A 40,944-nucleotide genomic window follows, 5' to 3' on the forward strand; every position below is an offset into this window, starting at 1 on the left:
CCGCAGCATCGGCACGTCCTGTGCCATGTCGCCCGCGATCTCGCGCCCGACGCGCTCCTGCGCGCCGGTGAGGCCGAAGGGCAGCTTCAGCGCCCCGGTCAGCCGCCCGTCGCCGGCGATCGACCGGCCCTTGCGGTTGCGCAGCCCCTGCCGGATCAGCATCAGCGCGACCTGGCTCGCGAAAATCTCGTCATAGGCCAGCCGGTCGCGCGCCGCCTCGTCGCGCGGGCCGGCATGCGCGCGCGCCAGCGCCTCACGCCAGGCCGGCCAGCCCCGGCCGGCCAGCAGCGGTGCGTCGATCCATTCGGCGAGTTCGGGCCTCCGGTCGAGCGCCACCTCGGCAAGCTGCGACAGCCGCGCGTTGGTCAGCCCCTCGGTGAGCGGATAGACGGGCTCATGCTCCGCGATGGCGGTTTCGTCCCCCAGCTCGGCGACATGATCGGGGTGCACGATCTGGCGCATGTCGCCATAGAGGTCGAGCCGGCCCGACACGCGGCGCTTTTCCCCCAGCGGGAACAGCTTGCGCGCGAGGCCGGAGGTGCGTCCGAAATAGACGAGCCGCACATGATCGCCCGCGCCATCGACGGCCTCGACACCGAAGGGTGCGCGCGGAGAGCGGCCGGAACGATAGTCCTGCGCGGTCAGATCGACGATGATCGTCTGCCCCGGCTGCGCCTGGTCGAGCCGTTCGACCGGAATACGCGAGATGAGGCCGGTCGGCAGATGGAACAGCACATCGACGACGCGCTCCAGCCCGAGCCGCGCCAGCGGTTTGGCGAGCTGCGGCCCGACGCCCTTGAGGTCGGTCAGCGCGGCAAAGAGCGGGTTGAGGATTTCGGGTCGCATGGCTAGAGCGTGTCTAGCCTCGTCTTTCCGTTCGTGTCGAGCGAAGGAAAGCCGGCCCCTCTTCCGTTTGTGCTGAGCTTGTCGAAGCACCGTCCTTATTTTCCGGCGGCGCAAAGAAAGAACAGCCCTTCGACAAGCTCAGGGCGAACGGTGAGCGGATACGATGCCCGTTTCCGCTTCATCGCTCGCGCGATTAAAAGGCCCGCCATGCAAGACCGCCTGAAACGCCTGAGATTCCGCGCCTGGCACCGCGGCACGCGCGAGGCCGACTATATGATCGGCGGCTTCTTCGACCGCTATTCGCCCGGCTGGGACGAGGCGGAGGTCGAGTGGTTCGAGGCTGTCGTCGAAGAGGACGACGTCGATATCATGGCGTGGGCGCTCGGCACCGGCCATCCGCCCGCGCACCTCGACCGACCCGCATGGATCGCGGCGATGCGCCGGCTGGATTATATCCCGCTGCCATGACCCGGACCGCCGCCGACATCTTCGCCGCCATCGGGTCGGCGTCGGCGCCCCTGACGCTGGCGCGCGCCGCCGACGGATTCCTGCCGCTACTGCTCGCCGATCTGGCGCGGGCGAGCGACAAGAGGCTGCTTTACGTCGCGACCGACGATGCGGCGATGCAGGCGATCGCCGACGCCGCGCCCTTCTTCGCGCCCGACCTGGTCGTCCACCGCTTTCCGGCGTGGGACTGCCTGCCTTATGACCGCGCCGGGCCGTCGATGCGCGTCAGCGCCGACCGGCTGGCGACGCTGTCGGCACTACAGGCGCCCCCCAGGCGCGGCGAGCTGATCCTGACCACCGTCGCCGCGATCACCCAGCGCACGCTGACCCCGTTCCGTATCCGCCAGCTCGCGACGACGCTCGCGGCCGGACAGCGGATCGACCGCGACGCGCTCGCCGAACTGCTGGTCGCCAGCGGCTTCAACCGCGTCGATACCGTCACCGACCAGGGCGAGTTCGCGGTGCGCGGCGGCATCGTCGACCTGTTCCCGGCGGGCGAGGATGCCGGATTGCGCGTCGATTTCTTCGGCGACGAGATCGAGAGCATCCGCCGCTTCGACCCCGCCGACCAGCGCAGCCTGGGCCCCGCCAAGGCGCTGCAACTGCTCCCGGCCGCTGAAACCCTGCTCGACGAGGCAACGATCAAGCGCTTCCGCACCCGCTATCGCGAGATATTCGGGGCGCAGGCGACCGGCGACCCGCTCTATCAGGCGGTGAGCGAGGGGCGGCGGCAGGCGGGAATGGATCATTGGCTGCCGCTGTTCGAGGAACGGCTGGCGACGCTGTTCGATCATATCGACCCGGCGACCCCGGTGCTGCGCGGCCACCGCACCGATGCGACAGCCGAGACGCGCTTCGACGCGATCCGCGACTATCACGCGAACCGCGTCGCCGCCGAGCAGGAGCAGGCGGGCAGCTATCGCCCGCTCGCCCCCGAAGCGCTCTACTTGACCGAGGCCGAGTGGACCGAGGCGGAGGCGGCGCGCCCTATCCATGTCGTCACCCCGTTCGCCATTCCCGAGGCACCGACGGTTCTCGACCTCGAAAGCTTCGCGGCGCGCGATTTCACGCCCGAGCGCACCGCCGACCTCAATGTCTACGACAAGGTGGCCGACCATCTGTCCGACGAACGGCGCAGAGGGCGGCGGACGATTATCGCCAGCTATTCGGCAGGCGCGCGGGATCGGCTGGCGGGGCTGCTCAAAGAGCATGGCGTCAGCGGGCTGGCGCAGGTCGATACGTGGCAGGAAGCGCTGGGTTCAACGTCCGTTCGTGTCGAGCGAAGTCGAGACACCCCGCGGGATAGCGCCACGCCGAGAGGCGTCTCGACTTCGCTCGACGCGAACGGGTTGGGAACGAATAATCCGGGGACAGACACCGTCGCCCTGATCGTGCTGCCCCTCGACCACGGCTTCGCGACCGACGCGATCAGCCTGCTGACCGAACAGGACATCCTCGGCGAGCGACTGGTCCGGCGGCAGAAGCGGCGCAAGAGCGCCGACGCCTTCCTTGCCGAACTGGCGACGCTCAGCGTCGGCGATCTCGTCGTCCACCTCGATCATGGCATCGGCCGCTACGAGGGGCTGACCTCGATCCCGGTCGGGAACAGCCCGCACGACTGCGTCGCGCTGACCTATGCGGGAGGCGACAAGCTTTACGTGCCGGTCGAGAATCTCGACGTCCTGTCGCGCTACGGCGGCGAGAGCGAGGGGGTCGCGCTCGACAGGCTGGGCGGCGAAGCGTGGCAGCGGCGCAAGGCGCGGATGAAGGAGCGCATCCGCGAGATCGCGGGCGAACTGCTCGCGACCGCGGCGCAGCGCGCGCTGCGGTCGGGCGAAATGCTGGCGCAGGATGCCGCCTACCCCGCCTTCGCAGACCGCTTCCCCTATCAGGAAACCGACGACCAGGACCGCGCGATCGGTGACGTGCTCGCCGACATGGCATCGGGGCGGCCGATGGACCGGCTGGTGTGCGGCGACGTCGGCTTCGGCAAGACCGAAGTGGCGCTGCGCGCCGCCTTCGTCGCGGCGATGGCGGGGGTGCAGGTCGCGGTCGTCTGCCCGACCACCCTGCTCGCGCGGCAGCACTACAGCAATTTCGTCGAGCGCTTCAAAGGCTTCCCGATCAACATCGGCCGTCTGTCGCGGCTGGTTCCGGCGGCCGAGGCCGCCAAGACGCGCGACGGGCTGGCGAGCGGGCAGATCGACATCGTGGTCGGCACCCATGCGGTCTTTGCGAAGGCGGTCGAGTTCCAGCGCCTCGGCCTCGTCGTCGTCGACGAGGAACAGCGCTTCGGCGTCGTCCACAAGGAGCGGCTGAAGCAGTTGAAGACCGACGTCCATGTGCTGACGCTGACCGCGACGCCGATCCCGCGCACGCTGCAGATGGCGATGTCGGGGCTGCGCGAACTGAGCGTCATCCAGACGCCGCCGGTCGATCGTCTCGCCGTGCGGACCTATGTCGCGCCGTGGGACCCGGTGGTGATCCGCGAGGCGCTGCTGCGCGAGCACGACCGCGGCGGGCAGAGCTTCTTCGTCACCCCGCGCATCAAGGACCTGCCCGACATCGAGGAATTCCTGCGCACGCGGGTGCCCGAGGTCAAATATGTCGTCGCGCACGGCCAGATGGCGCCCGGAGAGGTCGAGGAGCGGATGAGCGCCTTCTATGACCGCAAATATGACGTGCTCGTCTCGACCACCATCGTCGAGAGCGGGCTCGACATTCCGAGCGCCAACACGCTAGTCGTCCACCGCGCCGACCGCTTCGGCCTCGCGCAGCTCTATCAGCTTCGCGGGCGGGTCGGGCGGTCGAAGACGCGCGCCTATGCCTATCTGACGACGCCCGAGCATGGCGCGATCACCGACACCGCCGAAAAGCGCCTCAAGCTGCTCGGCGACCTCGACACGCTGGGCGCGGGCTTCCAGCTCGCGAGCCACGATCTCGACATTCGCGGCGCGGGCAATCTGGTCGGCGACGAGCAGTCGGGGCACATCCGCGAGGTCGGGTTCGAACTTTATCAGTCGATGCTGGAGGAGGCGATTCTCGTCGCCAAGGCGGAGGGCGCCGGCGTCGCGCCGCCGCGCGAGGCGCTGTCGCCGGTCATCACCATCGACGCGCCAATCCTGATTCCGGAGGATTATGTCCCCGACCTGCCGCTGCGCATGGCGCTCTACCGCCGCCTCAACGAGGCCGGGGACCGCGCGGAACTCGACGCGTTCGCGGCCGAGATGATCGACCGCTTCGGCCCGCTGCCGCCCGAGACGGCGAACCTGATCCAGCTGATGGAAATCAAGGCGAACGCCAGGGCGGCGGGCATCGCCAAGCTCGACGTCGGCACCAAGGGCGCGCTGGTCGCCTTCCACGGCGACCAGTTCGCGAACGTGCCGGGCCTGATCGCCTATGTCGAACGGCTGAAGGGCCGCGCGCGTATCCGCCCCGATAACCGATTGTCGGTCAGCGGCGAATGGAGCAGCGCCGGCGCGCGACTCAACGGCGCGCTCCAATTGTCGAAAGGCCTGGGGAAGCTGGCGAAGCAGGCGGGATAAATCCCTATTCCATCAACGCCAGCAGTTCGTCGCCCGGGACCGGCCCCGATTTCAGGAAGCCCTGCCACGTCGCCACGCCGATCTCCTTCAGCCGCGCGAGCTGGCTCTCGCTCTCGATCCCCTCGGCAACCACCAGCAGGCCGAGCGCGCGGGCAAGGTCGACGATCGCGCGCACGACGATGCGGTCGCGGTCGCTGCCGTCGATGGTGCGCGTGAAGCCGGCGTCGATCTTCAGATAGTCGATCGGCAGCCGCGCGAGCAGCGACAGGCTGGAATAGCCGGTGCCGAAATCGTCGATCGCGATCGCGCAGCCGAGCGAGCGGATCTGCGCGAGTTGCGCCGCCGCGCTTGTCGGATCGCTGAGCATCGCCTGTTCGGTGAGTTCGAGCGTCAGCCGGTCGGGATCGACGCGCGCCGCCTTGATCATCGCCGCCAGCCGGTCGGCAAACGCCGGGTCGCCGAGGTCGGCGGCGGTGATGTTGAGCGAGACGCGCAGCTTGCCGAGCGGCTTCGGCCAGCGCGCGACCTCGGCCAGCGCGACGCGGTGCGCATGTTCGGTCAACTCGCATTCGAGCCGCGCCGCGCGCGCCGCGGTGACGAGCGGCCCGGCGCCGAGCAGGCCGAGGTCGGGATGCCGCCAGCGCAGCAGCGCCTCGACCCCGACCATCGCGCCGCTCGCGACGTCATATTGCGGCTGATAGAAGATCGCCACCTCGCCGCGCGACAGCGCGGCCTTGACCATCGCGCCGTCGCGCGCCGACGCCGGCCGCGCGAGCTGCTCGGCCGCCATGCGTAGCTGATCGTCGATCGGCTCGTCGCGCGTGATCAGCGCCGCGGCGATGCGGATCGCCAGCCGCCCGTTGGGGTCGCCGACCATCGGCTCGGCGAGCGCGACGTGAAGGGCCCGTTCCTGCGCATGCAGCGCGCCGAGCGACAGTGGCACCGCCGGTACGATCAGGAAGCGCGGGCCTTCGAGGCGCGCGACGAAGGAGCCGCGGCCGAACTCATCGCTGGCGAAGGTGTCGAGCCGCCGCGCCACCTCTTCGAGCAGGGCATCGCCCGTTTCGGTGCCCGCGCTGTGATTGATTCGCGCCAGCTGGTCGAGCTGGATCAGGATCACGCCCAGGTCGGCGCCGTGCCGCGCATGCAGGTCTTCAAGATGCCGAACGCTTGCCGCGTTCGTGTCGTTCAATCGATTCATGCCGGCCCCCTAGCAGGCTTTGCTTGCCAATCTCTTCCCATTTGCACCACAATAATCATGATGACCGCAAATTCCGCCCCACCTGCCGCGTCGCTGGCCGACGGCCATGGCCGCCGGATCAGCTATCTGCGCCTGTCGGTGACCGACCGCTGCGATCTGCGCTGCCATTATTGCATGGCGGAGACGATGACCTTCCTTCCGCGTTCGGCGGTGCTGACGATCGAGGAAATGGGCGATCTCGCGGAACGATTCGTCGCGCGCGGCATCCGCCGCATCCGCCTGACCGGCGGCGAACCGCTGGTGCGGCGCGGCATCGACATGCTCGCCGGGCGGCTCGGCGCACTGGTCGACGACGGCCTCGACGAACTGACCCTCACCACCAACGGCATGCGGCTCGCCGAGCATGCGGCGATGCTCGCAGCGGCGGGCGTGCGCCGCGTCAACGTCAGCCTCGACACGCTCGATGCGGCGGCCTTTCGCCATATCACCCGCGTCGGCGACCTCGCCGTCGCGCTGCGCGGCATCGCGGCGGCGCGCGCGGCGGGACTGTCAGTCAAGATCAACATGGTCGCGCTCGCCGGGCTCAACGAGGACCAGCTCCTCCCGATGCTCGATTTCTGCGCCGCGAACGGCTGCGACCTGACGCTGATCGAAACGATGCCGCTCGGCGAGGTCGAGGCGGACCGCAGCGCCCATTTCATCCCGCTCCACCGCTTCGTCGCGCCGCTGCGCGCCGAGCGCGCGATCTGGCCGGTCGACAAACGCACTGGCGGCCCGGCGCGTTATTTCGCGGTCGAGGACAGCCCGGTGACGCTCGGCCTGATCACGCCGCTGAGCGACAATTTCTGTGCGACCTGCAACCGCATCCGCCTGACCGTCGAAGGGCGCATCTACATGTGCCTGGGACGCGACGACCATGTCGACCTGCGCGCGGCGCTGCGCGACGGCGGGGACGTCGATGGGTTGATCGACACGGCATTGGCTGGCAAACCGCGCGCGCACGATTTTCGTATCGAACGGAAATCGGCGCCGGCGGTCGCGCGTCACATGAGTGCAACGGGCGGCTGACGCGGCGCCCTTCTGGGGGTAGTTATGCAACGCAAGATCGCGCTCGTCGCGTCGAATGCGCCCGCGGGACAGGAGGCTGAGGCCGAACTGCGTCCGCTCTACGACTTCGTCGATCTCGCCGAGGCCGACCTGCTGATCGCGCTCGGCGGCGACGGCTTCCTGCTCCACATGCTGCACCAGCTTCTCGACCAGCGGCGCAGCCTGCCCGTCTTCGGGATGAACCGCGGGACGATCGGCTTCCTGATGAACGAGTTCCGCGTTGAAGGCCTGCTCGAGCGCATCGCCAGCGCGCGGCCCTTCCTGATCCACCCCCTGTCGGGCGACATCACGACGATCAGCGGCGAACGGCATATCCTGCCCGCGATCAACGAAATTTCGCTGCTGCGCGAAACGCGCCAGGCGGCGAAGCTGGAGGTGGTGATCAACGAGCGCACGATGCTGGAGGAACTGGCGTGCGACGGCGTCCTCGTCGCGACCCCCGCGGGTTCGACCGCGTACAATCTGTCCGCCAACGGCCCGATCCTGCCGCTCGAATCGGAAATGCTCGCGCTGACCCCGATCAGCCCCTTCCGCCCGCGGCGCTGGCGCGGCGCCCTGCTCCCCGAATCGGCGAGCATCCGCTTCAATGTCCGCGAAGCAGCCAAACGCCCGGTCAGCGCCGTCGCCGACCAGCGCGAGATCCGCGACGTGAAGACCGTCCTCGTCACCACCGACCGGAGCCGGCCGCTGACGCTGCTGTTCGATCCCGATCAGGGGCTCGACGAGCGGATCGCGATGGAACAATTCATCGTTTGAGGCACGCTGGCTCCAGTGCAGGGCCAGCGGTACGAAATATACCGAATCCCCCTTGCAAAATGGCGCGGGCAACGGCAAAGGGGCCGCCTTGCCCGCCTTGGCGGGCTGCTCCTCGGTAGCTCAGCGGTAGAGCAATCGACTGTTAATCGATTGGTCGCAGGTTCGAATCCTGCCCGGGGAGCCATTTCTTTCCACGATGGCAGCGACAGGCTTCGGCGCGTTTCAACGGTCGGAGATGGTCTCGTCCTCGATGGCCGCGGCAATCATCCGATCCCATATGGCGGCGTCGCCGGCGGCGACCATGCGCCCGCTCGGTTCGCGAAGCGTGCGGAGCACCGCAAGCGCGGCATCGGTGTATTCGGGCCAGCTTTCGTCGACCGCCGCTCCGGCCGACGACATGTCCCCTTCGGCATTGCGGCTGAGCGCATGGCCCGCGAGCACGCGCGCGACCCGTTCGACAGGGGCGGTTTCGGCTGCATCGAGCAGCGCGTCGCGGCGGTCGGTCATGATATCATCTCCTGTCGCGGACCAGGCTCCGCTGGCGAGCCTGTCCCTGACGAACGCACGGCGAAGACGGCAGTTGCCGCGTCCGGGTTTGCCGATCCTTCGCACGCCGGCAGAGCGATACGGGGCGGAAACCGGATGTCGGCCTGAATCGATGAAATCGCGATTCTCAAACGCATCGTCATATGAAAAAATCCGGACGAATCCGGCGATCGGACATTAGAAAAGAAAGCGAATTCCGAGTGTCGATCCCGCGGGGATTTTTCGCGAAACTTGACTTTTTTCCCCCATCTACCCATATTGTTCGCGCTAACGTCGCCTGCGACGGAAAATTTACGCCCCAGGCGCTGAACTTCCCTTCTCACGCTACCAGCTCCGCCGGTGCTTTTGCCGGTGGGTATCTTGTTTTCGTGAAAGGAAAACACCCATGCCGATCGGCACCGTCAAATTCTTCAACACCGACAAGGGTTACGGCTTCATTTCGAATGAAGACGGCTCGGGCGACAGCTTCGTCCATATCACCGCCGTCGAGCGCGCCGGAATGGCGACCCTGAACAAGGACCAGCGCCTTTCCTACGAACTGGAAACCGGCCGCAACGGCAAGGTATCGGCCATCAACCTTCAGCAGGCCTGATCCTTGGCGAAAGAAGAGCTTCTGACCTTCGAAGGCGTGATCGACGAAATCCTGCCCGACGGCCGTTTCGGCGTCGTGCTCGAAAATGATCACCGCCTTATCGCCTATACCGCTGGCCGGATGCGACGCTTTCGCATCCGGTCGGTGGTCGGCGACTCGGTCCGCGTCGAAATGACGCCCTACGACCTGACCAAGGGCCGCATCGTCTATCGCGAGCGCGGCCCCGGCGGTCCCGGCGGCGGCGCGCGCAAGCGCCGCTGACCTACAGAATAAACAAGAGTAAAGAATGATTTATAACAATATTTTCCCGCGCCTTGCGGGTCTGTCCCTCGCCGGCAAGGCGATCGCACCGCGTCCGGCCCCGCGCCGTTCGCCGACGCTGTCGCGCCGCGAGTTGCGGCGACTGATCGCCGACATGGTTGATTGACACACGAACAAGGGAGCAGACGATGTCCGCCACGATCGATTTCTACCTGACACAGGCCGAGAAATGCGATGTCGATGCGGCCGGCACCAAGCTGGTGCAGGTTCGCGACCGCAGCCTGCGCGCAGCCGCCGCCTGGCGCGCGATGGCGGACAAGCTGATCCGCGCCGAAACGGCGCGTGCGGAAAAGGAACGGCAGATCGAAGCCGCGCGCAACGCCGCCAAGGTCGACTGAGCGCGAGCCGCCGTTCCGTTTATCGGAACCGATCATCCCCAGGGGTCAGGCCGGGCTCAGGCCCATGCAGACATATTTGATCTCGAGATAATCGTCGATTCCATAGCGTGACCCCTCGCGCCCGACACCCGATTCCTTGATCCCGCCGAACGGCGCGACCTCGGTGGAGATCAGGCCGGTGTTGACCCCTACGATCCCATATTCGAGCGCCTCCGCAACGCGCCAGACGCGCGCGAGGTCGCGCGCATAGAAATAGGCGGCAAGGCCGAAGCGCGTGTCATTTGCCTGCGCGACGACGTCAGCCTCGTCCTCGAAACGGAAAACCGGCGCCAGCGGGCCGAAGGTTTCCTCCTGCGCAACCGCCATCGCCGCCGTGACCCCGACAAGCAGCGTCGGTTCGAAAAAGGTGCCGCCGAGCGCCGAGCGCGCGCCGCCGCAGACGACCCGCGCCCCCTTTGCAGTCGCGTCGGCGATATGCCGTTCGACCTTTTCGACCGCCGCTTCCTCGATCAGCGGGCCGACCTCGATCCCCGGCACCGCGCCATCGCCGACCTTCAGCGCCCGCACCGCGTCGGCGAGGCGCGCGACGAACGCGTCATGGATGCCCGCCTGCACATAGAGACGGTTGGCGCAGACGCAGGTCTGCCCGGCGTTGCGGTATTTGGAGGCGATCGCGCCCTTCACCGCTTCGTCCACATCGGCGTCGTCGAAGACGATGAAAGGGGCGTTGCCGCCGAGTTCGAGACCAAGCTTCTTCACCGTGTCGGCTGACTGGCGATAAAGCAGCTTGCCGATCTCGGTCGAGCCGGTGAAGGAGAGCTTGCGGACCAGCGGGTTGCCGGTCATCTCTTCGCCGACACCGCGCGCATCGCTGGTCGGGACGATCGACAGCAGGCCGGTGGGCAGCCCGGCTTCCTCCGCCAGCACCGCGAGCGCGAGCGCCGACAGCGGCGTCTGCGCCGCCGGCTTGACGACGATGCCGCAGCCCGCGGCGAGCGCCGGACCGACCTTGCGGGTGATCATCGCGGCGGGGAAGTTCCACGGCGTGATCGCCGCGACGACGCCGACCGGTTGCTTGAGCACGAGGATGCGCTGGCCGTTCTGGGTCGCGGGGATAACATCGCCATAGACACGCTTCGCTTCCTCCGCGAACCATTCGATGAAGGAGGCCGCATAGGCGATCTCGCCCCGGCTTTCGGCGAGCGGCTTGCCCTGTTCGGCGGTCATCAGCCGCGCGAGATCCTCCTGATTCGCCATGATCAGATCGAACCAGCGGCGCAGGATCGCGGCGCGCGCCTTGGCCGGCATCGCCGCCCAGGCGGGCATCGCCGCCGCCGCCGCATCGATCGCGGTGCGCGTATCGGCGGCGGTCGTATCGGCGACCTCGGCGATCAGCGCCCCGGTCGCGGGGTTGGTGACGGTCAGACGGCGTTCGCCCGCCACCCAGCAGCCGCCGACGAAAGCCTCGGTCCGCAGCAGGTCGCCGCGCGTCAATGTCCATGCGTTGCTCATAATGCGCTCAATGCCTCTTCCAATATCGCCATGCCTTCGTCGATCACCGCATCGGACGCGGTGAGCGGCATCAGCAGGCGGATGGTTTCGCCATGGATACCGCAGCTCAGCAGTACAAGCCCCCGCTCCAGCGCGCGCGCCGTCACCCGCTTCGCCGCCGCGCCGTCGGGCTCGTCGCCGCCGCGCGCCGCGAGCAGGTCGAACGCGACCATCGCCCCGGGGCCGCGGACATGACCGATGGGCAGAAGGTCGTTGCGCGCCGCGAAGGCCTCCAGCGTGGTCCGCAGCCGGTCGCCGATGGCGTTCGCCCGCGCGATCAGCCCTTCCTCCTCGATCACGTCGAGCACCGCGAGCGCCGCCGCGCAGGCGACGGGCGACCCCGCATAGGTGCCGCCGAGCCCGCCGGGCTGCGCCGCGTCCATGATGTCGGCGCGACCGATCACCCCCGACAGCGGGAAACCGCCGGCGAGCGACTTGGCGACGGTCATCAGGTCGGGCTCGATTCCGCCATGCTCGATCCCGAACATCCGCCCGGTGCGCGCGAAGCCGGTCTGCACCTCGTCGGCGATCAGCAGGATGCCATGCTCGTCGCAGATACGACGCAGCGCCTGGAGCAGTTCGGGCGGCGCCATGTGGAAGCCGCCCTCGCCCTGCACCGGCTCGACGATGATCGCGGCGACGCGCGACGGCTCGATGTCGGCGGCGAACAGCAGCGACAGCGCGCGCAGGCTATCCTCGACGCCGACACCGTAGTGCGCGATCGGGAACGGCAGGTGGAACACCTCGCCCGGCAGCGGGCCGAAGCTGCGCTTGTAGGGCAGCACCTTGCCCGTCATCGCCATGGTGAGCAGCGTGCGGCCGTGGAAGCCCCCGCCGAAGGCGATCACGCCCGGCCGCCCTGTCGCGGCGCGCGCGATCTTCACCGCATTCTCGACCGCTTCGGCCCCGGTCGTGAACAGGATCGTCTTGGCGGGCCCCGCGATGGGCGCGAGCGCGTTCAGCCGCTCGCACAGCGCGACATAGGGTTCATAGGCGACGACCTGAAACGCCGTGTGAGTGTAGCGGTCGAGCTGGTCGCGCACCGCCGCGATCACGCGCGGATGGCAATGCCCGACGTTGAGCACCGCGATGCCGCCGGCAAAGTCGATGTAGCGCGCGCCGTCGGCATCCCACAGCTCGGCATTTTCGGCACGCTCCGCGAACAGCGGCGTCGCGGTGGCGACCCCCTGCGGGACGGCGGCGGCACGGCGCGACAAAAGAAGGGCATTCTGGCTCATCGTTGGACCTCATTGGTTTGGGATCAGTCTTGGGAAGGGGCGGCGCGGTCGAGCAGCCGGGCGGGCCAGGCCGCCGCAAGTCCGCTCAGCAACAACAGCAGCACCGCGGCCCCGATCGTCAGCGGATAGCCGCCGCGATCGAGCAGCATGCCGGTCAGCAGCGGCCCGCTCGCCAGGCCGAGCTTCGAACAGAAGCCGCCGAGCGCGGCTGTCCGCCCAACCTTGTCGAAAGCGGCGGCAAGGCCGAGCAGATAGGGGATGGTGAAGGCCCACACGATCGCCGAGCCGATGTTGGCGGCGACATAGACGGCGGCGAGATCGGAGCGCCAGAAGGCGGCGGTGAACAGCAAGGTCACCGTGATCGAGCCGAGGATCGGCTTCGCCCGCCCGAAGCGCGCGCCCATCGCGACGACGAGGATCGACCCCAGCGCGCCGAGCCAGTTGGCGGCAGCGAGCGTCGGGCCGATAAAATCCTGCGACAGGCCCGCGTTGCGCCCCAGCCCGATGATGAAGGCGGCGAGACCCATATTGCCCGCCTGGAACAGGAAGATGGCGGCGAGCGTCGCGGCGAGCGGGCGCCGTGCGATCTGCGCGGGCGCGGCGGCCACGCCGCTCTCCGTCGCAACCGGATAGGCAGGCAGGAAGGGCAGCATCGCCAGCGTCGCGAGGCTGAAGGCGGCGAGTGCGAGGAACAGGATCGCAGTGCCGTAATGCGGAACCAGCGGCGGCAGTGCCCACAGGCCGATGCCGCCGATCCCGAACTGCACGACGAGCAGCATCCCGAACACACGGTCGGGCGAACGGGTGCGCGCGATCACCGCGAAGGCGACCCCGACGAGCAGCCCGCCGACGATCCCATGACAGGCGCGCAAGGCTGTGAGCCACGGCACCGACACGACGCGGGTCGAGACGAGGTCGATGGCGATCAGGCCGAGCAGCGCCGCCGTTGCGGCAACACGCCACGGGATGCGCCGGATCAGGAACACCGCGGCCAACGCCCCGACCGCAGCCCCATAGACATTGGCCGAAGCGATCAGCCCCGCGCTCGCGGGCTTGATTCCCAGCCCATCCGACAGGCCGGTGACGAGCGCCGCCATGATGTTGACGTAGAAAAGCCCGGCGGTGGCGAGGAAGGACAGCAGCACCGCGGCGGGCAAGCCGTCGGGCGCCACCTTCGGCAGCGTATCGGTCAGCCGCATGGCGCATCCTTTCCGGCCAGCGCCACGGCGGCAGAGGCCCAGTCCCAGTGATCGCTGTCGCCGAAGCTGTAGAACAGCGCGTCGCGGCCAGGCAGCATCGCGACCGAAATGCCGCCGAACCCCGACATGGCGGGCACCCAGAGCGATCCGGCACAGCCGAGCCTCGCGCCCATGTCGCGAGTCCAGAAACCGGCGCGGTAGCGAAAGCCGGGGAAGCCCGCGGGCAGACCGCCGCCCGCCGGTGCGCGCTGCATCGCCGCATCGAGCAGGCGCTGGTCGAGCAACCCGCCCGCCCCCTGCATCAGCCAGCGCGACAGGCGGGCGATGTCGTCGGGCTGGAAGGTCAGCCCCCAGCCGACGAAGGGCTGCGCCGCCGCATCCTCGCTGCGCCGCGTCGTCGACAGCGTCGGGCTGAGCGCCAGCCCATCCCACATGGGCCGAACGAGATCGTCGTAGAGATCGGCCTCCGCCCCGCGCTTCTCGCGCAGGATCGCGGCCATCGCGGTGCCGAGCAGATAGGTGTCCGAGGTATGATAGACCCATTTGCCGCCCGGCGGCGCCTTGCGCGGATAATGGGTGCAGGCGAAAGCGATCTTCGCCGCATGGTCGGCGGGCTCGAAGAAACCGGCGATCGACGGGTCGTCCTCGTCGGCCATATAGGCGGCCGAGCGATAGCGGCCGGTCGTCATGTCGAGCGTCTGCTCGAGCGTCACGCCCGCCCAGCCGCGCGCGCAGGCGGGGACATAGGCGGCGATACTCGCCCCGGCGCTGCCCGGATAGAGTTTTTCGAGCCGCATCAGCGCCACGCCGCCGAACAGCGACTTGGCGGTCGAATAGGACGGCAGGTCGATGACCTCGCACGCCGGATAGTCGCCGTGACGCGTCACGCAAGCGCTGCGGTAATGAATGCCGTCCACCACCGCGCCATAGACGGTCGGCTCCGGTCCCGCGGCGGTGGCGAGCGCCAGCGCATCGGGCAGTGCCTCGACCGGGCGCACTGGAAGCCGCGCCGCGACGACCGCTTCGTGCCGCCGGACGATCGCCTCGGCATCGGCGACGGCGCCCGGCGCAGCGCGCGCCGCGACGAAGCCCCAGGCGTCGAACTTGCGGTAGCGGCAGGTTTCGCCCGCGATCTCAAAGGCGGCCTTGCTCACCGTTCCGTCCGCGCCGAACAGGAAGGTCAGCATCCCGTTGTGCGTGCAATTGGCATTGCGCTCCTGCAATGCAAAGGGCAGCGCGGCGCGGGTCAGCCCGCCGTCACCGGCTTCGGACCAGACGCGCCCCGGCTCGACGATCCAGTTCCAGTCGGGATGGGTCGAGGCGATCAGTCCGCGCTGCGCGGGGATCAGCGCATCGCCGTGCTGGACGAGATCGAGGTCGAGGTCAGGCAGCGAGCGGATCGTATCGCCGCGTTCATAGCCCCTCTCCTCGGCGATCAGGCGAAAACCCGCCATCGCCGCGCCCGCCAGCTGCAGTCGACCGGTAAAATTCGCCTGCGGCGGCGCGGCATCGGCGGCGGGCGCGAAGGCCGACAGATCGACCGGACGGTCAAACCCCGCGCCTGCGAACAACGCGTCGCGGCCCAGCGCCTGCCGCGCGTCGGAGGTTTCGGCTCGGGCAACGCCAGTCACCACCACATCGTCGAACCAGCAGGTCGCGCGCTTCCCCTGCGCCGACAGGCGAAGCAGCAGACCGCCCCCAAGCCCTTCCCCGCCATCGGCGAGCGCCTGTCCGCCGGGCCACAGCGTCACCGCATCGGCACGCGCCTTGCCGACCGAAAGGATCGGCGTCCATGTCGCGCCATCGTCGCGCGAGGCTTCGGCCACGCAAGCGGCGGTGTCGTCGAGCGCGTCGGCGGCAATCTTCGCATTCACATACAGGCGGCGCCTACCCTCGACCGGCACCGCGACCTGCGCGCTCGCGCCGGCGGTGAGGCGCATCGAGACATTGCCCTCGAAACTCGTCAGCCGCACGTCGCCCGCGCCCGCCGCGCGCCACGGGTCGGCGCTGCCCTGCTGGAAGTCGCTGCGCAGCAGTTCCTCGGCAGCCGCGCTGCCGGGCACCGCGAGCGCGGCCAGGACGAGCGCCCAATATCTCACCGCCCGTAATCCAGTGGAATACCGGCGCCGCGCAATGCATCGGCAAGCGGCGCGAGCCCGGTCTCATAGCGCCGCCAGAGGCCGACCGAACGATCATGGATCGGCGCGCGCACCTGCACCGCGCTCGCGGTCGCGACCGGCGCGGGATTGCGGTGGAAATCGAGGCAGCCATCCTCCCAATCGAGCCCGCACGCCGCGACGAGACGCCGGCTTTCGCCTTCCTGGTCGGCGATCAGCGCCTCATAGTCGATCTCGATCATCCGGCCGGGCAGCGCGGCCCGCCAATGGTTCATCAGCCGTTCGTGGGCGATGCGATAGGCGGCGAGGTCGCCAAGGTCGTAGCTGAACGGATAGCCCATGCGGAACAGGGTCTTGTACATCGCATAGCAGCCGTCCATCGCTCCGCGCCGGACATGGACGATGCGCGCGTCGGGCAGCGCGAGCGCGATCAGCCCGATATAGAGGCAATTGAGCGGCGTCTTGTCGATCGCGAACGGCGCGCCCGGATCGCGCTCGGCGATGCGCGCGCGATAGGCGCGGCCGAGCGCGGCATGGTCCATCGCGGCGCTGCGACGGATAAGGTCGGCCTTGCCCTGCGCCGTTCCTGCCCCCTCGACCAGCGCAAGCGCAAAATCCTGAATTTCGCCGAGGCTTGCGACGCGGCTGTGCGACGAGAGGATGCGGTCGACCAGCGTCGTCCCGCTGCGCGGCAGGCCGAGGATGAAGATCGGCCCCGGCTCGGCGGCCGGTGGCGGTGCGCCGCGCAGGCGTTCGGCCGAAAAGGCGTCGGCGATTCCCGCCATCGTCGCGACATCGTCTGCAACGCGATAGGACAGGCGCGCGCGCCGCGCATCGGCGGCCGCCTTCAGAACCGCGAATGCCCGGTCATGGTCGCCAAGGTCCTCGAGTTCCTTCGCCAGCGCATGGCCGAGTGCGATGCGCGCTTCCGCGTCGCGCCCCGCCGCCGCCATCGCGCGATCCAGCGCCGCGACATGGTTGCGCTCCGCCGTCGCGCGGCGCAGCGTCGAGCGGTTGGCCCATGCGTCCCAGTCTTGCGGATCGGCCGCGATCACCCGGTCGAAATGTGCCTCCGCCGCATCGATCCGGCCGATCGCGATCGACGCGGCGGCGAGATCATAATGCGCCCGCGCATCGTCCGGCGCCAGTTCGACCGCACGGGCGCAACAGCGCTCGGCCTCGACCGGCCGGTTCATATGACCGTGATATTCGGCCAGACGGCGCAGGTCGCGGGGGTTGTCCCACGCGCGTTCCTCGATGACGGCGAGGATCGTGCGCGCCTCGCGATAACGCCCGCCCAGCGCCGCCTCTCTCGCCCGCGCCAGCCCGGCGTCGAAATCGCCGGGACGGGCGCGAGAAGGAGGAGCGGCGGGCGGCGCCATGACCGTCAGAAACGCACGTCCGCCGACAGGCCGACGGTACGCGGTAGCGTGATCATATCCTTCGATCCGTTGCCGTAATAGCCCTGCCCCGGCGACGTCCCCATATAGGCTTCGGTGAAGATGCCCGTGACGCCGTCCGCGTTGAACAGATTCTTGACGAACAGCGTCAGCCCATAGGGGCCCTTGCGCAAAGTCGCCGAGGCGTTCCAGATCGAGAAGCCCGGCAGACGCACGTTGAACTTGGGCGAGGTGCTGATCGCGTTGCGCGTCGACGACTGATAGAAGCCGTCGCCGCGCAGCGTCAGGCTGGTGTCGTCGCCCAGGTCGAAGCTGTAATCGGCGCTGCCGGTCAGGATGTGGCGCGCCGAACCGGGCAACCGGTCGCCGTCGCGCCCGATCAATGTGCGGCTGGGGTCGGGGGAGAAGAAGTCGCGCGTCAGCTTCGCGTCGACATAGGTATAGCCGAGCGCATAGTGGAAGCCGCCCGACCGACCCTCGACCTGCGCCTCGATGCCCTGCGAGCGCGCCTTGCCGCCGTTCTGGACGACGTAGAAGCCCCAGACCGGCGTCGCGGTGTTGAGCTGGATGTCCTTCCAGTCGATGTAGAAGGCGTCGAGGTTGTAGGTCAGCCCGCCGACGCCGCCCTTCACGCCGATCTCGTAGTTGATCAGCGTGTCCGACTTGTACTGCTGCCACGACGGGTCCTCGGCATAACGGCCGATCGTCGGCACGGCGTTCGACCCGCCGCGACGATAGCCCTGCGACACCGTGGCATAGAGCAGACCGCGGTCGGCGAATTTCCACGACAGATTGCCCTTGAACAGCGCCTTGTCCTCGCTGGTGCGGAAGGTCGCGTCGGTCGGCTGCGACAGCGAGGGGAAGATCGGAATGTCGATCGAGGTGTCGTTGCGCGCCTTGTTCCAGAAATAGCGCACCCCGCCGGTCAGATCGACCGTATCGGTGACATGCCAGGTCAGCTCGCCGAACAGCGCGCGATCCTTGAAATTCTCGTGCCGGCGATAGAAGAAATCCTGATCGCCCGCGACCGCGGCAGTCAGGCCCGTCGCCGCGTCCCACCAGCGCTTGAAACCGCGCAGATAGCTGTCCTGCGACGAAAAGAGCTTCTGGTCCTGGTAATAGGCGCCGACCACATAATCGAGCGGCCCGCCGCCCTTCGACACCAGCCGCAGTTCCTGCACGAAGCTCTTGTCGCGATAGCCGCGCACCGCCGACGCCATCGGGCGCGGATAGTTGTAATAGAAAGCGAGGAAACCCGCCTTGGCATAGAAGCCGGTATTCTCGCTGACGCTGTCGCCCTCATGCTCGTACCATGAGGAACTGGAGGTCAGCGTCGCGAAGCCCAGGTCGACATTCGCCTCCAGCGCGACCGAATCGACGTTGCGGTTCGATGGTTCGAGCTGGACCGAACCGTTCTGATACCCCCGATACGCCTCGCCATAGCCGTCGAGGCCGCGCGTGATCTGGCGGCGACCGCCGACCTTGTCTTCCTGATGGTTATAGGTCAGCGTCACGTCGACGGCGTCGCTCGGCTGCCACAGCGCGGCGATGCGGCCGTACCAGACATGGACGAAGTCGGCATCCTTGACGCGGCGATATTCGGCGTCGGGCGCCAGCACGCCCGCCGGCGCGGTCGGGATGCCGTCGCCATCGAGCTTGTAGACGTTCACATAGTCGGTGAGCCCCGGATAATGCTGGCGGCTGCCGACCGCACGGATCGCGAAGGTCTCGCCCAGCGGCACGTTGAGCACGACGTCGGCCTCGTAGCCGATGCCGTCCGATCCCTTGACGCTGCTGACGCCGCCGGTGACGCGGCCTTCGAAGCGGCCGAGCACCGGCTTCTTCAGGATGTAGCGCACCGTACCGCCGAGCGCGCCGGAGCCATAGAGCGTGCCCTGCGGTCCGCGCAGCACCTCGACCCGGTCGAGATCCTTGAGCAGATAGGCGGCGAACAGCGGCGTGTCATTGACATAGGTTGATACCGGCGAGATGCCCGAGACGGCGTAATCGCCGAGCGCGGCGCTATCGACGTTGATGCCGCGGATCGTCACCGTGTTGATGACGCCCGCGTTGCGCCGGCCGCGATCAACGACCGCGACGCCGGGGATCGAACGGAGGAGTTCGGCCTGGTCGCGCGTCTGGTTGGCATCGATCCGGTCGCCGCCGACCGCCGAGATATTGTACGGAATGTCGATCGTCCGCGCCTCGCGGCGCGTCGCGGTGACGACGATGTCGGTGTCGTCGCTCGCGGCTCCTGCCTCCTGAGCGAAGGCCGGCGCCGGCAGCACCGCCAGCAGTCCCGTGCAGGCGAGCGATGTCGTCGCCAATAGTCGCATATGGTTGGTCATGACTTTACCCCCTTGTGTGTCATTATGGACGCGCCGGCGCCATCCTTGCCGGTCGAAGACATGGGCTGGACGAGCGGACCGAGTGCCTGGAGAGCCGGCGAAGCGGCGGGGCCGTGGTCATAGGCCTCGAAATGCTGCGGGCCGTCGCGAAGGCTCTTGAGCGGCTGGCCGAGGCCGTGCCAGCCGCGCTCGCGGCAGCGGCGGACGTGATCGAGGTCGAGGTCGACGGCGATGACCTCGCGCCCCTGCCCCGCCTCGTGGATCATCTCGCCGCCCGGCCCCGCGACGCACGAGCGCCCGTAGCCGAGGTCGCCCGCGACATTGACCGACACGACATAGGCCTGGTTGGTCGCCGCGGCGGCGCGGACGATCGACAGTTCGACGTCGCGGTCGATCGTGTTGGTCATCACCGGGTTGAGGATCACCTCCGCCCCGCGCCAGATCAGCGAGCGCACGACCTCGGGAAACCAGATGTCGTAGCAGATGGCGAGCCCGAAGCGCCCGACGCCCGGAACGTCGAATACAGTCGGCTCGCTGCCGCCCGTCACCCCTTCTTCATAGGGATAGAAGGGATAGATTTTGCGGTGCCGCGCGGCGATGCTGCCGTCGGGGGCAAAGACGCTGGTCGTGTTGTAGATCGCATCGCCGTCGCGCTCGAACAGCGATCCGTTGACCAGCCACAGCCCATGCTCGCGCGCCATCGCGGCGAAGGCGTCCTCGGCCGGGCCGGGCAGCGGCTGCGCGTGCGCTGTGGCCGGGCCGAAGCAGGACAGTTCGCCCAGCACCACCATGTCGACCCAGCCGAAACGGCGGCGGACGAGGCGGATTTCCTCGGCAATGCGGTCCAGATTGTCGCCGCGCGGCAGGGCCAGTTGCAGTCCGGCGATCGCGAAATGAGTCATGATCCTCCCCGGCGCGCCGATCGGGGCGCGTCCGGTTATCATGGTGCCTCCCGGGCACGCCTTGCGATAGGTCCAGTTTGGAAATCAGGATGGTGCCAGATTGCCGATGCGTCCGATCACCGCCCAGTCGACAACGCGGTGGCCGGGGTCCAGCCACTGGATGACGTCGCCCTCGACCGCGACGTGGAAAGCCGCCGCCTCGCCATAGGACCAGCTCTGCCATTGGCGATGCCAGCGGTCGCCCTCGATCCACCAGCGCCCCGTGTCGACGTCTTCGTCGGCATGGCCGGCGCGCCCGGTCATCGTGCCGTCGGGCAGCAGCAATATGGTGCAGGGATCGCCATAGATGGTCCGGCAATCGAGCCGCGCGCCGCTCATCTTGCGGCGCAGCGCCCGGCCGGTCAGGATCGGCAGCGGATCGGCCTTCTTCTCCAGCACGTCGTTGAGCGCCGCGGTCAGCGCCGCGACGCCGGGCCGGATGCGGTCGGCCGGCAGGCTGGTGACGCCGAGCCGGAACAGCGCCGGCGGCGGACTGCCGGCATAATAGGGATCGACCCGCTCGAACAGCACCCCGCGGCGTTCGGCCGCCGCGGCCAGCTCGGCGACGTCGAGGCCGTCGGGACCGCGCACCCACATCGTCGTACCACCGCGCACCGGCTGGATCGCGATCGAGCGCGGCAGATAATGATTGAGCGCGTCGCGCAGCGCCATCTGCCGGGTGCGGAATTCGCGCCCGATCCGCCGCATCATCGAATCATAATGACCGAGCGACAGGAACTGCGCGGCGGCGCGCTGATTGTTCGGCGGCGGCTGTTTGACCGACAGCCGACGCAGTTCGCGCAGATGCGCGACGACCTCGCGATCGGCGACCATGAAGCCGAGCCGCAGGCCGGGATCGAGCACCTTGGCAAGCCCCGCGATATAGACGACGCGGCTGCCGCCGGCCATGCTGCGCATCGCGGGAAAATCCTGGTCGAGATAGTTGGTCTCGCATTCGAAATCATCCTCGACGACGATCAGGTCGTGCGCCTCCGCGGCGGCGAGCAACTCGCGGCGCCGGTCGAGCGACAGCGTAGCGCCGGTCGGCAACTGATGACTGGGCGTCACCACCGCCAGGTCGCAGCTTGCAAGCCGCGCGTCGGTGACGATGCCGTCGGCGTCGACCGGCTGGAGCACCACCTCGCCGCGACGCGCCTCGATCAGCGCGCGCAGTTCGAACGGACCGGGGTCCTCGACCGCGACGCGGCTTCCCTCGGCGCAGAAGAGTTCGAGCGCCAGCAGGCGCGCATGCTGCGTTCCCAGCGTGAGCAATATCTCGTCGGGCCGGGCATAGATGCCGCGTCGCGGCAGAATCTTGGTACGGATTTCCTCGACCAGCGCGGCATCGTCGTCGGCGATTCCCGACCAGGAAGCGATCTGCCGCCGCTTCAGCGACAGGCTGGCCGCCTCGCGCCACTCGTCGGCGGGGAACAGGCTGTCGTCGAAACAGCCGTCGAGGAAGGGATAGCGATATTGCTGCCAGTTGGCGGGGCGCGGCCTGGGCAGCGCCGGCAGGCGCGGCAGACGCTCGGACCAGGGCAATCCGTTCGGGGTCGCGCGCTCGGCGATGCCCGCGATCTCGCCGAAGCCGCTGCGCCCGGCGGTCAGGTCGCCCGAAACGAACAGGCCGCTCCGCTCGCGCGCCACGACATGCCCGTCGGCGACCAGCTGCTGATAGGCGATCGTCACCGTGTTGCGGGCGACGCCGAGCAGCCGGGCCATGGTACGCGAGGACGGCAGGCGATGCCCCGCCGGCCACGCCTGCGACCGCATCAGTTCGATCACGCCCTTGCGGATCTGATCCTGCAGCGTGACGTCGCCGTCGCGGTCGAGGATGAAGGATGGGCGCATAGCCGATGGTGTCCCAATCGCGGGGCGCAGATCAAGTTCAAACCACGGCCGCCGCCGCGATGCGGCAGACGGCCGGATGACAATCCAGATTCGCCGATCGGCCGATGCAGCTTATTCTTTTCTGCCGCGTTTTCCGCACCATGGAAACCAGTATCATTGCGGCGCCTCCCGAAACCGATCTTTCCCGCCGATTCCGGACTTTCGTCGGCGCCCCCGATTTTCCCTGCGTCGGCGCCAAATCCGCGCTGGCGAACGACATGCTGCGGATCGTCGAGGCGCACGACCTCACCAGCGGCTGGAACGACCTTCAGATTCACCGCGAACTGCTCGAATGGGCGCGCGCCTACAAGGACGACCCGGCGGGTTTCCGCAGCCTCGCAGTGATCTTCCACGGCCCCGACGATCTCGACGAGCCGGCGTTCGAGACGATGCTGTGGGAACGCATCCAGTCGCTCGCCGACAAGGATGCCTGGAAAGGCCTGCCTTACGACCCGCGCGTCCATGCCGACCCGGACCATCCGCATTTCTCGCTGAGCTTCGGCGGCGAGGCCTTTTTCGTCATCGGCCTCCATCCGCGCGCTTCGCGCCCCGCGCGCCGCTTTCGCCGGCCGGTACTCGTCTTCAACCTCCACGACCAGTTCGAACGGCTGCGCGCCGAAGGGCGCTATGAACGGATGCGCGAGCGCATCCTCGCGCGCGACGAGCAGCTTGCGGGCAGCATCAACCCGATGCTCGCCCGCCACGGCGAGGCGAGCGAAGCGGCGCAATACAGCGGCCGCGCCGTCGAGGAAGACTGGGCCTGCCCGTTCCACGACCCGAGGGCCGGCGCATGATAACCGAAATCCCGCCGCGCAGCGGCACCGCCTTCCGGCTCGCCCGCGGCGACAGCCTTCGGGTCATCGACCCGGAGGGCGGGCAGGTCAGCGACATGCTCGCCTTCATGGCCGACGATCCGCGCGAGGCGCTGTCGAACGGCCGGACGTTCGATTATGAGGAGACGATCCGGCTGACCACCGGCCATCGCCTGTGGTCGAACCGGTCGCGGCCGATGCTGGAGATCGTTGAGGACAGCGTCGGCACGCACGACTTCCTTTTAACGCCGTGCAGCGAGGCGACCTTCCGCCATTTCTATCCGGACAAGCCGGTGCATCGCGGCTGTTTCGGCAATCTCGCCGAGGCGCTCGCACCCTTTGCCATCGCAGCCGACGCGATTCCGACCGCCTTCAATATCTTCATGAACGTGCCGGTCGCCCCCGACGGCAAGATCCGGGTCGAGCCCCCGACGACCCGGCCGGGCGACTTCATCCGCCTGCGGGCGCTCGCGGACCTGATCGTCGGGCTCACCGCCTGCTCGGCCTACGACAGTTGCGGCGGCAGCTTCAAACCGATCCACTATGCGATCGAGCCCGGCAGCGGCGATGGCTGAATAGGACGCGGATCATGGTCTGCCCTCGAATGAAAGACGGCGCAAAAAGGAGAAGTCCGGCCATGGATGCTGAAACGAGTTCAGCATGACGAAGGATGTGCAGCACGCCGAATCCCGAATCCCCACAGGCCGTAATCCGCATCCGTCTTCCTGAGATAGTTTGGCAGTACCCTTTTTCCGGAAAGGAACCGCTCCCCGGCGAACGCCGGGGTCCACACTGGGTAGCGCTACGCCATCTGGACCCCGGCATTCGCCGGGGAACATGCATTTCCCTGCCATCCACCCCTGCTCGTCCACGCCACAAGGGGCTGGCCATTCGCCCGGCAAGGCGGCACAAGCCTTCGCCATGACCCAGCCGCGCACCGCCGACGCCATCGAACCGTTCCACGCCATCGAGTTGAGCCAACTCGCGCAGAAGATGCGCGCCGCCGGCGCCCCCGTAATCCACATGGAATTCGGCCAGCCGTCGGAGGGCGCGCCGGCAGGCGCGGTCGCCGCCGCGCAGCAGGTGCTGAGCAGCGGCGACATGCTCGGCTATTGGGAAAGCGCGGCGCTGCGCGAGCGCATTTCGCGCCATTATCGCGCCGCCTATGGCGTCGATGTCGCGCCGCGGCGCATCGTCCTGACCTGCGGCGCGTCGCCCGCGCTGGTCCTCGCGCTGCTCACCGGCTTTCGCGCGGGGAGCCGGGTGATGACCGCGCGGCCCGGCTATGTCGCCTATCGCAATTCGCTGCGCGCGCTGGAGATGACGCCGATCGAGATCGCCTGCGGCGCCAACGACCGCTTCCAGATCGCGGCGCGCCACATCCGCGAGGCGGCGCCCGCGCCCGACGGGCTGATCGTCGCCAGCCCCGCCAATCCGACGGGCACGATCATCCCGCCGCACGAACTGGCGGAGATCGCGGCGGCGTGCCGCGAGCGCGGCGTCCGCATCATCTCCGACGAAATCTATCATCGCCTGAGCTACGGGATCGAGACCCAGTCGATCCTGAACCATGACGACGACGCCTTCGTCATCAACAGCTTCTCCAAATATTATGGCATGCCGGGGTGGCGGCTCGGCTGGGTGATCTGTCCCGAGGCACTGGTCGACGCCGCGCGGGCGCGCGCCGGCAACCTCTTCCTGTCGCCCCCTGCGCTCAGCCAGCACGCCGCGCTCGCGGCGTTCGACTGCGAGCCCGAACTCGACGCGCGCGTCGACGTCTATCGCCGCAATCGCGAGCGGCTGCTCGCCACCCTCGCCGATCTCGGCATCACCGACATCGCGCCGTCGGACGGCGCCTTCTATGTCTATGCATCGATCGCGCATCTGACCGACGACAGCATGGCCTTCTGCAAGCGGCTGCTCGCCGACACCGCGCTCGCCACCGCGCCGGGAATCGATTTCGACCCCGTGAACGGCCATCGCTTCATCCGCTTCAGCTACGCGCTGAGCGCCGAACTGGTCGAAGAGGCGTGCCGCCGGTTGACCGACTGGTTCCGCAGCGGCGCCGGAGGGGACGTGCGCGGCCCGGCCTGAAGCGCGTTAGCCATGGTGATGCAGTTGGACCGCGTCACTGCGACCCCGGACATGATCCGGGGGAAGTAATCCAGGGCGGTTTACGCCTGCTCTGGATTGCCGCGCGGCTTCGCCGCTCGCAAGGACGGCATGGATTAGTGCATCGTGCCTTAAATATGCACCGTTTGCCCTGAGCTTGTCGAAGGGCCGTTCTTTCTGTCAGGCGCCGCAAGAAGAAGGACGGTGCTTCGACAAGCTCAGCACGAACGGCAGAAAGGGTGGTGCAGATTTCACGCGCGTCGCTCTAACCAAAGCCAGCAGAGATCGGCAGATGCGCAAGCGTCGCCTCAGGCCAGCGACGGCAGGTCGAGGCCCTTTTCGCGCGCGCAGTCGATCGCGATTTCGTATCCCGCATCGGCATGGCGCATCACGCCGGTCGCGGGATCGTTCCACAGCACGCGTTCGAGCCGCCGCGCCGCCGCCTCGCTGCCGTCGGCGACGATCACCATGCCCGCGTGCTGCGAATAGCCCATGCCGACGCCGCCGCCATGGTGCAGCGACACCCAGGTCGCCCCGCTCGCGGTGTTGAGCAGCGCGTTGAGCAGCGGCCAGTCGGACACCGCGTCGGTGCCGTCCTTCATCGCCTCGGTCTCGCGATTGGGACTCGCCACCGACCCCGAATCGAGGTGATCGCGGCCGATCACCACCGGCGCCTTGAGTTCGCCCCTCGCGACCATCTCGTTGAACGCGAGGCCGAACCGGTGGCGGTCGCCGAGCCCGACCCAGCAGATGCGCGCCGGCAGCCCCTGAAACCGGATCCGCTCGCGCGCCATGTCGAGCCAGGTGTGAAGATGCGTGTCGTCCGGCAGCAGTTCCTTCACCCTGGCGTCGGTGCGATAGATGTCCTCGGGATCGCCCGACAGCGCCGCCCAGCGGAACGGGCCGACGCCGCGGCAGAAGAGCGGGCGGATATAGGCAGGGACGAAGCCCGGGAAATCGAAGGCGTCGTCGACGCCCTCGTCCTTCGCCATCTGCCGGATATTGTTGCCATAGTCGGTGGTCGGCACCCCCGCGGCGTGGAAATCGAGCATCGCGCGGACGTGCGTCGCCATCGACGCCTTGGCCGCCCGCGCCACCGCCTGCGGGTCGCTCTCGCGCTTCTCGACCCACTCGGCGACGCTCCAGCCGGCGGGGCAATAGCCGTTCACCGGATCGTGCGCCGAGGTCTGGTCGGTGAGCAGGTCGGGGCGCACCCCGCGCGCGAACAGGTCGGGCAGGACTTCGGCGGCATTGCCGAGCAGGCCGACCGAGACCGGCTTCCGTTCGGCGCAGCTTGCTTCGATGATCGCCAGCGCCTCTTCGATCGTGTCGGCGCGGTGGTCGAGATAGCCGGTGCGCAACCGCATCTCGATCCGGCTCGGCTGGCATTCGATCGCGAGGCACGAGGCGCCCGCCATCACCGCAGCGAGCGGCTGCGCGCCGCCCATACCGCCGAGCCCGGCGGTGAGCAGCCAGCGGCCCGACAGGTCGCCGCCATAGTGCTGGCGCCCCATCTCGACGAACGTCTCGTAGGTGCCCTGCACGATGCCCTGGCTGCCGATGTAGATCCACGACCCGGCGGTCATCTGTCCGTACATGGCGAGCCCGCGCCGGTCGAGTTCGTTGAAATGCTCCCACGTCGCCCAGTGCGGGACGAGGTTGCTGTTCGCGATCAGCACGCGCGGCGCGTCGGCGTGGGTGCGGAAGATGCCGACCGGCTTGCCCGACTGGACGAGCAAGGTCTGGTCGTCCTCGAGCCGGCGCAGCGCCGCAAGGATGCGGTCATAGCTTTCCCAGTCGCGCGCCGCGCGGCCGATGCCGCCATAGACGACCAGCTCCTCGGGCCGCTCGGCGACGTCGGGGTGCAGATTGTTCATCAGCATCCGCAGCGGCGCTTCGGTCAGCCAGCTTTTCGCGGACAGGTCGGTGCCGGTGGCGGGGCGGATGATGCGGCTGTTGTCGAGGCGGGTCATGGGCATCCTTTCGCGAAATCGAGCACGGCGGCGACCGCCTGCCGCAGCGTCGGCAGGATCGCGGGATCGGCGTCGAGCGGGCTGGGCCAATTGCTCTCGTCGGGCGAGGCGGGCTCGGTCATGTAGCCGCGGCAGGCGAGTTCCATCTGGATCGCATGCACGCCCGCTTCGGGGCGGCCGTAATGCCGCGTCGTCCAGCCACCCTTGAAGCGGCCGTCGCGGACATGGCCGAAGCCGCTCGCCGCGCACACCGCCTCGACCGCGTCGGCGAGCGCGGGCGCGCAGCTTCGCCCGCTGTTGGTGCCGATGTTGAACTGCGGCAGCTCGCCACCGAACAGCCGCGGCACATGGCTGCGGATCGAATGGCAGTCATAGACGACGACCGCCGGATGGACGGCGCGCAGCCGCGCGATCTCCGCCTCGATCGCCGCGTGATAGGGCGCGAACCATGTCGCCTTGCGCCGCTCGATCTCGTCCGCGCCGGGCGGATCGCCACGATAGAGCGGCTCGCCGTCGAAACTCGTCGTCGGGCACAGCTCGGTCGTCGCCTGCCCCGGATAGAGCGAGGCGCCGCTCGGGTCGCGGTTCATGTCGATGACGCTGCGCGAGATATCGGTCGCGATCGTCGTCGCGCCGAGTTCCGCGCCGAAACCGTAGAGCGCCTCGATCCACCAGTCGGCGTCCTTGCGCGCGAGCCACGGCGACACGAACCGCGCCGCCAGCGCTTCGGGGATCGCCGTGCCGCCGTGCGGAAAGCACAGGATCAGTGGCGCCTCCCCGCGCGCGATGCGAAGCCAGTCGCCGCTCATCGCATCACGCCCGGCAGGGCGACACCCGCCGCCTCCGCCAGCGCATCGCCCCTGACCAGCGCCGTCGCGGCCGCCATGTCGCTGGCGAAATAGCGATCCTCGCCGAGCCCCGGCACGTCGCGGCGCAGCCGCGCGCGCACCCGTTCGAGCGCCTCCGACGCGCGCAGCCCGACATGAAAGTCGCAGCCCTGCGCCGCGGCGAGCAGTTCGATGCCGATGACATTCTGCGCATTCGCCGCCATCGCGAGCAGCCGCCGCGCACCGTGCGCCGCCATCGACACATGATCCTCCTGGTTCGCCGAGGTCGGGATCGAATCGACGCTCGCCGGATAGGCGCGCTGCTTGTTCTCCGAAACGAGCGCCGCCGCCGTGACCTGCGGGATCATGAAGCCCGAGTTGAGCCCCGGATGCGCGGTCAGGAAGGCGGGAAGCCCCGACAGCGCCGGATCGACGAGCATCGCGACGCGGCGTTCGGCGATCGAGCCGATCTCGCAGATCGCGAGCGCGATCATGTCGGCGGCGAAGGCGACGGGCTCGGCGTGGAAATTGCCGCCCGACAGCGCCTCGTCGGTGTCGGGGAAGATCAGCGGATTGTCGGAGACGCCGTTCGCCTCGTCCTCCAGCGTCGCCGCCGCCTGCCGCAGCACGTCGAGCGCGGCGCCCATCACCTGCGGCTGGCAACGCAGGCAATAGGGGTCCTGCACGCGCGGATCGTCGTCGCGGTGCGAGGCGCGGATCGCCGAATCGGTCATCAGCGCGCGCAGCGCCGCCGCGACCTCGACCTGCCCCCGATGCCGGCGCAGGGCGTGGATGCGCGGGTCGAAAGGCGCATCGGTGCCCTTCGCCGCTTCGGTCGACAGCGCGCCGGTGAGCAGCGCGGCACGGAACAGCCGGTCGGTCTCGAACAGCCCGGCGAGCGCATAGGCGCACGAGAATTGCGTTCCGTTGAGCAGCGCCAGCCCTTCCTTCGGCCCCGGTGTCAGGATCGGCAGGTCGGCGGCGCGCAGCGCGTCGGCGGCGGGCATCCGCCGGCCTTGCCAGTCGATCTCGCCCACCCCCATCATCGCCGCCGCCATGTGCGCCAGCGGCGCGAGGTCACCGCTCGCGCCGACCGACCCCTGGCACGGCACCACGGGCAGGCAGTCGCGCGCGAGCATCGCATCGAGCATCTGCACCGTCTCGCGCCGCACGCCCGAGGCGCCCTGCGCAAGGCTGGCGAGCTTGAGCGCCAGCATCAGCCGCACGACGGCTGCGGGCGCGGGGTCGCCCACCCCGGCCGAATGGCTGAGAATGATGTTGCGCTGAAGCGCGTTCAGTTCGTCATCGGCGATGCGCACGCTCGCCAGCTTTCCGAAGCCGGTGTTGATGCCATAGACCGGCCGCTGGCGCGCGAGGATGCGCGCGACCGCCGCCGCCCCCGCGTCGACGCGCGCCATGCACGACGGGTCGAGCGGCGGCGCGTCGCCGCGATAGATGGCGTGCCACTGCGAAAGCGTCACCGCGCCCGGCGTCAGCATTGTCGTCATCGCCCGTTCCCCTGAAATATATTCCCATGAAAGACGCGGGCGTGCAGCGGGCTCATCCCCATGTAATAAGGCACCTCGGCCAGCGTCTCGACCGACCAGATCGCGAGGTCGCAGTTCTTGCCGACTTCCAGCGTCCCCACCCGCCCGCTCAGCCCCAGCGCGCGCGCCGCGTGGCGCGTGACGCCGAGCCAGCATTGCTCGACCGTCAGTCCGAACAAAGTCGCCGCCATGTTCATCGCCAGGCGTAGCGAGGTGAGTGGCGACGTGCCCGGATTGCAGTCGGTCGCGACCGCCAGCGGCACTCCCGCGGCCACGAGCGCCGCGACCGGCGGCTTCGTTTCGTCGCGCAGGAAATAATAGGCGCCGGGCAGCAGCACCGCGACGCTGCCCGCCGCCGCCATCGCGGCGATCCCGTCGGCGCCCAGATGTTCGAGATGGTCGGCCGACAGCGCCCCGTATCGCGCCGCGAGCGCCGCGCCATGCTGGTCCGAAAGCTGTTCCGCGTGAATCTTGACCGGCAGCCCGGCCGCCTTCGCCGCGACCAGCACGCGCTCGGTCTGCGCGGGGGTGAAACCGACCGTGTCGCAATAGACGTCGACCGCGTCGGCAAGCCCCGCCACCGCCGGGATCATCGCGTCGCAGACGAGCGCGACATAGTCGTCGGCGCGCCCCTTATATTCCGGCGGAACGCTGTGCGCGCCGAGGAAGGTCGCCGCGACGCGCACCGGCCGCGCCGCCGCCAGCGCCTTCGCCGCACGCAGCATCCGCAGTTCGTCGTCGAGCGACAGGCCATAGCCCGACTTGACCTCGACCGTCGTCACCCCGTCGGCGAGCATCGCGTCGAGCCGCGGCAGCGACGCCGCGACCAGATCGGCCTCGCTCGCCGCACGCACCGCCTGCACGGTCGAGACGATGCCGCCGCCCGCCGCCGCAATCTCCTCGTAACGCGCGCCCGCCAGCCGCATCCGCCATTCGGCGGCGCGCGTCCCGGCGTGGACAAGGTGGGTGTGGCAATCGATCAGGCCGGGGGTGATCCAGCGCCCCTCGCAGTCGATCGTCTCGCACGCGCCTGTCGGCGCGTCCGCCTGCGGCCCGACGAAGCCTATCCGCCCGCCCTCGGCCGCGACGGCGCCGCGCTCGATGATGCCGAGACCATCGTCACCCATCGTCGCGACCCGCGCATTGATCCACAGTCGATCGGCCATTGCCCTCCGCCTGATCCGTTATTATGTCTAGTCATAACAAGGGAGGATCGGAATGCAACAGCTTTGGTTCCGGCAGGCGCTGCTGCCCGACGGATGGCAGAACGCCGTCCTGATCACCCACGACGCGGGCCGGATCACCCGGGTCGAGCCCGATAGCGCGGCGGGGTCGGCCGAGGTCCACGCCGTCGCCCTGCCCGGCCTGTGCAACGTCCACAGCCACGCCTTTCAGCGCGGCATGGCGGGCCTGTCCGAGCGCGGCGCCGGGCGCGACGACGATTTCTGGAGCTGGCGCGAGGTCATGTACCGCTTCCTGGCGCGGATGACCCCCGACGACGTCGCCGCCGTCGCCGCGCAGGCCTATGCCGAGATGCTGGAGTCGGGCTTCACCCGCGTCGGCGAATTCCACTACCTCCACCACGATCCCGACGGGCGGCCCTATGCCGATGCCGCCGCGATGGCGGGCGCGATCGTCGCGGCGTGCGACGCGACCGGCATCGGCCTGACGCTGCTGCCCGTCTTCTACGCGCACGGCAATTTCGGCGGCGCTGCGCCCAGTCCGGGGCAGAAGCGTTTCCTGTCGTCGCGCGACGGCTTCGCGCGGCTGGTCGAGGCGAGCCGCGCCCTGCTTCCCGCCGACGCGACGCTGGGGATCGCGCCGCACTCGCTGCGCGCGGTGACGCCCGCCGAACTGGCCGAGGTGACCGCGCTCGCCACCGACGGTCCGATTCATATCCACGCCGCCGAACAACAGCGCGAGGTCGACGACTGCCTCGCATGGAGCGGCAGGCGCCCCGTCGAATGGCTGCTCGATGAAGCGGGGGTCGACGCGCGCTGGTGCCTGATCCACGCCACTCACCTGACCGACGCCGAATGCGACGCGCTCGCGGCGCGCGGTGCCGTCGCGGGCTTGTGTCCGGTGACCGAAGCCAACCTCGGCGACGGCATCTTTCCCGCGACGCGCTATTTGCGGGCGGGCGGGCGCTTCGGGGTCGGCACCGATTCGAACATCGCGATCGACCTCGCCTCCGAATTGCGCGCGCTCGAATATTCGCAGCGGCTGCGCGACCGGCGGCGCGTGCTGCTCGCCGGAAACGGCCAGGATTCGGTCGGACGCACGCTGTTCGACGCGGCGCTCGCGGGCGGCGCGCAGGCGCTCGGCGTCACGGGGGGCTTGTCGGCCGGCGCGCCCGCGGACATGGTCAACCTCGACATGACGCACCCGACGCTCGCCGGCGCCGATCCGGCCACCCTGCTCGACCGCTGGATCTTCGCGGGCCGCACCGGTCCGATCGACCGCGTGTGGCGCGGGGGCCGGCTGTGCGTCGAGGGCGGCCGCCACGTCGCCGCCCCGGCGATCGCGGCGCGCTATACCGCGACGCTGGAACGCCTGCTCGCATGACCGCGACGCTCGACCAGCGGATTCGCGGCGACATCAGCGCGCGGATTCATTCGGGCGAATGGCCGCCGGGGACCCGCATTCCCTATGAGACCGAGCTTGCCGCGCATTACGGCTGCGCGCGCGCGACGGTGAGCAAGGCGATGGAAACGCTGGCGCGCGCCGGGCTGATCGAACGGCGGCGCAAGGCGGGAAGCTTCGTCGCGCGCCCGCACAGCCAGTCGGCGGTGCTCGAAGTCCCCGACCTCGCCAGCGTCGCCGCCGCCAAGGGCGAGACCTATCGCTGGCAGCGGAACCGGCTCGCGGCGCTCGCCGCGGGCGAAGCGCCGGACATCGCCGGGATCGCCGGCGCGGCGCTGGCGGTCGAGGGGGTGCATTTCGCCGACGACCTGCCGTTCGCGATCGAGGAGCGCTGGATCTCGCTCGCCGCCGTGCCCGGATGCGCGGACGAGGATTTCACCGGCACGGCGCCCGGCACCTGGCTTCTCGGCCATGTCCCCTGGACCCACGCGCGCCACCGCATCCGCGCGGTCGCCGCGTCGGCGGCGGAGGCGCGGCGGCTGGCGATCCGGCCGGGAACCGCCTGCCTGAGCCTCGAACGCTGGACGTGGCGCGCGCGCGATTATGTCACCTATGTCCGCCAGCTCTTTCCCGGCGACCGCCACGACCTGATCGCCGATTTCGACCCGAGCTGATCAGTTCAGCAGATAATGCTGCCAGAACAGCAGCGAGGTCCAGAAGGTGTAATCGACATTCTCCTTCTTGCCCCACTGGTGCCCCTCGTTGGTCGCCACAAGGCTCCAGGCGGTGCCGCCGTTGCCGCGCACCGCGGCGACGATCTGGTCCGCCTCCGACGCCGGCACGCGCGGATCGTTGGCGCCGGTGACGACGAACAGCGGTTTGCGGATGTCGGAAACGCGCGTCAGCGGAGAGATTTCCATCAGCTTCCTGCGCTGCGCCGGATCGCGCTCGTCGCCATATTCGACACGGCGCAGGTCGCGCCGATATTCCTGCGTGTTCTCGAGGAAGGTCACGAAGTTCGAGATCGCGACGACGCACAGGTTCGCGCGCAGCTTGTCGGCGAAATGGGTCGCGGCGGCGTAGCACATATAGCCGCCGTAACTGCGTCCGGTCAGCCCGAAGCGCGCCGCGTCGAGCCCCTTGTCCTTCGCCAGCGCGTCGAGGAAGACGCCCATGTCGCGAACGCTGTCCTCGCGCTTGAACGGCCCGTTGTCGAGCCCGACGAAGCGCTTGCCATAGCCGGTCGAACCGCGGACGTTGGGATAGAAATAGGCGACGCCCAGTTCGTTGATCAGATAATTGGTGCTGCCCAGGAATTCGGGGCGCCACTGGCTTTCGGGCCCGCCGTGGACGTGCATGATCAGCGGTCGCTTGCCCGGGAATTTCGCGGGGTCGGGACGATAGAGGAAGCCCGACATCTCCAGCCCGTCGAAGCTCTTCACCCTGACCAGTTCGGGTTCGATGTTGCGCGCCGCGTCGAGCCCGCCGGTCTCGCTTTTGGTCCAGCGCGTCACCGCGAGCGTTTCGGGATCGACGCTATAGGCGTCGGCGGCGCTGCGCGCCGAGGTGAAGCCGATGCCGATCGCGCCCCACGGCGCGACCTCGACATGGCCGATCACGCCTGCGGGAAGGCCGTCGACCGTGCGCGCCCGGCCGCTCGCGACGTCGAGCACGCGCAGGCGGCTCGCCCCCGCCTCGTTGATCGCATAGGCGACGAAGCGCCCGTCGTCCGACAGGTCGAACGCCTCGACGTCCCACGATTCCGCCGGCCCGCGCGGCGTGAAGACGCCGGTCGCGGGGTCTAGCGTGCCGAGACGCTGAAAGTCGCTGCCCTCGTCGCTCGTCACCCAGATGGTTCCGTCGGGCGCGAAAGCCGCCTCGCCATAGGCCACCGTCTTGCCATGGTCGCCGATCGGCGTCATCGCGCCGCTGCTCAGGTCGAGGCGGAACAGGTCGGTCTTTTCGACCGAGGCATATCTGGCGACGAGCGCCCAGCTCTTGTCGGGCGCGAAGCCGGCGACCGCCCAGCCGTTGCTGTCGACCTGCGCGACGAGACGCGCCGACGCGGGGTCGCGCGGGTTCATGACATAGATGTCGCTGTCGCGGCCGTTCCGCCGCGTCGAGGTGAAGGCGATGAGGCTGCCGTCCTTGCTCCAGGCATTGAGCGCATTGCGGCTCTTGCCATCGGTCAGCAGCGTCAGGCGCCCATCCTTCATCGTGTAGATCTGATAGAATTCGTTGCCGCCGATGTCCTTCTGGACCAGCATCAGGTCGCCGGTCGCGGGCGCCCACACGCCCCGGCCGACAGGTTCCGCCTCGAACGTCAATTGCTCGCGCGCGCCCATCGGCGCCGCGACGCGGTGAAGCTGGGTCGTGTTGCCGAAGCGCGTCGCGATCAGCATCGTCTTGTCGCCGGGGTTCCAGCCGACGAAGGACGCGCCGCGATATTCCATATAGGGCCGCGTCGCCACCGCAAGCGCCGCGGGGACGTCGGGCATGCCGTCGGCGACCAGCGCCGCGGGCTTCGGCTGCACGTCGGCGGGCGCCTCCTGCCCGGCAGCCGGAACGGACGCCAGCGGCAGGGCCATCGCGGCCAGAAAAGACAGATGACGCATGATGATTTCCCCATGTTGCGCGATGGATGGCGGTCGCCCAATGAAGGCATCGCGCCCTAAATCTGGCCCATCTCGCCGTTCGTGTCGAGCGGAAGAGAGGGCCGCGTTTCGGACCCGATGCCCGACGCGCGCTTTCGCCGGTGCCGGGTTTCGACCAACGGCCTCTGCGGCTCGATGGTCGCCATGGAGCAACGGCGCGCCGCGAAATCGTTCGGAATCTGCGATGAAATGACGAAAAAATTAACGAATCGCTGGCATCGTGGCTTGACTTGGGGATTAACGGCTGAAAACCTGGGGTTTCTGGGAATCGCCAGCCGGGGAGGCTGAAAACATGGCATCAGCATTCGGACCGCGCCTGTGGAAGCGCTTGCCGCCGAGCGTGCCCGCGGCACGCAGCCTCGGCCGCCGGATGACCCTGCACGCGGCCGCCGCGCTGCTCGTTTTCGCCGCGCTGCAGATCTGGCTGGTGTCGAGCGCGATCGCCGCCGGCGCGCCGTCCGCCTTCATCATCGTCGCGCTCGTCATGCTGGTCGCGCTCGCCCTTCCCGCCGCGCGGCTGACCGAGCGGCGCTGGTATCATCTGAGCCGCCAGGCGCTCGCGAGCTGGGGACTGCACGCGCGCTTCCGCCGCGACGTCCGCCGCCTGTGGGCCGCCGCGCTCGCCCTGCCCTTCCTGTGGGTCAGCGGCGCGATGGCGGCAACGCAGGGTTTCGCCGCCATCACCCTCTAGGACGGCGCCGCCGACTTTGATTTTGACGACCGGTCCCGCGCCGTATAGGGCGCGGCCATGCTGAGTGTTTCCGAAGCCCTCGACCGCGCGCAGATGCTCTGCGACGCCGCGACCAAGGCGGGCGCCGACGCCGCCGACGCCCTTTATTACTGCAACGCCGCGACCGGAGTGTCGATGCGGCTCGGCCAGCTCGAGGATGTCGAGCGGTCCGAGGGGCAGGATATCTCGCTGCGCGTCTTCGTCGGGCGACGCAGCGCGAGCGTTTCGACCGCCGACATGGACGCGGGCGAACTGGCGAAGCTGGTCGAGCGCTGCGTCGCGATGGCGCGCGAAGCGCCCGAGGACCCCTATGCGGGCCTCGCGCCGGAAGAACTGCTCTACAAGGGCCCGGTGCCCGACCTCGATCTCGACGACGGCAGCGAGGCCGATCCGCAGGCGCTACGCGCCGCGGCGCTGGCGGTCGAGGAAGCCGCGCGCGCCGTCGCGGGCGTGACCAACAGCGAGGGCGGCACCGCGAGCCACAGCCGCACCCGCTTTGCCCTCGCCACCAGCCACGGCTTCGCCGGCGGCTACGGATCGAGCGGGCACAGCCTGTCGGCGAGCGTGATCGCCGGCGAAGGCGCCGCGATGCAGCGCGATTACGGCTGGCACAGCGCGCACCATCTGTCGGACCTCGAAAGCGCGGCGGAGATCGGCGCGCGCGCCGGCACCCGCGCCGTCGCGCGGCTGAATCCGGGCAAGGCGCCGGTCGGCAAGGTCCCGGTGGTGCTCGATCCGCGCGTCGGCGGCAGCATCCTCGGCCATCTGCTCGGCGCGATGGCCGGCCCCGCCGTCGCGCGCGGCACCAGCTTCCTGCTCGGCAAGGAGGATCGGGCGCTGTTCGACAGCGGCATCGTCGTCCGCGACGAACCGCACCGGCCGCGCGGTCTGCGCAGCCGCGCCTTCGACGGCGAAGGCCTGCCGACCGGCGCGCGCGACATCGTGGCGGACGGGCGGATCACCGGCTGGCTGCTCGACACCGCGTCGGCGCGCCAGCTCGGCCTGGCGCCGACTGGCCATGCCAGTCGCGGCGGCGGCGCGGCGGGCGTGACCGCCAGCAACCTGCACCTCGCCCCCGGCGCCCTGTCCCGCGAAGCGCTGATCGCCGATATCGGCGAAGGCGTCTATGTGACCGAGCTGATCGGCCAGGGCGTCAACGCCGTGACCGGCGACTACAGCCGCGGCGCGTCGGGCTTCGCGATCCGCGACGGGGCGATCGCGGGGCCGATCGCCGAATTCACCGTCGCCGGGAACCTGATCGACATGTTCGCGGCGCTGGTTCCCGCCAGCGACCTCGTCTTCCGTCATGCGACCAATGTGCCGACGCTCCGCATCGACGGCATGACGGTGGCCAGCAGCTAAGGCCTCGCCATCCGATGCCCGCCCGCAACCTCGAAGCCGTGATCGCCGCCACGCGCGAGGTCGGCGACATGGCGATGGCGCGCTGGCGCGGCGAGGGAAAGGCGATCGACGTCTGGCACAAGTCGCACGACAATCCGGTCAGCGACGTCGATCTCGCGGTCGATGCGCGGCTCAAGGCGGTGCTCGGCGCGATGGTCCCCGAGGCCGGCTGGCTGTCGGAAGAGACCGCCGACAATGCCGACCGGCTGTCGCGGCGCGCGCTGTGGTGCGTCGATCCGATCGACGGCACGCGCGATTTCATCCGCGGCCGCCCCGGCTGGGCGGTCTCGGTCGCGCTCGTCATCGACGGCGCCCCGCAGGTCGGGGTTCTCTATGCCCCGGCACTCGATGAACTGTGGGTCGCGCGCAAGGGACAGGGCGCGACGCTGAACGGCGAAACGCTGCGCGCCAGCCGCCGCGTCGCCTTCGACGGCGCGCGCGTCCCCGCCGACAGCCTGCCGAAGGTCGACCGCGATCTGGTGATGGTGACCAAGCCGAACAGCATCGCACTGCGCATGGCGCTGGTCGCCGACGACCGCGCCGACCTGGTCGCGACGCTGCGCTGGGGGTTCGAATGGGACGTCGCCGCGGCGGCGCTGATCGCGGCGGAGGCGGGCGCGACCGTGACCGACGCCTTCGGCCAGCCGCTCGCCTTCAACACGCCGAGCGCGCAGGCCTTCGGCGTCATCGCCTGTGCCCCGGGCATCCACGCGGCCGTCGTCGACCGGCTGCACGACCGGGCGGTGGCGGCAACGTCCTAGACGGCAGAGAGGTACGGATCGGCGAGCCGCCGGACCGGCGCTTTGCTTGACAATCGGGGCGACTCGCCCTAGTTGCGGCCTATTCCAACATACCGACCGGACGGCGAAACGCGGGACGCGGCTTCGTGGTCCGCTTTTTGCGTTGGAAATCAGACGCTTTGAGATAGGGCTCGTTTGCCAGCGTGCCCTGTGGAGCAGGAGAAAGATTACATGGCACGTATCGCGGGCGTCAACCTGCCCACCAACAAGCGCGTGATCATCGCGCTCACCTATATCCACGGCATCGGCCGCAAGACCGCCGTCGGCATCGCCGACAAGCTGGGGATCGACCACAGCCGCCGCATCCAGGACCTCAGCGATGCCGAGGTGCTGCAGATCCGCGAAGCGATCGACGCCGACCTGACGGTCGAGGGCGACCTGCGCCGCGAGACGGCGATGAACATCAAGCGACTGATGGACCTCGCCTGCTACCGTGGTCTGCGCCACCGCAAGGGCCTGCCGGTCCGCGGCCAGCGCACGCACACCAATGCGCGCACCCGCAAGGGCAAGGCGAAGCCGATCGCCGGCAAGAAGAAGTAAGGTCGCGGCGCGTCCACCGGGCGCGCTTCCCTGCTTCGCGGCCGCGACCGGGACCACCCGTCCCTCGCCGGCCAGCTTCAGGATCTAGGACAGGATTTCATCATGGCTCGTGAACCGCAGCGCCTTCGTCGGCGCGAACGCAAGAATATCTCTTCGGGGGTCGCCCACGTCAACGCGACCTTCAACAACACGATGATCACCATCACCGACGCGCAGGGCAACGCCATTGCCTGGTCGAGCGCCGGCATGATGGGTTTCAAGGGCAGCCGCAAGTCGACCCCCTATGCCGCGCAGGTCTGCGCCGAGGATGCCGGCAAGAAGGCCGCCGAGCACGGCGTGCGCACGCTGGAAGTCGAAGTGAAGGGCCCCGGCGCCGGTCGCGAATCGGCGCTGCGCGCGTTGCAGGCGGTCGGTTTCCACATCACGTCGATCCGCGACGTGACGCCGATCCCGCACAACGGCGTGCGCCCGGCCAAGCGCCGCCGCGTCTGACGCTTCCGGATCGGCGGCACCCCCGCCGCCGCGCCGTCACACCATTCACGCGAGGGCAGGCCGCGACCCCGACCCGTCCCGCAAAAGCAAAGGGAAGTCCATGACTGTCAATATCCGGAACTGGCAGGAATTGAAGAAGCCCAGCAACCTGGAAATCAAGGCCGGCAGCGACGGCAAGAGCAAGGCGACCTTCGTCGCCGAGCCGCTCGAGCGCGGCTTCGGCCTGACGCTGGGCAACGCGCTGCGCCGCGTGCTGCTGTCGTCGCTCCAGGGCGCGGCGATCACGTCGATCAAGATCGAGAACGTCCTGCACGAATTCTCGAGCCTTGCCGGCGTGCGCGAGGACGTCACCGACATCGTCCTCAACGTGAAGCAGATCGCGCTCAGGATGGAAGGCGAAGGCCCGAAGCGGCTGCAGCTTTCGGCGACCGGCCCCGCCGTCGTCAAGGCGGGCGACATCATGGTGTCTGGCGACATCAAGGTGATGAACCCCGACCATGTCGTCTGCCATCTCGACGATGGTGCGACGCTGAACATGGAACTCGTCGCCGACACCGGCAAGGGCTACGTCCCCGCGACCGCCAACCGTCCGGCCGACGCGCCGATCGGCCTGATCCCGGTCGATTCGCTCTACTCGCCGGTGCGCCAGGTCGCCTACAAGGTCGAGAACGCCCGCATCGGGCAGGAACTCGACTATGACAAGCTCAACCTGACCGTCGAGACCGACGGCACGGTGACGCCCGAGGATGCGGTCGCCTATGCGGCGCGCATCCTGCAGGACCAGCTCCAGGTCTTCGTCCACTTCGAAGAGGCGATGAACGACAGCGGCCTGATCGGCATGGCGGCGCCGTCGCAGGCGAGCGAGGAGTCGGACGTCAACCAGCTCAACCGCTTCCTGCTCAAGAAGGTCGACGAACTCGAACTGTCGGTCCGCAGCGCCAACTGCCTCAAGAACGACAACATCATCTACATCGGCGACCTGGTCCAGAAGACCGAGGCCGAGATGCTCCGCACGCCGAACTTCGGCCGCAAGTCGCTCAACGAGATCAAGGAAGTGCTCTCGTCGATGGGTCTGCGCCTCGGCATGGACATCCCCGGCTGGCCGCCGGAGAATATCGAGGAAATGGCCAAGAAGCTCGAACAGGAGCTGCTGGGCTGAGCAACGAACCTTCTCCCTTGAGGGGAGAAGGATACGTAGCCTTATCGCGAAGCGATTAGGCGAAGTTGGATGAGGGTGAGCGGCGCGAAGCGCCGCGCGGTTGCAAAGCAACCGCATACCCCTCACCCAGCTGCAACTAGGCGACAAGTCGCCAAGTTTTCGCAACCCTCTCCCCCAAGGGGAGAGGGAAGCAACCAATGGGGAATGGGTCGGCCCGTTAATCGACCTGGTCTGGGCTACCTCATACGGGCCCTTAACGAACGAAGGACAAGAACATGCGTCATAAATCGGGTGGCCGGAAGCTTCAGCGCACCAGCGCGCATCGCATCGCGATGTTCCGCAATATGTCGGCCTCGCTGATCAAGCACGAGCAGATCACGACGACCGTCGCCAAGGCGAAGGAACTGCGCCCCTATATCGAGAAGCTGGTCACGCTCGCGAAGCGCGGCGGGCTCGCCAATCGGCGCCTCGCGCAGAGCCGGCTGATGGACGACACGCAGCTCGTCAAGCTGTTCGACGTGCTTGCCGAACGCTACAAGGACCGCAACGGCGGCTACACCCGCATCATCAAGGCGGGCATCCGCGCTTCGGACGCGGCGCCGATCGCGATCATCGAATTCGTCGACCGCGACGTCGATGCCAAGGGCCAGGATTCGGGTCCGGTGATGACCGACGAGGAACTGGAAGACGCATAAGCCGCGCCTTTCCGGTGACACAAGATCAAGGGCGGCGTCCATGGGACGGCCGCCCTTTTTCTTTATCCATAGCCGCCTGGATTAAAGTCTGTGGGGATTCGGGTTTCGGCGCGCTGCCCCATCCTTCGTCATGCTGAACTCGTTTCAGCATCCATGGCCGGACCTTCCCTTTTTGT

Annotated in this window: 37 protein-coding genes and 1 tRNA gene (1 of these 38 only partly in view); 22 read left to right on the forward strand and 16 right to left on the reverse strand. The window is 68.6% G+C overall.

Annotation, left to right across the window (positions count from 1 at the left end):
• On the reverse strand, window positions 1-846 hold the beginning of the coding sequence (gene recG, locus SGR02S_RS02475; protein WP_067105428.1) for an ATP-dependent DNA helicase RecG. 1,221 nt of this gene lie to the left of the window's left edge; the window shows 846 of its 2,067 coding nt (coding positions 1-846); it begins with the start codon at window positions 844-846; the stop codon falls past the left edge of the window.
• 207 nt (window positions 847-1,053) lie between these two features.
• Here recG and SGR02S_RS02480 point away from each other — a divergent pair, with 207 nt between their 5' ends.
• Together SGR02S_RS02480 and mfd are read left to right on the forward strand one after the other, a co-directional pair.
• Window positions 1,054-1,314, forward strand: a complete 261-nt coding sequence (locus tag SGR02S_RS02480) for a succinate dehydrogenase assembly factor 2 (RefSeq protein ID WP_067105429.1) — start codon at window positions 1,054-1,056, stop codon at window positions 1,312-1,314.
• Window positions 1,311-4,898, forward strand: coding sequence for a transcription-repair coupling factor (mfd, locus tag SGR02S_RS02485; RefSeq protein WP_067105430.1), 3,588 nt, complete (start codon window positions 1,311-1,313; stop codon window positions 4,896-4,898). Before SGR02S_RS02480 ends, mfd begins: the two co-directional genes overlap by 4 nt.
• 4 nt (window positions 4,899-4,902) lie before the next feature.
• On the opposite strand, the gene SGR02S_RS02490 is transcribed toward mfd, so the two are convergent.
• Window positions 4,903-6,099, reverse strand: coding sequence for a GGDEF domain-containing phosphodiesterase (locus SGR02S_RS02490; RefSeq protein ID WP_067105431.1), 1,197 nt, complete (start codon window positions 6,097-6,099; stop codon window positions 4,903-4,905).
• A gap of 57 nt (window positions 6,100-6,156) precedes the next feature.
• Here SGR02S_RS02490 and moaA point away from each other — a divergent pair, with 57 nt between their 5' ends.
• From moaA to SGR02S_RS02505, 3 genes are all read left to right on the forward strand, one after another.
• Entirely contained in the window at window positions 6,157-7,167 is a 1,011-nt protein-coding gene (gene moaA, locus SGR02S_RS02495; RefSeq protein WP_067105432.1) for a GTP 3',8-cyclase MoaA, read from the forward strand.
• A gap of 24 nt (window positions 7,168-7,191) precedes the next feature.
• Window positions 7,192-7,962 carry an NAD kinase gene (locus SGR02S_RS02500; protein ID WP_067105433.1) on the forward strand — a complete coding sequence of 257 codons (771 nt, stop codon included), beginning with the start codon at window positions 7,192-7,194 and terminating at the stop codon, window positions 7,960-7,962.
• A 109-nt stretch (window positions 7,963-8,071) separates the two neighbouring features.
• Window positions 8,072-8,146: transfer RNA gene (locus SGR02S_RS02505), tRNA-Asn, on the forward strand.
• Between the two features lie 38 nt (window positions 8,147-8,184).
• On the opposite strand, the gene SGR02S_RS02510 is transcribed toward SGR02S_RS02505, so the two are convergent.
• A complete protein-coding gene (locus tag SGR02S_RS02510) occupies window positions 8,185-8,469 on the reverse strand; it encodes a hypothetical protein (protein ID WP_067105434.1) in 285 nt (94 codons plus the stop codon).
• A 424-nt stretch (window positions 8,470-8,893) separates the two neighbouring features.
• On the opposite strand from SGR02S_RS02510, the gene SGR02S_RS02515 reads away from it, so the two are divergent.
• From SGR02S_RS02515 to SGR02S_RS02525, 4 genes are read left to right on the forward strand one after another with little or no spacing between them, the layout of a single operon-like run.
• Complete coding sequence (locus SGR02S_RS02515; RefSeq protein WP_067105435.1) at window positions 8,894-9,100, forward strand: cold-shock protein; 207 nt, start codon at window positions 8,894-8,896, stop codon at window positions 9,098-9,100.
• Between the two features lie 3 nt (window positions 9,101-9,103).
• Complete coding sequence (gene infA, locus SGR02S_RS02520; protein ID WP_067105436.1) at window positions 9,104-9,361, forward strand: translation initiation factor IF-1; 258 nt, start codon at window positions 9,104-9,106, stop codon at window positions 9,359-9,361.
• Between the two features lie 25 nt (window positions 9,362-9,386).
• Window positions 9,387-9,527, forward strand: a complete 141-nt coding sequence (locus tag SGR02S_RS19895) for a hypothetical protein (protein WP_156482933.1) — start codon at window positions 9,387-9,389, stop codon at window positions 9,525-9,527.
• A gap of 22 nt (window positions 9,528-9,549) precedes the next feature.
• The gene (locus tag SGR02S_RS02525; protein ID WP_067105437.1) at window positions 9,550-9,759 is read left to right on the forward strand and encodes a hypothetical protein; all 210 of its coding nucleotides are present in this window, start codon (window positions 9,550-9,552) and stop codon (window positions 9,757-9,759) included.
• A gap of 45 nt (window positions 9,760-9,804) precedes the next feature.
• Here the strand turns inward: SGR02S_RS02525 and SGR02S_RS02530 are convergent, their stop codons facing one another.
• The 8 genes from SGR02S_RS02530 to SGR02S_RS02565 form a co-directional block, all read right to left on the reverse strand.
• The gene (locus SGR02S_RS02530) at window positions 9,805-11,271 is read right to left on the reverse strand and encodes an NAD-dependent succinate-semialdehyde dehydrogenase (protein ID WP_067105438.1); all 1,467 of its coding nucleotides are present in this window, start codon (window positions 11,269-11,271) and stop codon (window positions 9,805-9,807) included.
• Window positions 11,268-12,548: a 4-aminobutyrate--2-oxoglutarate transaminase gene (gene gabT, locus SGR02S_RS02535; RefSeq protein ID WP_067105439.1), complete on the reverse strand. Its 1,281-nt coding sequence runs from the start codon at window positions 12,546-12,548 to the stop codon at window positions 11,268-11,270. The genes SGR02S_RS02530 and gabT overlap by 4 nt, the downstream gene beginning before the upstream one ends.
• Before the next feature lie 23 nt (window positions 12,549-12,571).
• Complete coding sequence (locus SGR02S_RS02540) at window positions 12,572-13,747, reverse strand: MFS transporter (RefSeq protein WP_067105440.1); 1,176 nt, start codon at window positions 13,745-13,747, stop codon at window positions 12,572-12,574.
• Window positions 13,738-15,846 carry a serine hydrolase gene (locus SGR02S_RS02545; protein ID WP_067105441.1) on the reverse strand — a complete coding sequence of 703 codons (2,109 nt, stop codon included), beginning with the start codon at window positions 15,844-15,846 and terminating at the stop codon, window positions 13,738-13,740. Before SGR02S_RS02545 ends, SGR02S_RS02540 begins: the two co-directional genes overlap by 10 nt.
• On the reverse strand, window positions 15,843-17,246 hold the full coding sequence (locus SGR02S_RS02550) for a tetratricopeptide repeat-containing sulfotransferase family protein (RefSeq protein ID WP_067105442.1): 1,404 nt from the start codon (window positions 17,244-17,246) through the stop codon (window positions 15,843-15,845). Before SGR02S_RS02550 ends, SGR02S_RS02545 begins: the two co-directional genes overlap by 4 nt.
• A gap of 5 nt (window positions 17,247-17,251) precedes the next feature.
• A complete protein-coding gene (locus tag SGR02S_RS02555) occupies window positions 17,252-19,612 on the reverse strand; it encodes a TonB-dependent receptor (protein WP_067105443.1) in 2,361 nt (786 codons plus the stop codon).
• A complete protein-coding gene (locus SGR02S_RS02560) occupies window positions 19,609-20,514 on the reverse strand; it encodes a carbon-nitrogen hydrolase family protein (protein WP_067105467.1) in 906 nt (301 codons plus the stop codon). The genes SGR02S_RS02555 and SGR02S_RS02560 overlap by 4 nt, the downstream gene beginning before the upstream one ends.
• 84 nt (window positions 20,515-20,598) lie before the next feature.
• Window positions 20,599-22,404 carry an aminotransferase-like domain-containing protein gene (locus tag SGR02S_RS02565; protein WP_067105444.1) on the reverse strand — a complete coding sequence of 602 codons (1,806 nt, stop codon included), beginning with the start codon at window positions 22,402-22,404 and terminating at the stop codon, window positions 20,599-20,601.
• A gap of 140 nt (window positions 22,405-22,544) precedes the next feature.
• Here SGR02S_RS02565 and gntA point away from each other — a divergent pair, with 140 nt between their 5' ends.
• The 3 genes from gntA (at window position 22,545) to SGR02S_RS02580 (ending at window position 25,349) form a co-directional block, all read left to right on the forward strand.
• A complete protein-coding gene (gene gntA / locus SGR02S_RS02570; protein WP_067105468.1) occupies window positions 22,545-23,237 on the forward strand; it encodes a guanitoxin biosynthesis heme-dependent pre-guanitoxin N-hydroxylase GntA in 693 nt (230 codons plus the stop codon).
• Window positions 23,234-23,830 carry a DUF1989 domain-containing protein gene (locus tag SGR02S_RS02575; protein WP_067105445.1) on the forward strand — a complete coding sequence of 199 codons (597 nt, stop codon included), beginning with the start codon at window positions 23,234-23,236 and terminating at the stop codon, window positions 23,828-23,830. Before gntA ends, SGR02S_RS02575 begins: the two co-directional genes overlap by 4 nt.
• 346 nt (window positions 23,831-24,176) lie before the next feature.
• The gene (locus SGR02S_RS02580; RefSeq protein WP_067105446.1) at window positions 24,177-25,349 is read left to right on the forward strand and encodes a pyridoxal phosphate-dependent aminotransferase; all 1,173 of its coding nucleotides are present in this window, start codon (window positions 24,177-24,179) and stop codon (window positions 25,347-25,349) included.
• 326 nt (window positions 25,350-25,675) lie between these two features.
• Here the strand turns inward: SGR02S_RS02580 and hutU are convergent, their stop codons facing one another.
• Genes hutU through hutI form a run of 4 tightly spaced genes read right to left on the reverse strand, consistent with a single transcriptional unit; the run spans window position 25,676 to window position 30,880 of the window.
• The gene (hutU, locus tag SGR02S_RS02585) at window positions 25,676-27,340 is read right to left on the reverse strand and encodes a urocanate hydratase (protein ID WP_067105447.1); all 1,665 of its coding nucleotides are present in this window, start codon (window positions 27,338-27,340) and stop codon (window positions 25,676-25,678) included.
• Complete coding sequence (gene hutG / locus SGR02S_RS02590; RefSeq protein WP_067105448.1) at window positions 27,337-28,149, reverse strand: N-formylglutamate deformylase; 813 nt, start codon at window positions 28,147-28,149, stop codon at window positions 27,337-27,339. The genes hutU and hutG overlap by 4 nt, the downstream gene beginning before the upstream one ends.
• Entirely contained in the window at window positions 28,146-29,675 is a 1,530-nt protein-coding gene (gene hutH / locus SGR02S_RS02595) for a histidine ammonia-lyase (protein ID WP_067105449.1), read from the reverse strand. Before hutH ends, hutG begins: the two co-directional genes overlap by 4 nt.
• The gene (hutI, locus tag SGR02S_RS02600) at window positions 29,672-30,880 is read right to left on the reverse strand and encodes an imidazolonepropionase (protein WP_067105450.1); all 1,209 of its coding nucleotides are present in this window, start codon (window positions 30,878-30,880) and stop codon (window positions 29,672-29,674) included. Before hutI ends, hutH begins: the two co-directional genes overlap by 4 nt.
• A gap of 52 nt (window positions 30,881-30,932) precedes the next feature.
• On the opposite strand from hutI, the gene SGR02S_RS02605 reads away from it, so the two are divergent.
• Together SGR02S_RS02605 and hutC are read left to right on the forward strand one after the other, a co-directional pair.
• Window positions 30,933-32,279: a formimidoylglutamate deiminase gene (locus SGR02S_RS02605; RefSeq protein ID WP_067105451.1), complete on the forward strand. Its 1,347-nt coding sequence runs from the start codon at window positions 30,933-30,935 to the stop codon at window positions 32,277-32,279.
• Window positions 32,276-32,971 carry a histidine utilization transcriptional repressor HutC gene (gene hutC, locus SGR02S_RS02610; RefSeq protein WP_067105452.1) on the forward strand — a complete coding sequence of 232 codons (696 nt, stop codon included), beginning with the start codon at window positions 32,276-32,278 and terminating at the stop codon, window positions 32,969-32,971. The genes SGR02S_RS02605 and hutC overlap by 4 nt, the downstream gene beginning before the upstream one ends.
• Here the strand turns inward: hutC and SGR02S_RS02615 are convergent, their stop codons facing one another.
• The gene (locus tag SGR02S_RS02615; protein WP_067105453.1) at window positions 32,972-34,912 is read right to left on the reverse strand and encodes a S9 family peptidase; all 1,941 of its coding nucleotides are present in this window, start codon (window positions 34,910-34,912) and stop codon (window positions 32,972-32,974) included. It abuts the gene before it with no gap.
• Window positions 34,913-35,029: 117 nt separating this feature from the next.
• Here SGR02S_RS02615 and SGR02S_RS19900 point away from each other — a divergent pair, with 117 nt between their 5' ends.
• From SGR02S_RS19900 to rplQ, 8 genes are all read left to right on the forward strand, one after another.
• Window positions 35,030-35,239, forward strand: a complete 210-nt coding sequence (locus tag SGR02S_RS19900; RefSeq protein ID WP_156482934.1) for a hypothetical protein — start codon at window positions 35,030-35,032, stop codon at window positions 35,237-35,239.
• A 4-nt stretch (window positions 35,240-35,243) separates the two neighbouring features.
• A complete protein-coding gene (locus SGR02S_RS02620) occupies window positions 35,244-35,642 on the forward strand; it encodes a hypothetical protein (protein ID WP_067105454.1) in 399 nt (132 codons plus the stop codon).
• A gap of 57 nt (window positions 35,643-35,699) precedes the next feature.
• On the forward strand, window positions 35,700-37,043 hold the full coding sequence (locus SGR02S_RS02625; protein ID WP_067105455.1) for a TldD/PmbA family protein: 1,344 nt from the start codon (window positions 35,700-35,702) through the stop codon (window positions 37,041-37,043).
• Between the two features lie 14 nt (window positions 37,044-37,057).
• A complete protein-coding gene (locus SGR02S_RS02630) occupies window positions 37,058-37,843 on the forward strand; it encodes an inositol monophosphatase family protein (protein ID WP_067105456.1) in 786 nt (261 codons plus the stop codon).
• A gap of 210 nt (window positions 37,844-38,053) precedes the next feature.
• Window positions 38,054-38,422 carry a 30S ribosomal protein S13 gene (gene rpsM / locus SGR02S_RS02635; RefSeq protein WP_067105457.1) on the forward strand — a complete coding sequence of 123 codons (369 nt, stop codon included), beginning with the start codon at window positions 38,054-38,056 and terminating at the stop codon, window positions 38,420-38,422.
• A 102-nt stretch (window positions 38,423-38,524) separates the two neighbouring features.
• A complete protein-coding gene (gene rpsK / locus SGR02S_RS02640) occupies window positions 38,525-38,914 on the forward strand; it encodes a 30S ribosomal protein S11 (RefSeq protein ID WP_003040416.1) in 390 nt (129 codons plus the stop codon).
• A 100-nt stretch (window positions 38,915-39,014) separates the two neighbouring features.
• Window positions 39,015-40,073 (forward strand): DNA-directed RNA polymerase subunit alpha, encoded by a 1,059-nt coding sequence (locus tag SGR02S_RS02645; protein WP_067105458.1) that lies wholly within the window; start codon window positions 39,015-39,017, stop codon window positions 40,071-40,073.
• 275 nt (window positions 40,074-40,348) lie between these two features.
• Window positions 40,349-40,768, forward strand: a complete 420-nt coding sequence (rplQ, locus tag SGR02S_RS02650) for a 50S ribosomal protein L17 (protein ID WP_067105459.1) — start codon at window positions 40,349-40,351, stop codon at window positions 40,766-40,768.
• Window positions 40,769-40,944: the final 176 nt, after the last annotated feature.

Origin of the sequence: Sphingopyxis granuli NBRC 100800 (assembly GCF_001591045.1) — a bacterium.
Taxonomy (GTDB): domain Bacteria; phylum Pseudomonadota; class Alphaproteobacteria; order Sphingomonadales; family Sphingomonadaceae; genus Sphingopyxis; species Sphingopyxis granuli.

Bases quoted from the DNA above. Each gene is read 5' to 3' on its own strand.
- SGR02S_RS02480 (WP_067105429.1), top strand. From the start codon at position 1,054: ATGCAAGACCGCCTGAAACGCCTGAGATTCCGCGCCTGGCACCGCGGC.
- mfd (WP_067105430.1), top strand. From the start codon at position 1,311: ATGACCCGGACCGCCGCCGACATCTTCGCCGCCATCGGGTCGGCGTCG.
- SGR02S_RS02490 (WP_067105431.1), bottom strand. From the start codon at position 6,099: ATGAATCGATTGAACGACACGAACGCGGCAAGCGTTCGGCATCTTGAA.
- moaA (WP_067105432.1), top strand. From the start codon at position 6,157: ATGATGACCGCAAATTCCGCCCCACCTGCCGCGTCGCTGGCCGACGGC.
- SGR02S_RS02500 (WP_067105433.1), top strand. From the start codon at position 7,192: ATGCAACGCAAGATCGCGCTCGTCGCGTCGAATGCGCCCGCGGGACAG.
- SGR02S_RS02510 (WP_067105434.1), bottom strand. From the start codon at position 8,469: ATGACCGACCGCCGCGACGCGCTGCTCGATGCAGCCGAAACCGCCCCT.
- SGR02S_RS02515 (WP_067105435.1), top strand. From the start codon at position 8,894: ATGCCGATCGGCACCGTCAAATTCTTCAACACCGACAAGGGTTACGGC.
- SGR02S_RS19895 (WP_156482933.1), top strand. From the start codon at position 9,387: ATGATTTATAACAATATTTTCCCGCGCCTTGCGGGTCTGTCCCTCGCC.
- SGR02S_RS02525 (WP_067105437.1), top strand. From the start codon at position 9,550: ATGTCCGCCACGATCGATTTCTACCTGACACAGGCCGAGAAATGCGAT.
- SGR02S_RS02530 (WP_067105438.1), bottom strand. From the start codon at position 11,271: ATGAGCAACGCATGGACATTGACGCGCGGCGACCTGCTGCGGACCGAG.
- gabT (WP_067105439.1), bottom strand. From the start codon at position 12,548: ATGAGCCAGAATGCCCTTCTTTTGTCGCGCCGTGCCGCCGCCGTCCCG.
- SGR02S_RS02540 (WP_067105440.1), bottom strand. From the start codon at position 13,747: ATGCGGCTGACCGATACGCTGCCGAAGGTGGCGCCCGACGGCTTGCCC.
- SGR02S_RS02550 (WP_067105442.1), bottom strand. From the start codon at position 17,246: ATGGCGCCGCCCGCCGCTCCTCCTTCTCGCGCCCGTCCCGGCGATTTC.
- SGR02S_RS02555 (WP_067105443.1), bottom strand. From the start codon at position 19,612: ATGACCAACCATATGCGACTATTGGCGACGACATCGCTCGCCTGCACG.
- SGR02S_RS02560 (WP_067105467.1), bottom strand. From the start codon at position 20,514: ATGACTCATTTCGCGATCGCCGGACTGCAACTGGCCCTGCCGCGCGGC.
- SGR02S_RS02565 (WP_067105444.1), bottom strand. From the start codon at position 22,404: ATGCGCCCATCCTTCATCCTCGACCGCGACGGCGACGTCACGCTGCAG.
- gntA (WP_067105468.1), top strand. From the start codon at position 22,545: ATGGAAACCAGTATCATTGCGGCGCCTCCCGAAACCGATCTTTCCCGC.
- SGR02S_RS02575 (WP_067105445.1), top strand. From the start codon at position 23,234: ATGATAACCGAAATCCCGCCGCGCAGCGGCACCGCCTTCCGGCTCGCC.
- SGR02S_RS02580 (WP_067105446.1), top strand. From the start codon at position 24,177: ATGACCCAGCCGCGCACCGCCGACGCCATCGAACCGTTCCACGCCATC.
- hutU (WP_067105447.1), bottom strand. From the start codon at position 27,340: ATGACCCGCCTCGACAACAGCCGCATCATCCGCCCCGCCACCGGCACC.
- hutG (WP_067105448.1), bottom strand. From the start codon at position 28,149: ATGAGCGGCGACTGGCTTCGCATCGCGCGCGGGGAGGCGCCACTGATC.
- hutH (WP_067105449.1), bottom strand. From the start codon at position 29,675: ATGACGACAATGCTGACGCCGGGCGCGGTGACGCTTTCGCAGTGGCAC.
- hutI (WP_067105450.1), bottom strand. From the start codon at position 30,880: ATGGCCGATCGACTGTGGATCAATGCGCGGGTCGCGACGATGGGTGAC.
- SGR02S_RS02605 (WP_067105451.1), top strand. From the start codon at position 30,933: ATGCAACAGCTTTGGTTCCGGCAGGCGCTGCTGCCCGACGGATGGCAG.
- hutC (WP_067105452.1), top strand. From the start codon at position 32,276: ATGACCGCGACGCTCGACCAGCGGATTCGCGGCGACATCAGCGCGCGG.
- SGR02S_RS02615 (WP_067105453.1), bottom strand. From the start codon at position 34,912: ATGCGTCATCTGTCTTTTCTGGCCGCGATGGCCCTGCCGCTGGCGTCC.
- SGR02S_RS19900 (WP_156482934.1), top strand. From the start codon at position 35,030: ATGCCCGACGCGCGCTTTCGCCGGTGCCGGGTTTCGACCAACGGCCTC.
- SGR02S_RS02620 (WP_067105454.1), top strand. From the start codon at position 35,244: ATGGCATCAGCATTCGGACCGCGCCTGTGGAAGCGCTTGCCGCCGAGC.
- SGR02S_RS02625 (WP_067105455.1), top strand. From the start codon at position 35,700: ATGCTGAGTGTTTCCGAAGCCCTCGACCGCGCGCAGATGCTCTGCGAC.
- SGR02S_RS02630 (WP_067105456.1), top strand. From the start codon at position 37,058: ATGCCCGCCCGCAACCTCGAAGCCGTGATCGCCGCCACGCGCGAGGTC.
- rpsM (WP_067105457.1), top strand. From the start codon at position 38,054: ATGGCACGTATCGCGGGCGTCAACCTGCCCACCAACAAGCGCGTGATC.
- rpsK (WP_003040416.1), top strand. From the start codon at position 38,525: ATGGCTCGTGAACCGCAGCGCCTTCGTCGGCGCGAACGCAAGAATATC.
- SGR02S_RS02645 (WP_067105458.1), top strand. From the start codon at position 39,015: ATGACTGTCAATATCCGGAACTGGCAGGAATTGAAGAAGCCCAGCAAC.
- rplQ (WP_067105459.1), top strand. From the start codon at position 40,349: ATGCGTCATAAATCGGGTGGCCGGAAGCTTCAGCGCACCAGCGCGCAT.